Below are 57,671 nucleotides of genomic sequence, written 5' to 3' on the forward strand. Positions count from 1 at the left end.
AACGCGATATCCATCTCACCCTCTTTACCCACTTTTACAAAACTAATATGTCCTTTGTAATTGTCTTTGTAAGTGTTAATTGGTACATCTCCATTTTCATAATCACCAGGTACGCTAAAACGAGTACCCGCAACAACATATTCAGTATTTTCCGTAATAAATGGAGAAGAGTGATTACCACCACTGTTTGGTAACTCAATAATTTCAGCGGTTTTAAATGTTTTCAAATCAATTCGAGCAATTCGAGGCGTATTGTTGGCATTACCAAAAACCCATCTACCATCTATTTCTCCATTAGTTTGAGACATTTCAGTATGATGCAAATCATCCCAAGGCACAAAACCATGTGACGTATTTAACATCGGTTTGGTTTCTTCACTATATCCCCAACCTTTTTCAGGGTCAACTGAAAAAACAGGAATTACTCTAAACAATCTTCCACTCGGAAGTCCGTACACACTTAATTGCCCGCTGAAACCTCCGGAAACAAAGTTGTAAAATTCGTCGTATTTACCTGGAGCTACATAGGCTTTTTGAGCGGCATCACCACTTACTGTATCACTAGTGTTTTTGGGTTTACACGATCCCATAAAAGCAGAAACTAAAACTACAGCTGAAGTAATTTTTAAAAAATTTGTTTTCATATACTTTCGATTTATATTCATTATTAATTTATTAAAACTACTTCACACCGTCATTTTGACGCATGTATTCCAAAATATGTCGGGCTTCATCATCGGTTAGAGCTTGATTAGGCATACGCACCAAACATAGTTCCAATTGAGCCTGTAATTCAGGATCTTTGTCAATCATTGGGTCGGGATTGGTAGCGAAATTCATAATCCAAACAGGAGTTCTACGCTCGGTAACCCCCTTCCAACCAGGCCCTACCAAACGTTCATCTGTCAATTTGTGGCAAGACATACATTTTACGCCTGCTGCTTTTTCTCCCTCTGCAGCCATCGCCACATCTAGGCCGGTTCCCAAATCTACAGTTGTAAATTTCCCTTCGCCACGTTTTGGATCATAAGTAGAAGCATCTGATGAAGACGATTCTGTTGAAGATTCTGATGAAGAAGACTTTGAAAAATCCTCTCCTGCATTGGTTTTATCTTTTCCACATGAAATGAATAAAAGCAAACCAATTGCTAGTGCATACATTTTGTTCATAATTAGTATAAGTTTAAATTATGATACAAATTTCCTGACTAATTATTCTAAATTTTATGATTGCAATCATACAAATCATCTTTTTTTAACCATTATCTTTGCGTCATAAATAATAGATTATTTTGAAATATTTTATAATTATATTCTCCTTCTTCTTTTTATTCAAACCCGTATTCCCTGTTTTGAATTATGTGGTGGATTATGATTATATCTTAAAAGAATTATGTGAAAACAAGGCAAAACCGGAATTGGAGTGTAATGGTAAATGTCATTTAAAAGCTGAATTAGCAAAGGCTTCTAAAGAAAACATTCCTGCCTCACAAGAATCAAAAAACATAGTTATTTTAGATTTACTATTTTTAGAAACCCTTCCTGAATTCAAATTCAACAAAATGGATGTTGAAAAGCAAATGGTTGCTGTTGCTTATTCTAGACTATACTTTCGATTACATAGTACCGGCATTTTTCACCCGCCCACTGTGTAATCTTCCCTTGCGTATTTTAAAATTTCTAAATGGATTAATATATAATCCACACAATACTAGTATCTTATTTTTACCATAAGCCGATTCAATCGGTGATTTCCATCTCATTATTGTAATGGGCTTATGGTTCTTATTCCTATAACTTAAATTAAATTTACAATGAAACTTTATAAAATATTCTTCCTTTTTGCTCTTGCAATGATTACATCCTGTTCTTCTGATGATGATTCAACACCTATTAACGAATTAGACGGTTTGGTAAAAGTCAAAGAGTTTACCAATGACACTCATAGTATTGAAATTTACACAGCTTCCGGTACTACACAACAAGGATACAACGAAATCTTTTTAAGAATTAAAGAGAAAACAACAAATAACTATATTCAAAACGCAACAATTGAATGGATGCCAATGATGCACATGGCCATGATGAATCACTCTTGTCCATTTTCAACCGTTGAAAAAGTAGATGGTAAAGAAACCTTATACAAAGGATATATTGTTTTTCAAATGCCCCAAAATGAGACGGAATATTGGGACTTAAAAATAGATTATTCTATTAATGAAACAAACTATACTGTTACGGATGTTGTAGATGTTCCAGCCACCGAAAAAAGAGTAGTTAGCTCATTTATGGGAACAGACAACGTACGTTACATTGTTGCATTGATTGATCCCAGAAACCCAAAAGTGGCCCTAAATGACATGACCGTTGGGATGTATAAAATGGAAAACATGATGAACTTTCCGGTAGTAAACAATTATACCCTTAAAATTGACCCCAGAATGCCGAGTATGGGAAACCATGGTTCACCAAATAATCTAGATTTAACACAATCTGCTTCTGATGAATTTTACCACGGCAAAGTATCCTTAACAATGACCGGATATTGGAAAATTAATTTGCAATTACTAAATGATTCTGATGAAGTGTTAAAAGGGGAGGTAGTTACTGAAACTACTGAATCCAGTAGTATCTTCTTTGAAATAGAATTCTAAATAAAATAGTAACGGCCAAAAGTTATCTAAATTTTTGGCCTTTTTCTCTTACTCATGAAAAAGCAATTTATTGTTTCAACAATGCTATTGATTTCAACCATTAGTTGGACTCAAGAGCAAGTGAAAGATAGCATTTTACCTGTAAATCTCAGTGAAGTGATTCTAATAGGTAAACCAACTCAAGTAAATCAAAAACAAGCAAAACCCCTAGCAAGTTTAGATGAATATTTGCAGCAATCTGCTAGAATTGATATGATTAAACGAGGTGGCTATGCTTGGGAACCCATGATTAATAATATGGCAACTGAGCGAACAATTGTAACCATTGACGGCATGCGGATTTTTGGAGCTTGTACCGATAAAATGGATCCGGTGACTTCTTATGTAGAAATATCCAATCTCTCGGAAGCAACTATTTCATCGGGGCAAGAAGGTAGTTGTCACGGACCAACCATTGGTGGCTCTTTGGATTTGAAACGACTTCGAAGCACATATTCCGAACTGGGCTGGTCGGGTAGTTTAAGTAGTGGCTTTGAATTCAACAACAAGCAACGTATTATAGGCGGAATGGTGCACTTCAAAGATAGTTCTTTTTATGCCGATGCAAATGTAACCTATCGAAAAGCTGATAATTATAAAGCTGGAAATAGTCAAGAAATAAAGTATTCTCAATTTCAAAAATGGAATGCTTCTGTCATTTCCGGTTATCAATTTCAAAATAAATTGATTGAAGGTTCTGTTATTTTTGATGAAGCCAATGATGTGGGTTATCCGGCTTTGCCCATGGATATTTCGCTTGCTCGTGCACTAATTACATCATTTAAATATGAAGTCGCACCAAAGTCGGGACTCCTCAACCATTGGGAAAACAAATTATACTATAATACGATTACCCATTTTATGGACGATTCCAAACGACCAAATGTTCCCATTCGAATGGATATGCCGGGTTGGAGCGATACGTATGGTTATTATTCCAAAGGAAAAACAAAAAAAGATAAGCACCATCTACTATTTAATGTGAATGGCTTTTACAATCGTTCTATTGCCGAAATGACCATGTATCCAAGTGACCCTGATGAAAATGCGATGTTCATGTACACTTGGCCGGATGTTAGAACCCTTTATAATGGTTTATATTTAGAAGATGAAATTGAACTTTCTTGCCATAACTCACTAAAAATAAATGGTTCGTTTGGCTTTCAACAAAATAAAGTAGCTAATGAATTTGGATTGGAAAGTTTACAAATCTTTTATCCTGAAATGGCAGACCAACAAAATCGATTTTTAAAGAGTATTTCTCTGCAATACAAACATCAAGTAAAAGATTGGTTTTTTTCAGTGGGCTCCGGCTATGGTGAACGAGCTCCATCGGTAACAGAAGGCTATGCGTTTTATATCTTTAATAGTTTTGATTTGTTTGATTATATAGGAAATCCCAATCTTTCCAACGAAAAATCTGTGGAAGGGAATTTTGATATTCGGTACAAAACTGAAAAAATTAAAACAGGCATTACTTTTTCTGCATTTTATCTTTCGGATTATATCATCGGAATACCTGACGACAATCTTCTTCCTATGACTATTGGGGCAAGCGGAGTCAAAATTTACGAACAACTATCTTTTGCCATTTTAATTCATTCTTCATTTCAATTTGATTATCGATTTAACGATTATTTTTCATGGAATACTAAATTGCAATACAGTTATGGAAAAGATGCAGAAAAACGAAATTTACCGTTTATTAGCCCTTTGCAATACCAAAGTCAAATACAATATAAAAAGAATAGATTTCAAACGGAATTAAATGTAATTGGAAATGCGACTCAAACCAATTATAGTCCTTTTTATGGGGAAAATAGAACACCGGATTATGCTATCTTAAACTTATCTGTGGGTTATACTTTTAAATGGTATTCACAAAAACTATTGGTGAATGCAGGAGTTGAAAACCTATTTGACACCTATTATTCTACCTTCACCGACTGGAATAATATACCGCGAATGGGTAGAAATATTTACATAAATTTAAATTTCAGTCTCTAATATCAGTTTGTCTTTTTATAACTCCAAACGGCTAAACCATTTACGACAATTGCAAAAAGAGTTATTATCCCTAGATTTGGCAAAACTTCTTGAAGTCCGGCTCCTTTGAGTAGAACCATTCGTATAAATTCAACAAAATAGCGAATCGGATTGAATAAGGTCACGTTTTGTGCCCATTTTGGCATGCTTTCAATTGGCGTAAACAAACCACTCATTAGAATAAAGATAACAATGAAAAACCAAGCAATAAACATGGCTTGCTGTTGGGTTTCGGTATGATTAGAAAGAAATAAGCCAAAGCCTAAAATGAGCAATAAATATATAGAAGTAAAAAAATAAACCAATACAATGTTTCCCAACATAGGTACATTGAAAACAATTTTAGAAATTAGTAAGCCTATAGTTAAAATTATAAGCCCTATAATCCAAAAAGGAAATAATTTGCCAATAATAAATTGATATTTTTTTATCGGAGTAACGTTGATTTGCTCTAAAGTACCCAATTCTTTTTCTCGCACAATATTCATTGACGAGAGGAATAATGTTAACATCGTAATCAACAAGACTAAGATTCCAGGGACCATAAAAGTTTTATAATTAAGTGTCGAATTATACCAAAAGGAAGGAATAGTTTCAATTCGATTAGGCATTATTTGATTGTTTAAAATGTGTTTGTTTTCCAACTGAATATGCTGATTGAACTGCTGAACAATTTGCGAAAGATATACATTTTGAACTCCCGCAGTTGCTCCATCAATAGCATTAATTAAAACCTGAATTTGAGTGGTAGTCTCATTTTGTAGTTGTTTTTCAAACGGGATAGGAATTTCTATCACCACATCGGTTTTACCGCTATTTAACCGCTCAATACCGGCTTGTGTTGTGGAAACAAACACTGCATCAGTAAAATAAGCATTTGCATTTATTTTTTCAATCAAAGTTCTTGAAGAGGATGAATTACTATAATCAACAATGGTTACCCGAATGTTTTTGACATCAAAAGTAGCCGCATTAGAAAGAATTAAAAGTTGTAAAATTGGTAGTATAAAGAGTAAACGAAGCATACTTTTATCCCTAAATATCTGTTTGAATTCTTTTTGTATGATGAATAGAATGATTTTCATGGTGCGATTATTTACTCCAAACGAGTTTTGTAATTTTTAATACTTAAACCAATAAAAAGAATGGTCATTCCCACTAAAATTAATGTTTCTTTGAGGATGTATTCTAAACCAACACCTTTTAACATTATCGACTTTACAATAATAATAAACCATTTCGCAGGAATAATGCTACTGATGACTTGCATAGGTAATGGCATCGAAGCAATGGGAAAAATAAAACCTGATAATATGATAACCGGCAACATCAATCCCATCAACGAAATCATCATGGCTGTTTGTTGGGTATTGGAAATGGTAGAAATGAATATCCCTAATGAAAGGGCTGTAATAATAAATAAAATACTCTCGACGGCTAACAATAAAATACTCCCTTGAATTGGCATTCCAAAAATAAAATAACCCATTGAAACAATAACGATGGCATTGATTACAGAAAGAAAAATATAAGGAAACACTTTACCCAAGATAACTTGAAAAGGCTTTAAAGGGGATACCAATAAAATTTCCATAGTACCCAATTCTTTTTCTCTTGTAATTGAAATAGAGGTCATCATGGCAGAAACCAACATCAAAATAACGGTCATAACACCCGGAACAAAATTAAAGACGCTTTTTAATTCAGGATTATACAACATACGGCTTTGTATGACAACCCCAGTAGTATTTTTTTGAACTGTACTTTTTTGACTTTGATGGTTTTGAATAATAGATTGAGTATAGTTTGCTATCGTATTGGCAATATTAGGTTCAGTAGCATCTGTAATGACTTGAACCGTAGCTTTCATTTCGGTTTGTAATTTTTTTGCAAAATCTTTTTCAAAGAGTAAAACGGCTTTTATTTTTCCTTTTTTAAACTCGCTTTCAATCGCATTTTCATTCGCAATTTCATTTGCCACATGAAAATAAGGAGAAGCTTTAATCTTTTGAATAATTTTTTGTGATTCAGTATCTTTCGAATAATCCAAAATAGCAATCTCTACATTATTAATTTCATTGGTAATGGCAAATCCAAACAGCAAAATTTGGGCAATAGGCATACCAAAAAGAATAAACAACGAGCGTTTATCTCTAAAAATATGATAGAATTCCTTTTTAATAAAACCTAAAAATCGTTTCATCTTCCTTTTTATTTTGTTATTCTATGTTTCGGGCTAGCTTTAAAAATACTTCATTCATCGTACTAACTTGAAATTGATTTTTTAAGTTTTTCGGGGTATCCAAGGCTTCAATCACACCATCAACCATAATCGATACGCGGTCACAATATTCTGCCTCATCCATATAGTGTGTCGTTACAAAAATAGTAGTACCCTTGTGAGCTTCAGCATAAATCAATTCCCAAAATTGTCTGCGGGTGATGGGGTCTACTCCTCCGGTAGGTTCATCTAAAAAAACAATTTTAGGTTCATGTAGCATAGCTACAGAAAATGCCAATTTTTGTTTCCATCCCAAGGGTAAGTCGCCAACCTTTTTTTGGGCAATATCACCCAGTTGCAATGTTTGAATTAACACCTCCGTCTTACTGTTGATCTGTTTTCGTGATAATCCGTAAATTCCACCAAAAAAAGTAATATTTTCTTTCACTGTTAAATCGTCGTACATCGAAAATTTCTGACTCATATAACCAATATTTTGTTTCACTTTTTCGCTTTGTGTGTGCACATCAAAACCGGCTACATTTGCTCTACCATTAGTAGGATTTGAAATTCCTATCAACATCTTCATAGCCGTTGTCTTTCCTGCACCATTTGCTCCTAAAAAACCAAATATTTCTCCTTTGTTTACGTGAAAGTTGATTCCTTTAACAGCTGTAAAGTGGCCAAATTGCTTGGTAAGGTTTTCTACGACTATAATTTTTTCCGAAAGATTGTTCATGTAAAATGGGTTTATAAATCCATAAAAATATCTTCTATAGTAGGGGTTGTTTTTTGAAGGATGATACTTTGATGTCCTTTTGCCTTCAAATAGTTACGCAAAGTTTCACTATCAAAAAAATTGTTCAAATCAATATAATGAACAAATTCTCCGAAAGCAAAAACACTGTAATACGATGGAAAATGTTTTAAATCTTCAATCAGTAGGTGCATTTGGTTACTGGCAACCTCATAAATGGTTTTTTGATAAGCATCAACAATTCCCTGCGGTGTATCAATTTTAAGGATTTTCCCCTCTTGAATGAGTGCGATTCGGTCACATAATGTGGCCTCATCCATATAAGGTGTAGAAACTAGAATGGTAATACCTTTCTGCTTCAGTCGTTTAAGCATTTCCCAAAATTCTTTTCTGGAGACAGGATCTACACCCGTTGTGGGTTCATCCAGAAACAAAACTTTTGGTTTGTGTATTAAAGCACAACAAAGGGCTAGTTTTTGTTTCATTCCACCTGATAACGCACCTGCTTTTCGGTTTTTAAAAGGTTCTATTTGCACATATATATCTTCAATTAAATCATAATTTTCTTCAATCGTAGTACCGAAAATAGTTGCAAAAAAGGCTAAGTTTTCCGAGATAGTTAAATCCTGATACAGCGAGAATTTTCCGGGCATGTACCCCACAGCATTGCGTATTTCTTTCACTTGTTTCAAAATGTTGTAATTAGCTACTGTTGCACTTCCTTCGTTTGGTAATAACAAGGTGGTCAATAATCGGAAAAGAGTTGTTTTTCCGGCTCCGTCTGGTCCAATTAAACCAAAAAGTTCCCCTTCATTTACCTCCAAAGTAATGTTTTGAAGTGCTGGAATGTTTTTATACGATTTCGAAATATTCTGAACAGAAATACTCATGGTCTTAACCCTTAAATATAAATAGTTACTTAATTAACAAAAAATTAGTTAACTCGTGAGCGTCAACCCAATGTTTTACATTAACCGGAATTTTAACATAATCCCCAGATGTCAAATGTATTTTTTTACCGGTTTCTTCATTGTAAGTGGCATCACCTGATACACACAGCAACAATGCCGGAATTGTGGTAACATGCTCTTTTAACTGTTCATTCTTGGCTATCTGTAAGGAAACTACTTTGCCTTGTGTAGGCTCAAAAAGCAGTTGAGTAGCTACTGCCTTATTTTCTGTATGCAAATTTTTAAGGTTCATACTGTTTGATTTTAAATTAGTTTTTGTTGATTTACAACCCATTGCAATTAAAACAATTGCTAGAAATAGTATTTTTTTCATAATTATTAATTTGTTAGCCTGACCTCCGCAGGCATCCCTATTTTTATACTTCCTTCATTTTTAACCGCTACTTTTACTGCATAAACTAAATTGGCTCTTTCTTCTCTCGTTTGAATGACTTTTGGCGTAAATTCTGCCTGAGCACTTATCCATGAGATTGTGCCATCATAGGTTTTTATTCCTTGTTCAGCATCAATCGAAACGTTAACTTTTTGTCCAATTTTCAATTGTGCTAATTGCGTTTCTGTAAAATACACGCGTAATTCCATTTCATGTAAATTAGCTATTTTATAAAGTGGTTTTCCAAATGAAGTGATTTCAGATGGTTCTGCATACTTTGTCAAAACTGTGCCTTCTAATGGATTAATAATAGTAGCTTTTTTTATCTGATCGTCTAATTTGTCAATTTGAACTTTTAACGATTTTATTTCATTTAAAATGGGAGCGTTTTGAGTTTGCACACTGCCAATTTGTTTTTCAATGACTTTCACTTTTCCTTCAATCTCGTCCACTTGTCGTTTTGTAGCTGCATTTTCTGCAAACATATTTTTAATTCGGGTTTGCTCTATTTTAGCAGTTTTTAATTGTTCATTTAAAACACTAATTTCTGATAGAACAGCAGCTGATTTTGCTTGAACGGTTTCAATAGTGGCTTTTAATTGTTCTTTATTATAATGCAGTTGTAAGGTATCGACTAACCCAACAAGTGTTCCTTTTTTAAGTTGAATTCCTTCCTCTACATTTAAAAATTCAATTTTACCGTTGGATTCAGAAGAAACAATGATTTCAGTGGCTTCAAAATTTCCGTAAGCATCCGCTTTTTCATTATTTTTTTGGCAACTTATAATTAGTAGAAATGCTGTAAATGAGATTATTATTTTTTTCATGGTTGATGTTTTAAATTCCGCTTATGATTTGGTAGTTTGCTTTAGCTAAAAGTAATTGAATATGGTGCGTTTTTTCATTAATTTTAGATTCAAATAAATGTGTTACCTCATTCAAATAGTCTGATGAAGTGATCACACCATTCTTCATTTGAGCTTCTGCCGAGCGTACAATTTTTTCACGTAATTGAATAATTTCTAAATCTGATTTCAATTGTGCATTTATTTTTTCGATTTCAAAATTGTATTCATTCAATTGACGATTTTGATTGACTTCAAACGTTTCTTTTTCTGTTAAAATGATTTGTTTGGATAATTCTAGTACCTCTTTTTCTTTTTTTGTTTTATTCCATTCAAACAAAGTCCAATTTAACCGTAAGCCAGTCATATAAAATGTTTCAAATGAATTATTTAACATGTTTAACGCCGGATTTCCGTAGCCACCTTGAAGAAAAGCGTTTAGTTTTGGTGCATGGGTAGTTTCAATCACTTTTTGAGCAGCTTCTACTTGTTGATTTTGCAAATCAAATAGGACTAATTCAGGTCGAATTCCACTTCTTTCTGCCTCAAAATGTGTTGGTTGGGATAAAATGGTGGTTGGATGAAAAACTTGTCCGGACAAGAGTTCTAAATTCTTCCAAAGTTTCAGTTGTTCAAGAGTAATATCACTTAACTGTTGATTGATGTTGATTATTTCAGCTTCAATCACTTGTTCTGAGGCCGGTAAAACCGCTCCAAATTTAACAGCAGTTTGAATCTCCTTACTTTTCTCTTCAAGTAGTACTTTTTTAGCTTGCAATAATTCCTGCCTTTCTTGCGAAAGTAAAAGCCCAAAGTAGTATTGATTAACCTGGGTTTTTAATTGATATAGATTTACGATAGCTACTTGCTGTTGCGATTTAATTTGAGTTGCTTTAAGTTGCGTTTGAGCCTTAATAGTTCCGCCATTATAAATCAATTGATTAATATCGAGGGTAGCTCTGTATTGATCTTTATTTAACGGCTCCATTGTTACATTGGGCATAGAAAACGGTACTTGTGTAACATCCGATTGATAACTAGCTTGAGCATGGAATGAAATTTTTGGTAATTTATCCTTTGCTAAAACTATTGCTTCTAATTCCGATTGATTTTGGAGCAGATTGTTTTGTTTGGCTAGTGGGTAGTTTTTTTCAACCAACGCATAGCATTTTTCAAGTGTCAATTGCTCCTGAGCCCAAAAATCTTGCCCAAACAAGATTACTATACTAAAAATTAATTTTTTCATCTTTTCTGAATTGCATTGATAATTTGAGTGGAAATATGCACTTTCCGAGCTTCCATTAACGCTATAAATTCATCGTCAGAAATAGCAATGATTCCTTTCACTAAAGTTTGAGCAGCAAATGGAAAAACGGTCATTGAGAAAATATCTAATAAAAGTTGCTTTGGAGATAGGGGCATTATTTCTCCCAATTCAATTGCTCTTTCAATTTGTTTTACCAATTTTATGGGGTTCGGTCGTTGTTCTTCTTTGAGAAATTTTTCAACAAAATCAGGATTGTTGTTCATTTCCTGAATAATAAACTGAGGCAGAAAAGGATACTCAATCACAAAGGTGATATAACTGGCAGTAAACTTCTTTATTTTTTCAAATAGATCATCGTCTGAATTGAATATCTCATTAATTTGAGGGGCTAATTTGCCAAAAGCATTCATAAAAACGGCTTCAAAAAGTTTTTCTTTACTCCTAAAAAAGTAATGTAACATTGCTTTGTTTATTCCTGCTTCATCTGCAATCTCTTGCATTCTTGCTCCCATAAAGCCCTTGTTTTGAAATACTTTAAAGGCGGCTTCAAATATTTTTTCTTCTGTTGTCATTGAACTAACTATTAAGTTTAACCATTTGGTTAGCAAAGGTAATTATTAATTCATATCATCAGTAAAAAAAATAACTATTTTTTATGATTTAGATTTTTGAATAAAAGATTGTTGCATTAAAAAAAGGAGAATTCCAGCCAAACTAAAGAACAAAAGGGTACCCAATACAATAAAAACAACAAGGGTAAACGATAAACTATTTTGATGTTGAGAAAACGTAATAGAGGAATCGCTAAACTGCCAAATACTCTTTTTAACACCCATTATAACTAAAACAAAAATAAAAAGAAACAATAATGATTGAACAAGCCAAAAAAGTGTATTTAAAGTAATCCTAGTTAATTTATTTAAAAGTGGAGGTGCAATGTAATAAAAAGCCCCTGCCAAAATAATCATCATGTTGATCCCGATTGTAGTGCCCATGGCATGAGCTACTGTAATGTGGGTTCCGTGAGTAAAAAGATTAACCGCCGGAATTGATAGTAGCAAAGCTAAAAATAAGTTGATGGCCACCCAATATTCAGAAGCCATGATGAAACGATAAGGGAAAAAGTAATAATATTTTTTGGACTCAGAAAGTTGCTTTTTCCAATCTAAGATTATTTTTATAAATATAATCCACTCTGTCATACTAACGATATAAGACAAATGATGGATAAATCGACTAGTAGGAACTAAATAAATATGATGCCCCCAATTAAACATCAAATTGAATAGACCAAGAAAATATAAGGCAAAGGCTATTTTTTTGTGAGCCATTTCCGAATTACCACTTATTTTTGTCATCATATAAAGCGAGAATCCATACAAAAGCTGATTTACAGCACCTACAATTGAACCATTTACTTTCCATTGTAGCGTTAAATCAGAAATCAAATCATTTTTAAAATAAGGAAATATCCACAAATAATTTTCTAAAAAAACAAAAAGGAAGAACAAAATTCCGGTAAACCACATCCAATAATAAGAGGGCCATTTTTTTTCGGTTAACAAATTTTTCAAAATGAAAAATAAAAAAATGACAAACGAAAGAAAAATGGGTAAAGCCCAGATAGGATTAAACTCCCAATATTCTCTGCCGGAGAAATCTTTTGTAAAATAACTGTAAAATATTCCACTAATAGAAATAAACCACAAAAACAAGTGAATTTTAAGCCATTTTGACAGTTTCAGATTAGGAAAAATTTCAAATAAAGCAAGTGATACACAAGCTAATCCACCAATAATTATTCCAAAATATGCAGAGCTAACATGTAAGGGGCGTAACACATGAAAAGGTAATATTCCTTGAGTTGCATCTGTAAAACGGTAAGACTCTGAGGCAAGATGACCAAAAAACATTCCTAACAATAAAAGTGCTAACGCAAAACGCATTAACCAATAACTTGTTTTCATTTTACTTTTTCAACGTATAAGTACCATTTATATTAATTTGATAATCGGTAGGATTAGCAGTTCCGGTTTCATTCATCGCTTTTAAAAAAAACAATAAATCTGTCAACTCTTTATCCGATAACTGAAAAGCCGGCATTTGCTTGACTCCACTTGTAATAATTCCTTTTATATAAGCATCTGTCCTTCCCGGCTTAGACATAATATTGGTTAAATCCGGTCCCAAATAACCACCTAATCCATACATTTGATGACAAGTATGGCAATTGTTTCGTTGCCAAACTTCCTTTCCTGCGGACACATGTGTTTGTGTAGATAAATTTCGAAGCTCTTTATTTCTAAGAGGTTTTAGATAAATAGAAAAAGAAAATAAAAGAAACAAAACACTTAATGTAACAAATATTTTTAGAGGTGAAAACGAATAAAACTTAGCAACTATAGGCATATTCATTTTTTTTGTTTGTTTCTAAATGCAAGGCAATGGACGATTGATTCACGATAATCATCGCAGTTTGCAACATGTTCTCTAATTCACAACAATTTTGGCAACGGTAATAATAATCTACACACTCCATTAAATCGGTATGAATTTTAATCAACTGTGTTAAAACTTTCATTTTATCTTCTTGACTACCCTGTAAAACTTGGTAGGTCATAATGCTTCTCACTTGCTCTTTAAGTTCATTCAAAATAGCAGAATCAATGATTACGGGGGATTCAAATTCAATCAATTGGGTACATGAAAACTTTTGTTCAATCCCGTAAATAGAGGTAACTATTTGTTGAGCGGCATTAAACGAATAGACCAAAGCTTCCAACAAAGAATTAGAAGCCAAGCGATTGGCACCAAGTAATCCTGTACACGAACATTCACCTAATGCATATAAATTTTTCACAGAAGTTTGTCCGTATTCATTTACCGTAATTCCGCCACATTGATAATGAGCAACAGGAACAATGGGCACTAAGTCCTTTTCAGGACGAAGACCTGATGATATAATTCGTTCATAAATGATAGGAAAATGATCTTCAAATTCGTCTTGATTTAAATGACGAAGGTCTAAATACACAAAGGATTCAGCTGAGTGCTTCAATTCCTCAAAAATGGCGGCTGTAACGATATCTCTAGTCGCTAATTCTCCTCTACTATCAGAATTAAATAAAAATCGTTTACCATGTGAGTTAACCACATAACCGCCAAAACCTCTTACAGCTTCTGAAATCAGAAACAAATTACTTTTACCTTTTTCATACAATGCTGTGGGATGATATTGAATATATTGCATATCGGTAATTGTTGCTCCTGCTCTAAAAGCCATAGCTACTCCATCACCGGTGGCTATCGTTGAATTGGAAGTAAATGCAAACAATTGACCACATCCTCCGGTGGCAAGAACCGTTGTTTTAGCATAAATAATTTTCAATTCTGATTGTGATTCTAACATATACAACATTCCAATAGCTTCATTTTCATCAGAATCCCTATTGGTGATAACATCAACACAAAATGCATTTGGAATCACTTCAATGTTTGCCTCATTCTTAATTCTATTCCACAAAACATCTTGGATATGCCAACCGGTTTGATCTTTGTAATGCACCACGCGGTTTTGAGTATGACCACCTTCCAAGGCCAAAGCAAGCTGACCATCTTTTTCGGTATCGAATACCGCTCCCCATTTGATTAATGCATTCAATCGTTGAGGTGCTTGTTTAATCACCATTTCTACCACTTTGGTATTGCATTTTCCTCTACCTGCTGCTAACGTATCTTGAATATGTTGTTCAAAACTATCGGTAAGTCGGTTACAAACGGTCGCAATTCCTCCTTGAGCCAAGGAAGTATTGGTTAATTGTGCATCGTTTTTAGATAACACAATAATTTGTAAATCAGGTTGTTGTTCAATTAAATGAATGGCTAAGCAAAGTCCTGCTATTCCTGTGCCCGAAATTAATACATCACATGTTTTCATAGGTTTAAATTTGAAGCATTCGTTGAATGGGGGGTATAGCTTTTGTGATTATTTCTTGTTCTAATAACACTTCAGGTGATTCGTCTAAAAGACACGTATAAATTTTTTCTAACGTATTCATTTTCATAAATGCACATTCACTACAGGCACAAGTATTATCTTCTTTGGAAGGTGCAGGAATGAGTATTTTATCTGGAACTTCTTGTTGCATTTTATACAAAATTCCATGTTCAGTAGCTATAATAAATTTTGTTTTGGGTGAAGATTTTATATAGTTAATCATTCCGGAAGTAGATCCAATATAGTGTGCTGTTCGCAAAATATGAGCTTCTGATTCAGGATGAGCAACTATAACTGCATCAGGATTTTTTTGGTGTAAACGAATTAGTTTTTCCAACGAAAATGCTTCGTGTACCACACAAGAACCTTCCCATAAAACCATATTCCGACCGGTTTCTTTGATAAGATAATTTCCTAAATTCCTATCCGGTGCAAAAACAATTTTTTGTTCTTTAGGTATTGTGCTAATTACTTTTATAGCATTGGAAGAAGTGCAAACATAATCACTTAGGGTTTTAATTTCTGCCGAACAATTGATGTACGTAACAACCACGTGATTGGGATAATTTTTAAGAAATTCTTCAAATTTATCGGGCGGACAACCATCAGCCAATGAACATCCTGCATTTATGTCGGGAACGATTACTTTTTTTGACGGATTTAAAATTTTTGCCGTTTCTGCCATAAAATATACACCGGCAAATACAATAATTTCTGCATTTGTTAAAGCTGCTTTTCTGGAAAGTTCAAGACTATCACCCACAAAATCTGCAATTTCCTGAATCTCAGGAGACTGATAATAATGTGCTAATAGTATTGCTTTTTTTGTTTGCTTTAAGGCTGTAATTTTTTGTTGTAAAGTCGATACATTCATTTAAATAGGACTTTTTTATCTTATTTGTAATTAAAATTTTTTTTATGTTTTTAAAAAGGTGGAATGAGAAACTAAACCACTAACTAAATCGGCTAACGATGTAGAATCTAAAGCTAATTTTAATTGCTCACGAATAGGTTTATATTGATTGTGAAACGGGCATGGTTTAATTTCTGAACAATCATTTAAACCTAAACTACATCTTTTAAATAGAGCTTCTCCATCAATGGCTAAAATAATATCACTTAATGTAACCTGAATAAGTTTTTCTTTAGAAACAAAAAAACCACCGCCATTTCCTTTCAGGGAATCAACTATATTGTTTCGGGCTAATTTTTGTAAAATTTTAGCCGTAAACGACTCAGGTGAATCAATCTTACGTGCAATTTCTCGCAAACTGATTCGATTACCTTGTTCCGTTTCTGCTGCAATTACTAAAGTTGCCCTAACGGCATATTCACATGTTTTAGAAAGCATTTTTTATTTCAAAAATAGTCATAATTCTCCAACAAAAAGCAAATGTATTAACTCTAACAACCCTTAGGTATGATTTTAATCATATTAACGCATGCAAAGTCGAATGTTATGAGTTGATAAATGCGTATAGTCAAAATTTTTTGAATTATTGAGTGGCTTCAAAGTGATAGAATTATTTCTGAAGGGTTGCAAAAAATAATTTCCATTATAGTCATTATCTTCTAAAAGTTGGGTCATTTGGACAATATCATTTTCATTTAACAAATCGGTGTGAACAGTTGTTCGCACTTCAAAAGGGGTTTTTGATTGTTGTAAAATAGAAAGACATACCAAAAATTGCTCATAAAACCTAGATTCAGTAATGCTTTTAAACTTAGCTCGGGTTGCTTTAAAATCTAAAGCAACATAATCAATCAAACCCAAGGTAATAGCTTCCCGTAATCGTGCTGGCTTACTACCGTTAGTGTCACCTTTAATCAAAAACCCCATCGCTTTAATCAAAACCATTAATTCTAAGGATTCTTTGTACAACAAACATTCACCACCACTAAAAACAACAGCATCTAATAAACCTCTTCGTTTTTCCAAAAAAGAAAGTATTTCGGGAATGGAATAACTTCCTTTCCCGAAAACAATCTCCGGATTATAACAATAACTACATTTCATATTGCATCCCGCAAACCAAAGAATGCAGGCAGTTTGGTCGGGATAATCCAATAAAGTAAAAGCAGTGATGCTATGAACAATTTTTTTAGCACTTGGTTTCATTAAAATGTGTGCGTTGTTTGTGTTCTCCTTTTTTACCAATGTTAAAACTTTCTACCGGCCTGTGATAGCCCATTACTCGGGTATAAACTAAACATTTGGTTCGCAATTCGTTGTGTTGTTCTAATACAGAATTAGTTTGAGTTTGTGATTTCATAGTGGTTTGATTTAAGTTTTTCTAACAAAATTTCGTCGCATTTCGGACAGTATTCGTGTTCACCATTCAAATAACCATGAACGGAACAAACACTAAACACTGGCGTAACGGTGATATAAGGTAATTTAAAGTTGGTAATCACTTTTTTTACAAAATTTCTGCAAGCTTCGGGTGAGCTGATTTTTTCATTCATATATAAATGCAAAACGGTTCCTCCCGTGTATTTACATTGTAAATCATCTTGCATCATTAAAGCTTCAAACGGATCTTCGGTAAAATCTACCGGAATTTGTGAACTATTGGTGTAATAAATATTTTCTCCTTCACCGGCTTGAATAATATCGTGATAACGCTTTTTATCTTCTTTGGCAAAACGATAGGTGGTTCCTTCGGCCGGAGTAGCCTCTAAATTGTATAAATTTCCGGTTTCCTCCTGAAATGCTTTCATACAATTTCTTATATGTTCTAATAATTCTAAGGCCATTTCAGAACCAAAATGACTCGTAATGTCGTGTTTACCATTTGTGAAATTTAAAATCATTTCATTAATTCCATTCACACCAATGGTGGAAAAATGATTCCGAAAATGAGGCAAATAGCGTTTGGTATACGGATACAATCCTCGGTCGTACATCTCTTGCACAAATACACGTTTTTTCTCTAAAGTTGATTTTGAAATTGCTAACAGATGATCCAATTGCTGATACAACTGCAATTTGTTACCGGCATTCAAATAGCCCAAACGAGCCATATTAATAGTAACAACACCAATACTTCCGGTCATTTCTGCACTGCCAAATAAACCATTGCCTCGTTTTAATAATTCTCGCAAATCTAGTTGTAATCTACAGCACATGCTTCGAACAGCATTGGGTTTGTAGGCATTCGGGTTTTCTACTTTTTGGCCGTTAGCATCAAAAGTGTACTGGCTTCCAATAAAATTCTGAAAGTAAGACGACCCAATTTTGGCCGTATTTTCAAATAATAAGTCGGTGTTTTCTCCATACCAATCAAAATCTTCAGTAATGTTTACTGTGGGAATGGGAAAAGTAAAGGGTTGTCCATTGGCATCGCCCTCTGTCATCACTGTATAATAGGCTTTATTAATCATATTCATTTCCGGTTGAAAATGTTCATACCGCATTTCAATAACCTCAGTAACGCCCCTAATCTTTGCTCGATGTGCCAAATCGGGTGTTGTATGATGTAGAAATAAGTGTGCATTATTGCGTGTAGGAATTTGTTCTTTCAAATCACTCGGAACAACCCAATCCAAAGTGATATTCGTAAAAGGTGATTGTCCCCACCGTGCGGGAACATTTAAATTATAAACAAAACTTCGTATGGCTTTCAGTACCTCCTCATAACGTAAGTTGTCTTTAAAAACATAGGGGGCTAAATAGGTATCAAACGAACTAAACGCTTGTGCTCCCGCCCATTCACTCTGCAAAATACCTAAAAAATTAGCCATTTGTCCCAAAGCTTCTCTAAAATGAGAGGGAGGTTTACTTTCCACACGTCCACGAACTCCGTTAAACCCATCGTTTAATAAAACGCGTAAACTCCATCCTGCACAATAACCGGTCAAGCAATCCAAATCGTGTATATGAATATCACCGTTTCGGTGTGCATAGCCTTCTTCTTGTGTATACACTTTATCCAGCCAGTAATTGGCAATAATTTTGCCGGCCACATTATTCACTAAGCCGGCATTTGAATAAGATGTATTGGCATTCGCATTAATTCGCCAATCGGTTTGCGAAATATATTCTTCAATAGTTTGCGTACTATCTACGTAGGTTGTATCTTCATTCAATCCGAGCACGTGTTCCCGTTGCATTTTTCGGGTGTGCCGATAGACCATGAACGATTTCATTACAGAAAAATAGTTCATACTAAACAGCACTTTTTCAATACTATCTTGAATTTCTTCTACAGCCCAAGTTTCTTTAGTGTCTAATATTTTCATCACTTCTTCTACCACTAACGGATTAAAGATTTGCGATTCACTTTGGAATGCTTTTTCGATTGCTTGTTCAATTTTAAATAATTCAAATGGTCGAAAAATTCCATTTCTTTTAATAACATATTTTTCCATACAATTTGTTTTTTTGAAGAATTAATGTGCAGTTTGATTTCTCAAATTTAATTCAAATAAGACTTTTTTATCCTGTTTAAAAAATAAGAAATCAACAAATTAAAAAGTAGAATTGTTGATAAGTAAAATAAAAAAAGGACACTTCCTAAAAAGTATCCTCCATTCAACCAATAAAAATTATTTCAACCTCAAGAAATAATCTACGTTCGAGTGCCACCATGACCACCAGCAACAATTTTTAAAATCCGTATGTTCAAATAGAAAAATTTAAAAAACTGAATGAATGGATTTTGCATTTTTCTTTTTTGAGAAATCGATATTCGTTGCATAATTATATTTTTAAATGTTATTAACTTTTTTGGTTAATTTCTAAATTTTATTCAGGAATCAACCACCAAAAAGGTTTCATTTTTGCTTTGTAAAGAAAGGCGTAATGCAGTGATAGTTTTACCCAATGTCCCGCCAAACCAATGTCGCCAAATGTTTTTTTGATATCACGACCGCCCGTTTGACCATACTTTTTATAATCGGGTACAATGGGATAGGTTGTGATGCTAACCCCACTTCCTTGTGTTAGTCCATATCCCGCAGAAGCAATACAAGCAGCTCCCATATTTCCTAATGAACCTTTGTGATGTAACGATTCTTTACCGAGTTTGATAGAATCAATAATGTTATCGGCTACTAATTTTGCTGTAATTCCCGATGGCATTCCGGTTCTGGGTGGTGAAGGAAAAATTTCGGTTCCGTTTTTACTTTTTCTGGGTTTAGAAATGGAGTGTGGCGGAGCAAAAGCAATTCCGGGTGCAAAAATATTTTTGTAGCTTGGGTTTTGATAGGTTTCCGGCCAATCTTGAACAGACCAATCTTCATAAGGTTTTGAAGTATAATCAGCATCAACAACCATAAAACCTTTGAATAACTTTTCGGTAATGTTTTGTCCGGTTTTGTCATACGCTTGAAATCCATGACCTGAAAATGCAGGAATCAACATCCCAAAGTCAAAGGTTTCTGTTTTAAATTCTCCTTCCAAATTTTCGTAATATACGATTCCGTCTTCCACTTTTTGAACAGCTGCTCCCAAAATCCATTTTATTCCACGGTCTTCAAAAATCATTTCTACCATATCTTTCGATTTCATGTTGAAACCGTTATATTCCATCAACATTCCATCCATCCCAAAATCGCCCAATTCATATTCGTTGGAAATCCAAGTAATATCAGCTTTATCGCGAACACCAAATTTTTGCAGTTCTTTTTCTACATTCAAAATATATTCAAAGGCAGCACCTTGACAAGTTGCTTTACCATGTCCGGTTCCGATAAGAATTTTTGCTTTTTTATTGGATTTTTTCAATTCAATAATCAGTTGATGAAGAGCTTCTGAAGCATGTTCTGCATGATCATACGTACAAACCGAATACACTTTATTGGTTCCCGGATTCAACCCTTCGGTTAAATCAAAAGCTAATTTTGGACCGGTTGCATTGATTAAATAATCATATGTTACTTTTTCTTGTTTACCTAATTTTTCTCCAAAAACACCTTCGACTAAAATATAGGGTTTATCCTGTGTTGCATCGCCTTCGGGATGAAAGGAAACGGCTTTGGCTTGTTTGTAACCAATTCCTTTTCTTTTGTATAAGGGTTCCAAAGGAAAGATTACTTCTTTTGATTTCATTCGTCCAATTCCCACCCAAATATTGGAGGGCACCCATTGGTAATTTCGATTGGGAGAAACTACTAAAACTTGGTGCTCTTTGGATAATTTTCTACGCAAGTGAGCTGCTGCCGTATGTCCGGCAATTCCAGCTCCTAAAACTACAATTTTTGCCATTTTGTTTTGAAATATTGTACGAAGTTAGAAGGAATTAACAGAACAAAACGCAACAATTGTTACATAACCTAAAATTAATAACTGGTGTCGTCCAATATAACTTTCCCTTTAAAAGTTCGGTACAGAAATAGAAAATAAAAAGCCAATAAAGGAGCTCCAATTAACACAATCGTCAACATTATGCCTAGTGATTTTTGTGAAGAAGCGGCATTATAAATGGTGATACTATATTCCGTATTCAAGGTTGAAATCAACAAGGTAGGATACAATTGAAAAGCCACCAACATCAACAGAAAAGCCATGGTGAGTGAAGAAAATAATAATGCTTGAAAATACTTCTTTTTAGAAACCAAACGAGGTACATTGGCTACAGCCAAAAAAGCCAACAAAGGAATAATAAAAAACACCGGATTTTCTCTGAAATTATCGGTTACACCCGGAATAAAAATTAAGGTGTAAAGTGAAGTCATGGAAAAACTGATGATGAAAAAAATCATTCCTTTACGAAGTAAAAAAGTGAGTCTGGCATGTAAACGACCTTCCGTTTTTAACAACAGGAATATTGCACCTTGGGTCATAAAAAGTGACAAAGTAGTAAAGCCAGTCATTAATGCATAAGGAGATAAAAAAGTAAAAAAGATTCCTCCTTGATAAGCATAATTAGGTCCTATAGCAAAACCTTGTAACACATTTCCCAATACTACTCCCAATAAAAAAGCAATTAAAGTATTGGAAATAAAATAAATATAATCCCAAGCTGTTCGCCACCATTTCATTTCCTCAGCACTTCTGAATTTGATTGCAGCCGAACGTAAAACCAATAACACTAAAAACAACATAAACGGTATATACATGGCTGAAAGCATGGTAGCATACATCACCGGAAAACCTGCAAAGAGTGCTCCTCCGCCAATGATTAACCAAACCTGATTGGCATCCCAAAGGGGGCCAATGGCATTAATGGCAATGCGACGACTTTCATCTTTTCTAAAAAACAAATGCCAAGCACCTGCACCATAATCAAAGCCCTCTAAAATAGCATAACCGGAGAACAACAAACCAACCACTAAATACCACAAAGTTGGGTAATCAATTCCTAAAAAAGTATCCATGTTTTCCATTAGTATATTGAATTTAAGTTAGCTTCTTGCTCATTAAAAGGGCCGTGTTTGATTTTTTTGTTCAGTGAATACAAAAACAATAAAAACAAAAGCGTATAAATCACTAAGAATAAAATCAATGAAAATAAAATTTGGTTTGCCGAAACTTCCTGTGAAAATCCCTCACTTGTTCGAAGATGACCATATACAATCCAAGGTTGTCTTCCCATTTCGGCAGCAAACCAACCGGCTTGATTGGCAATTTGGGGTAATAAGACTGAAAATGAAAAAATCCACAACAACCACTTTGTTTCAAATAATTTTCCTCTCCACCATAAAAAACAAGCATAAAAAGTAAGAGCAATCAAGAACATTCCAATTGAAATCATGATGTGATAAAATTGAAAAACGGCATTTACTTGACTTGGTTGATCTTCTTTTGGAAAAGCATTTAACCCCGTTACCGGAGCCTGAAAATCCTGATGAACCAAAAAAGACAATCCACCGGGAACTGCGATTCCTGAAACTTCTTGTTTTTTATTATCCACCCAACCTAAAAGATACAAATCTGCAGGAGAAGAAGCTTCGTAGTGTCCTTCCATTGCTGCTAATTTAGCCGGTTGATTTTTTGCTACTCCATCCGCAGAACTATGTCCGGAGAGTAACTGAGTAAATGACACAACTGTTGCTACTACTAATGCAATTTTAAATGCTTTTATAGAAATAGCTTCATAACGTCCTTTACGAAAATAATAAGCATGTACACTCAATACCATGAAAGCTCCGGCCAAAAAAGCTCCTTGCCAAACGTGAATTATCCTGTCTACGCTGGAAGGATTAAACACCATAGCCCAAAAATCGGTTACTTCTGCCCTTGCATTAAAACCATCACCAACAATATGATAACCGGCAGGTGTTTGTTGCCAACTGTTGGCCACGACAATCCAAACAGCAGAAAACATAGAACCCAGAAAAACACCAATGGTTGAAATAAAGTGAACTTTGGGTGAAACGCGATTCCATCCAAAAATTAGTATTCCTAAAAAAGTACTTTCCAAACCAAAAGCAAATAATCCTTCTGCAGCGAGTGCACTTCCAAAAATATCCCCTACATATCGGGAATAAACGGCCCAATTGGTACCAAATTCAAATTCCATGATGATTCCTGTTGCTACTCCAATTCCAAATGTAATAGCAAATATTTTGAGCCAAAAACGGGTTAATACTTCGTATTCTTTATTTCCGGTTTTGAGGTAAAGTCCTTCAAAAATTACCATCAATAAACCTAATCCAATACTCAATGGTGGATAAATATAATGAAAGGCTACCGTGAAGGCAAATTGTATTCGAGCTAATATTTCAACATCCATAATTTTGTGTTTTAAGGTTCTATTTCCAGCATTTTTTTGATGATTTCTTCTTTTGAAAGTACTTCTCTGGTTTTCCAAATCAACTTACCGTTTGCAAAAAGTGCCAATAAAGGTAAAGAATCAATTTGAAGTTGGTTTATTTTTAAAAGCAGTTGGTTTATTTCAAAAGTATGGATTTCAACTCGCTTTCCAATGGAATTTTTAACCTGTTGTAAGGTTGGTTCTATCATTTCACAAGGGTCACAAGATGAAGTTTTAAAATTGATTAAGATCAATTCATTATTTTGAATGACAGTATTTATCTCGTGACTCATTCTATTTTAGATTTAGGAATTTGACAACTACCCGAACTACATGTATTGAAAACAGCTTGAAAAAGAAAAAAGGCTGCAAAGAATAAGAAAAAATATTGTTGTGAGATGATGGCGTGGTAAGTAATTCCGATAGCAACAAATAAACGAATCCATCGCATTAAATGCCAATTGGTGAAAAGTAATTTTTTCATCTTTAGATAGTTTATCGTAAAAGTAATTTATGGATACAATCTAAAATGTAACTTGTATTACATAACGACAACAATATTTACTAACTCTCTAATAAAATAACATTTTAAAGTTTTATCTTCGGAAAAAACCGCCCTACTTTACTTTGATACTCTTTATATGAAAGGAATTTTTGAGTAAGTTGTTTTTCTTCATAGGTTGATTTTAAATAAAACCAAATCAACAACAAACCACTAATGAGCAATTTATACAGTGAATAGTTATAAAGTGCATATCCGAAAGCAAACATCAAAATTCCGGTGTAAATGGGATGCCGACTGTATCGAAAAAATCAGTGCGTAAGTAATTCCGCTTTTTCGATTGGCGTTGGGAAAACGGTAAGATTGGATTTTAATTCAAAAACGGTTAACAGTGCAATCATAAAACCGATAAAAGCAATCACCATTCCGAAAGTTGTTATAAATTTTGGAATTACTAATGGTTGAAAAAAATCAAACGCATAAACTCCAAAAAGAAGAAATTGAATGAAAACAAAAATGTAATCTTTACTCGTTTTTCTCATGTTTTGTTCCAATAAATCGAATTACAGCACCTTGTCCTTGGTGAAACGGTCCTTCTTCTAAAGTAATAATTGCTGTTTCAAGAAAGTTGAAATTAATAGATGAAAATTCATCTTTTACCTCGTCTTCAGAAAATAGCATGGCTGGTTCTTTAGGTCCGCCAGATGTAAATTGCAATTGATTTTTTTCAAAAGCTTCAAATAAAATTTTGCCATTAGGTTTGAGAAAAGAGACCAACTTTTGATGAGCTTGTTTGCGAATAAGAGACGGGAAATGGGCAAAAATAAATACTATCGCATCAAAACTTTCAGGTTCAAAAGGTAATTCCATCACATCAGAAACCAAATAATCAAGTTCTACATTTTGCTCTTTTGCAAGTGTTACTGCTTTATTTTTAGCTGATTCACTGTAATCAAATGCAAAAACAATACAGCCGTTTTGAGCAGCAAAAACAGCATTTCTCCCCTCACCTTCTGCCACAAATAAAATTTTACCTGTGGGTAGTTGATGTAAATTTTCTTTTAGAAATTGATTGGGTTCTTTACCATATACAAATTCCTTTTCGGCATAGCGTTCGTTCCAAAATTGCTTCATTTAATCTTTCTTTTTGGGTGAAGTTACAAATAAATTGAATAACAAACCACCCATTAAACCACCATATAATGTACTGTTGAGCGGTTTGGAGGTGATGGCACATGTTCCACTGACGCAACCAATTTGTTGGTAATATAAGTAGCCAGCAACTAGTCCGATTACCACTCCAATTGCAGTAATGATGATTGCTTTTTTATTCATGTTTTTTCTTTTCAAAAGTTATACTCCAAATCCCTCTTATTTCGTTTTCAATGTATCCAACGGCTAAATCGCTAGGATATAGTTTTAGAATTTGGCGTTGAACTTCAGGTTTAATTTGTTTTCCATGGCATTGCAAACACATGGTGTTTGTTTCAATTGGGTAATAAAACTGAATTTTATCTTCTTTTTCCAAAGTAATGGGTTTGATTTCTTTTTTCTCAGCCAGTTCTTTCTTGAATTGAGCAATATATTTTAATTCCTCTGCATTAGCTTTGTTATTTGGGTTTCGATTTTTGTCGGAAACTCTTTTTATGGTAGCATTAAACTGCGTTGACATACTATCAGTCAAAGGAATCGCTTGATGGTTACAAAAGGTCAAGGCTTTCATGGTTCCCTTTTGCTGAATGGCTTCCATTAAATTTTTACCCAACACTTTTTTGGTACCCAAAGCATAATCTAAACCAATATCGGCATAGGTTTTAGTCGTCTCCATTTCTTCAAGTTTTTTACCGGATTGCGTCCAATTTTTATTGCCGTGACCTTCCCAATGAGCTTTAAACCATTCGGGTTCTTCAATTTGATAGTCATACATAAAAGCAGCTATTTTTTCAATACTACCTTCCGGGAAAACTTGTTTAGGCATGAGTCCGTGTTTTTTTACTGCACCATACATCAGGGCTTTTTCTTCTGTAGGATGGGCTACAAACGCTTTCACATTTTCGATAAATTCGGCTTTATTATACCCTTCTCTATCAATATATCTGGCTTTGATGGCCACCATCGGCGGTGCAATTCTACCTTGATTTTCATCAGCTGTTGGACTATGGCATAGATAACAATGGGTTTCCATTAATTTTTTCGCTTCAAGTGGGTCAAAATTGGACGTGATAGCATTTTGTTCCTCTACTTTTTGATATTCTTTTTTACCATTTTGGCAACTTGTCAAAAATAATATAGTGATTAGGAAACTTATAATTTTCATGAGATATGATATTTTTTTCAAAAATAAACAATCATTGTAACCAAAGTTGTAACGTTTGTTACAGAAGAACTTTAATTACAATTAAATAACAATAATCTATCGTTTAAAAAAAATAATAGAAAAATATTATTATGTGAAACTTTTGTTACAATTCAGTTGGAATAAACAGACGAAATTTGTCTCATAAAAAAATATTAATTTATAAAAAACATAAAATGGAAAATCAAGTATTTATACCAAGAATTGGTGAACAAGCACCTGAATTTACTGCAATTTCAACACAAGGAACCATCAACTTTCCAAAAGACTATGAAGGAAAATGGGTTATCTTTTTTAGTCATCCGGCTGATTTTACACCGGTATGTACTTCTGAGTTCATGACTTTTGCCAGTATGGAAAAACAATTTCAAGAAGCAAATTGTGAATTATTAGGACTTTCAGTTGATGGATTATATAGCCATATAGCATGGTTAAGAACCATAAAAGAAAAAATTGAGTACAAAGGAATGAAAGACATTGAAGTAAAATTCCCTTTGATTGAAGATATCACGATGGAAGTTTCCAAAAAATACGGTATGATCATGGAAGGAGAAAGCAATACCAAAGCGGTAAGAGCAGTATTTTTTGTAGATCCAAAAGGAACTATCCGTACTATTTTATATTATCCATTAAGCATAGGACGAAATTTTGATGAAATTTACAGAGCTTTGATTGCGTTGCAAACCGCAGATGCTTTTGATATTGCATGTCCTGCAGATTGGATACCGGGTGATGATGTTATTGTACCCACTGCAGGGTCATGCGGAGTAGCCAAAGAACGCATGGATGATACTGAAAACTTAGATTGTAAAGATTGGTTTTTCTGTACCAAAAAATTAGACAAAGATTTAGTATTAAATACCGTTTTAAAAAAATAAAATCAAGGTAAGCAAATGTGAAGAAGCCGTTCTGAAAAGGACGGTTTTTTTTATTAAAAAAAAATTTCTAAAATTTATTGAAAAATTAGAATCCTAGAATTTTATCCATTAGCCAATTAGTGTGAGCGGCCGATTTTCCGAGAGAAGGATGAACAGAAACTCCTAAAAGATGGTCTCGCATGTTTTGAACATGATGGAGTTGAATGTTTTCGGGATGATTAATAAACAATTCTTTTGAACCATCTTGATTCGTCAACTGAATCGGTAGCTCTTCAAAAACAGCAAATCCAATTTTGCCTTTACTACCGATAATTTCTACTTTATCATTACGTTCAAAACTGCCAAAATTCCATGTTCCCGAACCCGTTACACCTGATTTATGCAGCCAATTGGCAACAATGGCATCTTTCGCAGAATAAAGATTTTGCTGGTTAAGACTAATTCCTTGGACTGAAGTAATTTCTCCAAAATAATGTACTAACAAATCGAGACCGTGACTGGCTAAATCTTCAAAATAACCTCCGGGTGCAATTGTCGAGTCGGTTCTCCAATTATATGTTTGTGCTAAATCAACCGGAGAGGGATTTTTACTTAAAAACCAACTAACATGACGAATTTCACCGATTTCATTTGAATCTAACCATTCTTTTATTTGATTGAATCGTGGTAATGACCTTCTGTAATAAGCTACGAATAAAGGTAATTTCTTTTCTTCAAAAGCATTGAGAATTTCTACGCACTCGTGATAATTTAAAGCCATTGGTTTTTCAATACAACAGGGCTTTCCGGCTTGAGCTACCTTTAATGCATAGAATTTATGTGAATCAGGAGGAGTAGCTATATACACCGCATCAATTTCTGGGTGATTAATCAATTCATCAGCATCTGTAAAATAGTGAGGTATTTTGTGCCGAAAAGCATAATCTTTTACTTTTTCAATATTTCTTCGCATGACGGCATGTAATTCAAATCCGTTTGTTTTTGAATAGGCTGGCCCACTTTTGCTTTCTGTTACATTACCACAACCAATAATACCCCATCTAATTGATTCCATGTTTTATTTAAATAATTTTTGAATTAAAAAAAGTTTTGATAAAAATAAGAGAATACCATCAAAGTATTGTAAATAAATAAAAAATATAATTTTTATATAAGTCAAAAATAAGTTAATCCATACAAGTTTTATATGTTTTTTGAATACTTTTGCAATCAAAATAAATAATCATAAAAAATGAAAAAAATAGTTGTTTTGCTTATCTCTGCTTCTTTGTTTATAGCATGTAATAAATTAGGGGATAACGAATTTGTTATAAAAGGAAGTGCTGAAGGAATTGAAAACGGGAAATTTATTATTCTTGAAACGCAAGATGAAAATATGAGTTTAAAATCCATAGATACAAGCGTAGTTATGGATGGAAAATTTGAGTTTAAAGGCATTTCTAATGAACCGGAGCTTCACTTTTTACAAGTGGAAAATATCCCCGGAAAGGTTGTATTTGTTCTAGAAAATGGAGAAATAAATGTTACGGTTTTAAAAGACAGCATCAATAAATCTAAAATTGGGGGTACATTTAATAATGAACAATTCGCAAAGTACAATTTAGGACAGACAAAAATTCAGAAGAAAATGGCTGACTACAGAAGTATTAACCAAAGTAAAATGGAAACAGCCGTTCAAGCAAATGATACACTAACAGTAAATGCATTACGAGATGGCTTTTTAAAATTAAAAGAAGAAGAGAAAAATTATAATTATACTTTTTGTGAAGAAAATCCAAAAGCCTACATCTGTGTATTAATGATTCAAAGTATGCTTTACCAACCTGAAGCTGATTTTGTTAGAATAGAAAAAATATTTAATAATCTAGACAATTCTATTAAGGAAACTAAACCGGGTAAATCAGTAGGAGAAATGATTAGCAATTCTTCTGCAGCCGAAGTTGGCAAGCAAGCACCGGAATTTTCCGCACCCAATCCGGAAGGAAAGATGGTTTCATTAAAAGAGTCTCTAGGAAAAGTTACCATTATTGATTTTTGGGCTTCTTGGTGTGCACCTTGTCGAAAAGAAAATCCAAATGTTGTTGCTTTATATGACGAATTTCATGACAAAGGTTTAAATATAATTGGTGTTTCTCTTGACAAAGAAGGTGACGAAAACAAATGGAAAGATGCTATAAAGGCTGATAAACTAACTTGGACCCAAATTTCTAACCTTCAATATTGGAACGAACCCATAGCAAAAAAATATAATGTGAAAAGTATTCCGGCAACTTTTATTTTAGATGCTTCCGGAAAAATTGTTGCCAAAGATTTACGAGGTGAAGAATTAAAAGCAAAAGTTATTGAATTATTAGGTTCCTAATTTTTAATAAATAAAGATAAGTAAAGTCCCCATATTGGGGATTTTTTTATTCTACTCATTCCCAAACCCTTATCATTTAAATGGAAATTATAGCGTAAAAAGGTTTGCACAATGTAAAAACAATTCTATATTTGCATCCGCATTATGCAGGGGGGAGATACTCAAGCGGCCAACGAGGGCGGACTGTAAATCCGCTGATTACATCTTCGCAGGTTCGAATCCTGCTCTCCCCACAAAACAAAAACTCCTGATACGTCAAAAGCTCGCTTTTGTAAGTAGTGGGAGTTTTTGTTTTGGGTAAGGTTTCCTCCACTCAGGTTCACCGAAGGTAATCCTGTCTCGCCAGCAAATAATGTCCTATGAAAAACCACGAAACCTTACCACAAAATTGAATTGAAGAAAGCTCGCTTTTGTAAGTGTCGGGGATTTTTGTCTTGGGTAAAAAAATAGCCCACGGTTTAAACCATGGGCCTATATTGTATGAATATAATAAAATTTTACCTCGAATAATTCGGAGCTTCCTTCGTAATCGTCACATTATGAGGATGGCTTTCCCCTATTCCACTGGCTGTTATTCGCACGAACCTTCCCGTTTCTTTTAAAGTCGGAATATCTTTGGCTCCGCAATAGCCCATACCGGCACGAAGACCGCCAATGAATTGTTGCATACTTTCGTTTAATTCACCTTTGTATGGAACTCGGCCCACTATTCCTTCCGGAACTAATTTTTTCACATCATCTTCTACATCTTGAAAATAACGGTCTTTGGAACCTTCTTGCATTGCTTCCACCGAACCCATTCCCCGGTAGGATTTGAATTTTCTTCCTTCAAAAATAATGGTTTCACCCGGCGATTCTTTTGTTCCGGCTAATAAGGAACCTAACATCACACAATCCGCTCCGGCTGCAATCGCTTTCGGAATATCTCCGGTATAGCGAATTCCACCATCCGCAATCACCGGAACGCCAGTATCTTTAATCGCTGCAGCCACTTCCAACACCGCAGAAAACTGTGGAAAACCAACTCCGGCTACTACACGAGTTGTACAAATAGAACCTGGTCCGATTCCGACTTTCACAGCATCGGCTCCGTTTTCTACTAAATATAAAGCGGCTTCAGGTGTCGCAATATTTCCAACCACCACATCCAAATTGGGAAACTTGGCTTTTACTTGCTTTAAAACCGTTACAACGCCTTGTGTATGTCCGTGAGCTGTATCGATTATGACCGCATCTACACCTGCATTTACCAAAGCGGTGGCACGTTCTAACGCATCAGCCGTTACGCCAAGAGCAGCCGCCACACGCAAACGTCCGAATTTATCTTTATTGGCAATCGGTTTTTGGGTTAATTTTGTAATATCCCGAAAGGTAATCAATCCAATCAATTTGTAGTCTTTATCAATCACTGGAAGTTTTTCGATTTTGTTTTCTTGCAAAATTCCTTCTGCTTGCTGTAAAGTCGTACCTTCTTCGGCTGTAATTAAATTTTCTGAGGTCATGACTTCCAAAATCGAACGTGAATTTATTTTTTCGAAACGTAAATCACGGTTGGTTACAATACCTTTTAAAATTCCGTTTTCATCCACCACGGGAATTCCACCAATACTAAATTCACGCATCGCTGCTTTTGCATCGCCAACTGTTGCGGTTAATGGTAACGTTACTGGGTCTAAAATCATTCCTGCCTCCGCTCGTTTCACTTTTCTGACTTTTGTGGCTTGTTGCTCAATGGACATATTTTTATGCAAAACACCTATACCTCCCTCTTGAGCCATTGCAATTGCCATAGAACTTTCGGTCACTGTATCCATTGCAGCAGAGGCAATTGGAACATTCAGTGTTATATTTCGAGAAAATTTAGATTGAATACTTACTTCGCGGGGTAAAACTTCAGAGTAGTTGGGAATCAGCAGAACATCATCGTAAGTTAATCCTTCGCCGATGATTTTAGTTGTGTGTGCTTTCATGGTTGCAATTTGTAGTTAAATTGCGTGCAAATATACAAAATTTAACGATACAAAATACGAATGAATTAACGGTTAAATTTTGAAGGCTTTTCTATCCTAACTAAAAAATAAGAAACCATACAATAATAAGAAGCTAATTGAAAAAAGACATTAATATAATTAAATAAATCAATAGGTTCGATAAAGTGATAAAATGAATAAAATACATCTGAAATCACTATACACAGGGCCATAATTGAAAAATATAATGCAGCTTTGGAAGCTTCTGAAAAGAAATTTAGTAATGATATAACAGTGAGAATCATTAATGTTAATCCATAAAACAAAAAGATGATATAACGTTCTGTAGATTCAGGTTCGATCAAATCGATGATGGAAAATAAGACAAATAATAGAAAAACAACAATCAAAATTCCTAACATGATATTGGAAACAGAAAGTTTTTGCGGCACTAAATCATCGACTCCGAATTTAATTAAAATACAGTAACTAATAAAAAAACACAGAATTATCCATAATACATCAAAATTCGAATCAAGTAAAAACAATATTTCACCAATAAAACAGGCTAATAAAGATATAGAAAACCACCAATTCATTCGTTTAAATCGGTGTTGTAGATAATAAAAATAGATTGCCGGAATTACTATAGGTTTGGCAAATAATTCTAACTCCTCAATATCAAAAAAAATGGCTGTCAAAACCAATAAACAGGAGAAGAAATACAGGTATAGAGCCGGTTTTTGTTTATTCATTGATTAATTCTATAAAGTCATTTTCACTAATAATCGGAATATTTAATTGATTGGCTTTTTCCAATTTGGCCGGTCCCATATTCGCACCGGCAACAACATAATCGGTTTTTGCTGAAATGGAACTTCCTACTTTTCCGCCGTTATCTTCGATGGCTTTTTTCAAATCATCCCGTGTAAAAGTTTCAAAAACACCCGAAACTACAAACGTTTTTCCTCTTAGTTTGTTGCTCACTTGCGTGTTTTTTTCAATCAATTCAAACTGAATTCCAACCGCTTTTAAACGCTCAATGATTATTCTATTTTCGCTATTCTCAAAAAATTCGATGACACTTTGGGCAATTTTATCACCAATTTCATCTACTAAAATCAAATCCATCAAACTGGCATTCGCAATAGCGTCTATATTTTTATAATGTTTCGCTAATTTTTTAGCGACTGTTTCGCCTACATACCGAATTCCCAACGCATACAAAACCCGCTCAAATGGTACTTCTTTTGATTTTTCAATTCCGTTGATTAAATTTTCCGCACTTTTTTGAGCCATTCGTTCCAACGGAAGAATTTGTTCGATTTTTAAATCATACAAATCCGCATAATTTTTCACTAAACCATTTTGATAAAGCAACGCCACCGTTTCGCCTCCCAACCCTTCAATATCCATTGCTTTCCGGGTAATGTAGTGCTGAATGCGACCAACAATCTGAGGCGGACAACCATAAAAATTCGGACAATAATGATTGGCTTCGCCTTCTTTACGTTCCAATTTCGTTTGACATTCGGGACAATACGTGATGTATTGCGTGGGTTCGGTTTCATTGCCACGCTCTGCAACGGCAATAATTTTCGGAATAATTTCACCGCCTTTTTCCACAAAAACTTTATCGCCAATGCGAATGTCTAGTTTTTCAATTTGGTCGGCATTGTGCAACGAAGCTCTTTTCACAATCGTTCCTGCCAATTGAACCGGTTCTAAATTAGCCACCGGCGTAATCGCTCCCGTTCTTCCTACTTGATAGGAAATCGAATTCAATCGGGTGGAAACTTGCTCCGATTTGAATTTATATGCCATGGCCCAACGAGGTGATTTGGCCGTATAACCCAATTCATCTTGGTATTGTAAACTGTTGACTTTGATAACTACGCCATCGGTTTCATAGGGCAAATCGTGGCGGTGTACATCCCAATAGGCAATGTAATCCAACACTTCTTGCATATTTTTGGCCAATTTGGATTGCGTGGGTACTTTAAATCCCCATTTTCGGGCATATTCTAATCCTTCAAACTGAGTTGTAAAAGGGAGACTTTTACCAATAATATTGTACAACAAACAATCCAATGGCCGTTTGGCCACTTCGGCACTATCCTGCAGTTTCAAACTACCGGAAGCTGTATTTCTTGGGTTGGAATAAGGGGTTTCGCCAATTTCAATTAGTTCCAGATTCATTTTTTCAAATCCGGCAAAAGGCAAAATAATTTCCCCGCGAATATCAAATTTTGGTGGATAATTTCCTTTTAATTGCAATGGAATCGAACGAATGGTTTTGATGTTGTTGGTCACTTCATCGCCTTGAAATCCATCGCCTCGCGTGACCGCTTTTTTCAATTTTCCGTCTTCATACGTGATGCTGATAGAAGCTCCGTCATATTTTAATTCACACGTATATTCCAAATTTACATTTCCTAAAATCTTTTGAATTCTTACTTCCCAATCCATTAAATCCTCTTTAGAATAAGAATTATCCAATGAATACATTCGATGTTCATGCACAACAGTGTTAAAATTTTTGGTAATACTTCCTCCTACTCGTTGTGTTGGCGAATTTTCATCAAAAAATTCAGGATGTTGCGTTTCTAAATCTTGTAATTTTTTTAGTAATTGATCAAACTCAAAATCAGAAATAGTGGGTTTATCCAACACATAATAGTTATGGTTGTGTTGGTTGAGTTCGTCACGAAGGGATTGAATTTTGGTTTGGATGTCCATTTTTTTAAAGGTACTAAGGTTCTGAGGTACTTAGGTTTACTTTGCGTTTACAATATTATCAATTTGTTGGTATAATTGTCCGTCACTTAAAATCGCTCCTTGTTGGATAATGTCAAATATAGCGGCATTGCGTTCGCCTTGGTATTCTTTTTTGCCAACGTGAATATCAATCGCATCGGTAAATAAATTATTCACCATCCATTCCAATCCTTTGGAAGTCATAAAATCAACTTCAGGTTCCAATGTTTTCAATACAATCGATCTTACTTCGGTATCCAAACAATTAAAAAGGAAAATATGATTTTTTGAAAAATGTTCTACGTATTTAGTTTGTACTAAAACGCCTTCCCAAATCAAATCTGAAAACACATCGAGCTCTTGTTCGGCTACTTCGGGTTTGTTAGTTTTTAAGTCATCCCATTCCTTTTTATCAATGGATTGTGTGGCTAAAAAGTTAGCAAATTCATGGTGTAAGGCTTCGAATTGTTCTTTAGTTAGTCTGGTGTATTTCATTTTTTTTCTGAGTTGCTAAGTCGCTGAGATTCTGAGTTGCTGAGAAACTAAGAAGCTTAGTTTTTAATTTTTCATTATTTTATAAGATCCCTCCTGCGTCGGGATGACAAGGTTAGGGAAATATTTTCTGTTAAAAACCATTTGCCCATAATCTTTTAAACTATTAAACCTTTAAACTTTATCCAATCACATCTAGTTTCGCAAACCTAAGCAACAACTTTTTTATCCCACCCACATCAAATTTTATTTCTGCTTTTTTGTCTGCTCCTACTCCTTCAATGCTTAACACTTCACCTTTTCCAAAACGTTCGTGCATTACAATATTTCCTGAAATAAGTCCCGAATCAAATAAATTGTTTGTTGATGGAGATTTACCGGCAACAGGTTTTAATTTACGTAGAGTTGACGAAGGTTCTTCACCATATCGTTTAGGTGGTGTTCCGTTGGTGGGTTTCGCTAATCGCAATTTTGATTTGTCCACATCGCCAAAAATATCATTGTCAATCATTGGTTTATAGCGATAACCGGTTTCAACCGGACTCACGTATTCCAAAAATTTGTCGTCAATTTCTTCAATGAAACGTGAAGGTTCACTATCCATCAGTTTTCCCCAACGGTAACGGGATTGAGCATAAGTCAAATAAGCCTGATGTTCTGCACGGGTCAAGGCTACATAAAATAAACGACGTTCTTCTTCCAGTTCACTTCGGGTATTTAAACTCATCGCACTAGGAAACAAATCCTCTTCCATTCCTACAATAAAAACCGTAGGAAATTCTAATCCTTTGGCCAAATGAATGGTCATTAACGCCACACGGTCGTCATCGCCGGTATCTTTATCTAAATCGGTTGCCAAGGCTACGTCTTCTAAAAACTCGGATAGAGCTCCGCGTGCACCATCAATTTCTTTTTGCCCTTCGATAAAATCTTTGATACCGTTAAGCAATTCTTCAATATTTTCAATGCGTTGAATCCCTTCAGGTGTGCCATCCTTCTTTAATTCCTGAATTAGTCCTGTTTTTTTGGTCACATGTTCTGCTAAATAAAAAGCATCTTGGTTTTCGTTGATGACCTGAAAACTTTTAATCATCATTACAAAATCTTCTAGTTTTTGCTTGGTTCCGGAGTTGAGCTTGAGGTCAATCTTATCTATATTTTCCATGACTTCAAAAATGGAACGTTTGTAATGATTGGCCGCCACTGTTAATTTTTCAACAGTAGAATCCCCAATTCCACGTGCGGGATAATTGATGACCCGAACCAAGGCTTCTTCGTCTTTTGGGTTGATGATTAATCGCAAATAACTCAACACATCTTTAATTTCTTTGCGTTGATAAAACGATAATCCACCATAAATTCGGTACGGAATGTCTCGTTTTCGCAAGGCATCTTCCATCGCACGAGATTGAGCATTGGTACGATATAAAACGGCAAACTCACCGTTTTTCATTTGGTTTCGCATCTTTTCTTCAAAAATGGTGGAAGCCACAAATCGCCCCTCTTCCCCATCGGTAATGCTACGATTGACCTTTATTTTAGGTCCGTCTTGGTTGTGAGTCCAAACCACTTTGTCGAGTTTGGTCTTATTTTTATCGATGATTGAATTAGCAGCTTGTACAATATTTTTGGTCGATCGGTAATTTTGTTCTAAACGAAAAGTTTGCACATCAGCGTAATCTTTTTGGAAATTCAGAATATTATTAATGTTAGCTCCACGAAAGGCATAGATACTTTGAGCATCATCACCTACTACACAAATATTTTGAAAGCGATCAGACAAAGCACGGACAATTAAATATTGTGAATGATTGGTATCTTGGTACTCATCGACCATAATGTAACGAAATCTATCTTGGTATTTAGCCAAAACATCCGGAAAACGACTGAGTAACTCATTTGTTTTGAGTAATAAATCATCAAAATCCATCGCTCCAGATTTGAAACAACGCTCTACATAATTATTATAAATTTCTCCCAATCTCGGTTTTTTACTCATAGCATCTTGTTCCATTAATTCCGGATTGTTGAAGTAAGCTTTGACGGTGATTAATGAATTTTTATACGAAGAAATCCTGCCCAACAATTGCTTGGGTTTGTAAATGTCTTTGTCGAGTTGCATTTCTTTGATGATGGCACCAATTAACCTCACACTGTCTTGGGTATCATATATAGTAAAATTACTCGGATAGCCTAATTTCTCCGATTCAATGCGAAGAATTTTGGCAAATACGGAGTGAAAAGTTCCCATCCAAAGGTTTTTTGCTTCGTTACTGCCAACGATATCAGAGATACGTTTTTTCATTTCACGAGCGGCTTTGTTGGTAAATGTTAAGGCCAAAATATTAAATGCATCTACACCTAAACTCATTAAATAGGCAATACGCATGGTCAACACACGCGTTTTTCCGGAACCAGCTCCGGCAATCACAATCATTGGCCCGTCTTTTTGAAGTACCGGTGCTCGTTGGGCATCGTTGAGTTGATTGATATATTCTTGTATCATAGTATTTATAGCAAATTTCAAAAATAAGCTTACTTGTGATTTATTACAATTAAAATTATTACGATTTATCAACTAAAATTCTATTTTTGTAGTTATGAAAATGTGCACTTGATGCATACAAAATTTTCTATCGGAATGCAGTAACAGCTCCAAATCATAAAACTAATAATATGGAATCAATTAAATGGATTGAACTTTTGTCGTACACTCTGCCGGCGATAATAACCGGAATTGTGGCTTATTCATTTTTTCATTTGCATCATAAAGGTCTGGAAGACAGACGAAAACATTTGATGCGAAAGGCGTTGCAAAAGGAGTCGTTGCCAATTCGTTTGCAGGCGTACGAGCGAATGGTTTTGTATTTGGAACGAATCAATCCGGCAAAATTATTGATTCGTGTGGCTCCGCTTTCGGATGATAAAAATGCATATGAGAATTTATTAATTCAGCAAATTGAACAAGAATTTGAGCATAATTTGACGCAACAAATTTATATTACAGAGGAATGTTGGACGGTGATTACCACCGCAAAAAACACTATCATTCAGTCGATTAGAAAGTCGAATATGAGTGACCGCGTGGATACTTCGCACAAGTTGAGAGAAGTGATTTTAAGTGATTTATTAGACAAACAATCACCTAGTTATGTGGCAATTAGTTATTTGAAATTTGAGGTAATTCAAATGATAAGTTAGTTTTCGAGTAATCGCTTTAACTGATTTTGTTCTGCGGAATTTAATGTCTGCAAAATCTCCTGAAAGTACTTTCTGTGTCGCTCAGTTTTGATTAATTCCCGAATTTGATTGCGTGCAAAAAGGGTGAATTGCCATTTGTGATGCGTAGTGGCGTTGACCAAATTTTGAAGAATGTTTTGGTCGTTTGGATTCAGGTAAAGTAAATTGGTTAGTGCATTTTGGCGGATTGAACTTTCGTATTTTGGAGAAGAATAATCTAATAACTCATCATAAAAATTTACTTTATTATTCACTTCGTAACCTTCTGAAATCAAGGCCAATGTGAGCCATAAAATTCGTAAATTTTTATCGTTAAATCCGACCCAGTTTTTGGATAAATTGAGGTAATATTCTTGTCGTTCGGGAAATAATTTCCATAACGTTCCCAATGCGATTTCTTTAGTAATATAAGAATCATCGTTGAGCAACGTTTCGTATTCCGACTGAAAATTGCGTGGAATTTCAATCATAATTCGCGAAACTGACTGACGCACTTTGGTATTTTTGGAAGCCAAAGCGAGGTTTAGCAATTCTTCCTTCTCTTCAAAAGGAATTTCAGCCAATTGAAAAATCACTTCTTCTTTGATAGGATAAAAATTGTTACTTTTTAAAATGGTTTCAAACAAGGCTGCTTTTTCCACAAACGGTTTGGGTTGTTGTTCGATCAATTCTAAATATGATTTTATGAAACTGTTTTTCTTTAGCAAATCCAGTGCTTGATTGACTTCAAATCCTGATTTCTCAAGCCAATTTAGTTGAAAATTTGCTGTATCAAAATTGGAAACTGCGTTAACTTCTTTAAGAAAATGAGTTGTATTAACGTTTTTAAAGCCATATTTTTTCAAGTAATTTTTGACAGCTTTTTGAAAGTTTTCTGCTCCGATACTTTCTCTTAAAAAGTGCAAAGCCCAAGCTCCTTTTTGATAAAATGTAAGCGAACTTGCTTTTTCATTCAATAACGGAATCGTATCGGTTTTAGAAGCTTGTTGCAAACGCTCGGCCATTTCATACAATTCCCATTGAAAATAATCGTCGCCAAAAAGTTCTTTCTCTGCCAACAAAGCATAGTAGGTTGCGAAACCTTCTTGCAACCAATGGTGTTTACCGGTTTCGGCGGTAATCAGATTACCAAACCATTGGTGAGCCAGTTCGTGTGCGTTGACGTTAATATAAGTTTTATCGTTAAACCCGATTTCATCCACCACAAAATCTTGTGAAAAAATGGTAGAAGTGGTGTTTTCCATTCCGGAATACAAAAAATCACGAACAGCAACTTGGCGGTAAACTTCCCAAGGATACTTCACACCTATTTCTTGTTCAAAAAAGTTGAAAATTTGGGTGGTGTATTTGTACGTTGTTTCAAATTTATTTACATCTTTTTCATCTAAATAAAATTCTAATGGCGTTCCCGATTTAGTTTTGGCTGTTTGCTTGGCGAATTTTCCGATGGCCATCATCACTAAATAAGATGACATTGGTTTTTTCATTTTATAGTGCCAAATTTTATTTGGATTTGAAAGTGAAGGGTAAATCGTTGTTTCGTCTAGTTTTCCATTAGAAAGAACTTCAAATGATGAATCAAATTCTAATGATAAATTAAAGATAACTTTTTCATTTACATCATCAAAACTGGGTAACCAATGGCTGGTGAATTTTCCTTGACCTTGTGTCCAAATTTGTAAATTTTCTCCTTCTCCGATAAAATAAAGCGTTTGTTTGGGAATAGCTTTGTAGTTAAAAGTCAGCGTGTTTTTACCTTTTTTAAATCCTTCAAATAATTGTAGAGCTTTTTGAGAATTTTTAAAATTTACGGTTTTACCGTTGATTTTTACGTTAGAAAAACCCATTCGAATCGCATCAATAGTAATGGTATCGATGGAAGACAGAACCTGAAATTCATACTTTACTTCTCCTGAAATTGATTTTTCAATCGGATTCGGAAGTAAAGTCGCGTGTAACGTTTTAAAATCAACTTTTTGAGATTGTTGAGCGAAGGAGATGGAGAAAAAAAGTAAAAAAAAGTATCGCATGAAATCTTTGAATGAATAACAAAGATACATAGTTTCGATTTGACGAATCTGGAAATAGTTAATTTATTTAGATTTATAAAAATCTATTTTACGTTTATCATGTAGTTTAAAAAAAAAACACCAACCGGCACAGTTGGTGTTTCAACTTAACAAACTAACTAGAAATCTATTGCGAATAATAGATTCTGTTTATCGGTATAATTGCTCCTTTTTTCAAAATCACTTTATCGTCAGTAATTCCCCAAATAGTAGTTTCTACAACACGTTTGGACAAATCATCTTCAAAGTAAATTTTGGTTTTAATATGCTCTAGATTACCCAATGCTAATGCTCTTGAGAGTCCTGCTATTCTGGTTCTTTTTAATTGCTTATCTTCCAAAACATCTATTTGCGGAAAATGCAAAGAATGAATTATTTCTTTCTCGATTGGTTCAAAGAAAGAGGTAACTGTTTCTATCATAAATAGTATAATTTAATTATAAAACTTGAAGGTCCTATAAATTCTATTAATCGGAATACCTATACCTTGGGTTAAAATTACACGGTTCTTTGTTACACCGCATACTTTAGCCTCAACAACCTTTTTAGAGAGATTGTCTTCAAAATAAATTTTAATCTTAAAATAATCGAGATTACCGAATGTTAAGGCCATTTTTAACTCTGCGAGTCGCTGATGAATTGCTTCGTTTCTACTTAAAACATCGGATTTCGGAAACACGAGTGAAGAAATTTTCTCGTTTTCGATGGATTCATAAATAGTAGCCATAAATAGACAATTTAGGTTAATAATAGATTTAAGGGGACTCAAATTTAACATAATTTTTTAAAAAACAATATTTTTATCGATTTTTTTTTGAATATTTTTTAAAAAGAGTAAAATTTAAATAAAAAAATTGGCTTAGTTTAGGTAAAAAAAAAAATCTCTTGAGCTAAGCTCAAGAGATTTTTGTCGGGATGACTGGATTCGAACCAGCGACCCCTAGCACCCCATGCTAGTACGCTACCAGGCTGCGCTACATCCCGAAAAGTGATGGCAAAAGTAATGGTTTGAAAATAATATCCCAAAAATAATGATGTAGAAATTTTCAAATTTATACTTTTATAAAAAAGTATTTCATGAAAACCATTCTATTTTATTTATTACTACTTGTTTTTCAACAAACTACAGCACAATCCGAGGTTACTACACTTTACCTTATTCGTCATGCTGAAAAAGTCGATAATTCTAATGATCCGGAACTTTCGGAAGAAGGAATCAAGAGAGCTGTTCGTTGGACAAAACTTTTTGAAAAAAAATCAATTGATATCTTTTATACCACGCTCACCAAAAGAACTCAAATGACATGCAGTACCATTGCTACTTCCAAACAAAAAAATGTTCTTTTTTATGATGCTAAAAAATTCTCATTAAAAGAAACTATTGAAAAGCACCGCGGTAAAACCATTTTAATCGTTGGGCACAGTAATACGATTCCAAATCAAATAAATATTCTATTAAATGATGAAATTTACTTGCAAATGAATGAAAATGAATTTGAGAATCTGTATACAATTACTGTTATTGCTGATAAAATTGAACATAAACTTACGCATCATAAATAAAAAAAGCCTCAATTGAGAGGCTTTTCAAACATTTTTCGAATCAGTTTTTTTATTGAACTGCTGTCAACGCATTGATGATTCCGTGACCAAATTGCGAGTTTTTGGTAGGGTAAAATTGTGAAGACTGTTTCATCTTAGTAAGGACTTGAGTTTTTGTCCAACTTGGATTTTTAGCCCAAACCAATGCTGCAATACCGGCAGTAGTGGCAGTAGCTACAGATGATCCTCCTACATAATCTGCTTGGTTATTATAGTAACTTAACACCGGAACTGTATTACCTGTTCCGGCACGCTCCATCATAATGGTAAAATCAATTTCAGCCCCACTATGACAAACATCACATTTTTGGTAGGTAGAAGCTTCTTTTATTCCGGTAACCGCTACCGTCTCTGGCATCCAAGCAGGAAAAATTACACCAACAAAATTGGTGAATGAAGTGGATGTTCCACCGGCACAAAAAATTAACTTCCCTTTATTATTGGCATAACGTACTCCGTCTGTAATTCTCCCTACTGAGAAGATATGTCCCATAGACATGGAAATGATTTTCACATCTGAACGATTTCCTAATGCAGTAAACGCATTTTGAACCCCTTTTTGTTCATGATAACCATTCAAAACTACATCGGAGGAAGCACGATAGGAAACTAAATTAGCATTATAAGCTACTCCAACGGGCAAACCGGCATTATTTCGAGGAGCGGTTGCCACAGAAGACATGCTTGTTCCATGACTACACAAATCATTCACACCATCAGTTGTAGTAGACCACGGCCAAACAGAATCAACATAAGTTCCGTATTTTTGTACAAAACGTCCTGAAGATTGCCCTGTATTAAAACTTCCATTCATCAGAGATTGTTGAGGTGACAGACCTGTATCAACTACTCCAATAGTTATACCACTTCCTGATGTCAAACTCCAAGCAGCCGGAATATTATGTTTATAAAAAGCCCAAGGCACTCTTGCATTAGGTGCAACAGTTGTATAATCTGCCGTGCTTAACGTCGATGAACTATAGCCACAGCCGGAACTTGATTGAACTTCATTATCTCCCGGGCTCCCTTGATTTTCATAGGTAAAATAGCGGTAATCTGCCGGTTCAACATAGCGAACATTTCGGTTTCTTCGGAGAGCTTCTAATGTTTCTTGTTTGGTAATTCGAACGTCAATTAAATTAAGAAATGAATCTTCATAAATCAGAATGTCTTCTGTCTGATCCGTTTCATAACGTTTAATTAAATTTAAAATTTCGGTTTGCATTTGGTTCGCCGAATTGGATAACGAACGATCAAAATCATTGTTGTTTTTACCAAACCCAATGGTAACTAAATTATTTCCTTTTAATACAGCACTCCACAACATGTGTGTACTAGCTTCTTTCCAATAAAACTTTTTACCGTTTTGATTAAATGAATTGATTTTGTCATTAATCTGACGGGCTGTTAGTGGGTCTTGTTGATTTTCAATAATAATTAATTCTTCTTTAAAATCTTCTTCTTTTGAACAAGAAGCAAAAACCAATAATGCCAAAACTGAAATTTTGATTACATTTTTTATCATACTTATACTTTTTTAGCTTTAGTATAACGAATATAACAATAAAATGATTTAAAAAATAAATAGTTAATAAATAGTTAATAAAAAAAGGCTGATGTAGATACATCAACCTTTTCAATAATAAATAGAAGAAATAAACCAATTCTTTATATTAAAATTTCATACCAAAACCTAGGCCAATAATCCATGGATTTATATCAACTTCAGCGGGAATAATTAACCCTTCTGCTAAGTTCGTTGCATCTACAGAAACATCTGTTTTTAAGAACAACCGTTTTACATCAAAATTCACAAAAAAAGTATCATCAAACATAACATCAAAACCAACCTGAGCAGCAAAACCGATAGCATTATCATACTCAACACCTTTCACAATACTACCCTCTTTTACATTATAAAATAAAGTATAATTGACTCCCGCTCCAAGATAAGGCTTAAATTTTTTGTCTTTTAACGGGAAGAAGTGATATTGAGCAGTCAATGTGGGTGGCAATAGCATTACGCTTCCTAAATCTACATTAAAAGTTGTTGGTCCACCTATGGCAGAAATATCAGAACCAACGGTGTTAACATCATGTTTTGTTGTGCCTAAAATTAATTCTGCTGCAAAGTTTTTGGTAAAAAAATAGGTAAAATCCAATTCCGGAACAATCTCATTAGAAATGGCTACATCTCCTTCAATAATTCCGATAGTAGCACTTTCGTTTGGTACTACACCAATACCTCTTAAACGAACTTGCCATCTCTTAAAATCACTACTTTTTTCTTCCTGAGCTTGTGTGAAATTTGTAATGAACAATGACATTATTACAAATGCATAAACTATTTTTTTCATTTTTATTATTTATTAAAATTACAGTTCAAAAGTAATTTTAACAAAAGACACGATTACTGATAAAAGTCATTGAATGAAAAATATTTCTACAGTATAAAATGTTAGATTTCGTAAAAATTTGTTCATACATTTGCACTCCTATGCAAAAAACGATCAACATACTGAACAGAAGAGCCAAATTTGATTATGAAATTTTGGAGCGATATGATGCAGGAATTGTTTTAACAGGAACTGAAATTAAATCTATCCGTTTAGGTAAAGCGTCTATTACAGAAAGTTTTTGTGAATTTCATAAACATGAATTATTTGTCATTAATTCACAAATTGAAGAATATTCCTTTGGTACGCATTATAATCATAAAGCAAAAAGCGAACGAAAACTTTTATTAAACAGAAAAGAACTGAAAAGCTTGGAAAAAAGTTTACAAAATAAAGGATTAACTATTGTTCCCCTACGTATGTTTATCAATGATAAAGGATTGGCAAAAATGGAAATTGCCTTGTGTCGTGGAAAGAAAAACTATGACAAACGAGAAACCATTAAAGACCGAGATACCCAACGAGATATTGATAGGGTAAAGAAAAGTTTCTAATTTTTATCCTCTAACAACGGTACAAACCGAAATTCTCCAAATTCATGTTTTTCAAACTGGGTCTCGTTTTTACGAAGTAGTAAAGTCATAATTTGTTCTTTTTCACCAAGAGGAATAACTAACCTTCCTCCTATTTTAAGCTGAGCCATTAAAGGTTTTGGGATTACAGGAGCCCCCGCCGTTACAATAATACTGTCGAATGGAGCATAATTAATCAGACCTTTATATCCATCTCCAAACGATAAGTGCTTAGGGCGAATTCCTAATTTTGGTAACAATAGTGAAGTGGTTTTGAATAACTCATTTTGTCTCTCAACCGAATATACTTTTGCCCCCATCGAACATAAAACAGCTGTTTGATAACCTGAACCAGTTCCTATTTCAAGTATTTTATCTCCTTTTTTAACTGCTAATAATTGTGATTGAAAAGCAACAGTGAAAGGCTGTGAAATAGTTTGACCGGCTCCAATCGGAAAAGCCTTATCTTGGTATGCAAATTGTTCAAAACCGGAATCAAGAAATAAATGCCTTGGTATTTTACGTATCGCCTCCAAAACATTATTATCTGTTATTCCTTTTTCTTTCAATAATTTTACTAATTGATTTCGAAGACCTTGATGTTTTTCTGTATCTCTCACTTGAATAACTGTTTTGTCAGGTAAAAATAAATTAAAAATAGTTAAACTTCATTAAAATTAAAACCTCCTAAGCAAGAGAAAGTAAAACATTTTTTTCGTCTTCAAACACTATCCCATCATGCGAAATATGATAAATACATTTCGCTTCCTTAATAAGGAGAATTTGTGGAGATTGATGTGTAACACCAAAACGAGAAGCTATTTCATTTGAGATATTTCGGTAGGCTAACAAATCTAAATAAAACGATTGAAGCTTGCCATCTGAAAAATCATAGTCATTTTCAAAGTTTTTTAATGCAAACCGACTAATACTACAACGTGTACTGTGTTTGAAAATCAAAACAGGTTTTTGAAACGATAATTCCATTAACTCATTCAGTTGACCCAAATCAGTTAATTGTATCCATTTCAGCTTAGACGGTTTCTCCTGATTCGAATTAGTAAATAAACTGGTAAAAAAACTCATTTTGACACATTTCAAGACATTTTGACTTATTTTTTGACTTACTTCAGTTAAAAAGCAGTCATTTTGTCATCTATTTTACATTGGAATAGTAGTTGACAACTATTCAACAAAGATACTTAATTAGTAGGTATTACTTTGTAAAAAGCATAAAATATAAAAAAATGAACTTAAAAAATTTAACAATTAAATCTCAAGAAGCATTGCAACAAGCCCAGCAAATAGCCCAGGGTTTTGGTCAACAACAACTTGAAAACGAGCATATAGTAAAAGGAATTTTAGAAGTTGACGAAAATGTGGCTCCATTTATTTTGAAAAAAATAAATGTCAATATTCCTTTGTTCTCTCAAATTTTAGATAGTACAATACAAAGCTTTCCTAAAGTCAACGGTGGCGAAATGATGCTTTCAAGAGAGGCCGGAACAATGCTAAATGAAGCAGCCATTATAGCAAAAAAAATGAATGATGAATATGTTTCTATTGAACATTTACTCTTAGCTGTTTTCAAATCAAAAAGTAAAGTGGCACAAATTTTAAAAGATCAAGGAGTCTCAGAAAAAGAACTCGAAGCTGCTATAACTGAACTACGAAAAGGAGAACGAGTAACATCGGCTTCAGCTGAAGAAACATATAACGCCTTAAACAAGTATGCTAAAAACCTTAACGAATTAGCAAAATCAGGAAAACTTGACCCGGTTATTGGTCGTGATGAAGAAATTCGTAGAGTCTTGCAAATTCTTTCAAGGAGAACCAAAAACAACCCAATGCTAGTTGGTGAACCGGGTGTAGGTAAAACAGCCATTGCCGAAGGATTGGCTCATCGAATCGTTGCCGGCGATGTTCCCGAAAACCTGAAAGATAAGGTTGTTTTTTCTTTAGACATGGGTGCTTTAATAGCAGGAGCTAAATATAAAGGTGAATTTGAAGAACGCTTAAAATCGGTGGTAAAAGAAGTCATCAATTCAGAAGGTGATATTGTACTTTTTATTGATGAAATACATACTTTGGTTGGTGCTGGTGGTGGTGAAGGTGCTATGGATGCAGCCAATATTTTAAAACCAGCCTTAGCAAGGGGTGAACTACGTGCCATTGGAGCCACCACTCTAGATGAATACCAAAAGTATTTTGAAAAAGACAAAGCATTGGAAAGACGATTTCAAAAAATTATGGTGGACGAGCCCGACACAGAAAGTGCCGTTTCAATTTTACGTGGCATTAAAGAAAAATATGAAACACACCACAAAGTTCGCATCAAAGACGAAGCAATTATTGCAGCGGTGGAATTATCACAACGCTATATTTCAAATCGTTTTCTTCCTGACAAAGCTATTGATTTAATGGACGAAGCCGCTTCTAAATTGCGTATGGAAATTAATTCAAAACCTGAAGAATTAGACGTTTTGGATCGAAAAATAATGCAATTAGAAATTGAAATCGAAGCCATAAAACGAGAAAATGACGAAGCTAAATTGAAAATACTGGGACTAGAATTAGCTAATTTAAAAGAAGAACGCAACGAAATTTTTGCCAAATGGAAATCCGAAAAAGAAGTTGTTGATAATATTCAAAATATAAAAGTTGAAATCGAAAATTTTAAATTAGAAGCTGAACGTGCTGAACGAGAAGGAGATTATGGTAAAGTCGCAGAAATCCGTTATGGTAAAATAAAAGAAGCTCAAGAACACTTAGATAAATTACAAATTCAATTGCAAGAAAACCAATCCGGAACTTCACTGATTAAAGAAGAAGTAACTAGAGAGGACATTGCGGAGGTGGTAGCAAAATGGACCGGCGTACCGGTTACAAAAATGCTACAAGGCGAGCGTGAAAAATTATTAAAACTTGAAGATGAATTACACCATCGTGTAGTAGGTCAAGAGGAAGCAATTGAAGCGATTAGTGATGCTGTTCGAAGAAGTCGTGCAGGGTTACAAGACATGAAAAAACCAATCGGTACATTCCTCTTTTTAGGAACAACCGGTGTTGGAAAAACGGAATTAGCCAAAGCGTTAGCCGAGTATTTATTTGACGATGAAAATGCTATTACTCGTATCGATATGAGTGAGTACCAAGAACGTCACGCTGTGAGTAGATTAGTAGGTGCTCCTCCCGGCTATGTGGGCTATGATGAGGGAGGTCAACTGACCGAAGCTGTTCGTCGTAAACCTTATTCTGTTGTTTTATTAGATGAAATTGAAAAAGCTCATCCCGACACCTTCAATATCCTTTTACAAGTACTAGATGAAGGCAGACTGACCGATAATAAAGGTCGTGTAGCAGATTTTAAAAATACAATTATTATCATGACTTCTAATATGGGAAGCCATATTATTCAGGAAAAATTTGAGAACCTGAAGGGTGGATTAGAGGCTGTAACCGAAGCAGCTAAAGTGGAAGTATTAGGTTTATTGAAACAAACCGTTCGTCCGGAATTCATTAATAGAATTGATGAAATTGTGATGTTTACTCCTTTAAATAATGAAAACATCAGAGAAATTGTAAAGTTACAGCTAAAAAGTGTTACAAAAATGTTAGCTCAACAACAGATTACTTTGGATGCTACCCAAGAAGCTATCGACTATTTAGCACAAAAAGGCTATGATCCACAATTCGGTGCAAGACCCGTTAAACGTGTCATCCAAAGAGAAGTGCTCAATAAACTATCTAAAGAAATTTTGAGTGGAAAAGTTAAAACAGAAAGTATCATTTTGTTAGATAGTTTTGATAATGAATTGATTTTTAGAAACCAAAGTGAATTAGTAAAGTAAGTAGTTTTTCATAAATTGATTAGTTAGGTTGAAAGCATTAACTCTTAAATGAGTTGGTGCTTTTGCATTTTAATTTATAGAATTTCATACTTTTATTAAAAAAATTGAGTTTTTATTATGACAAATTCTTTAAATAATGAAATCATACGTATTCTTATTGTTATTATCATTGGCCTCTTTCGCACAAACCAATAAAGATTATACCAAAATTTTAAACCACACTGTTCCGGGAGAAAAAGTATTTTTGGAAAACGAGGTTGATCGTAAACCTAAATTGATGTACGGCGAAAATGCAATGTATCGATTTTTATCCCGCAATTTTAAATTTCCTAAAAGTGATACTTTTGTTTCTGAAATTGTGTGTAGTTTTATCGTAGAAGTAGACGGTACTATCAGTGATATCAAAGTAGTCAATAAGGTTCCTGAAAACTATAAAAAAGAACTTTTTCGAGTGATGAATAAATTTGAGGAACCTTGGTATCCAGCTTTTAAAAATGAAAAACAAGTTCGATGTCAATATGTCTTACCCATAAAAATTAATTCAATATAAATTAAAATATATGTTATAAATGACATTATTATTAGGTAGATTTTAGTATTTACGCACAAAAAAAAGCCTCGAGAAACCTCGAAGCTTTTGTTGCAAGGGTGAAAGACGGGTCTCGAACCCGCGACCTTCGGAACCACAATCCGACGCTCTAACCAACTGAGCTACAATCACCATTTGTTTTAGCGAGTGCAAATATAGTGCAAACCTTTAATTTTGCAAAGATTTTTACAATATTTTACAGCAAATCATCTAAGCTATTGACAGCCACATATCTTTCCACAGTAAATCCTTCAGCAAAATCAGTTCCAATGAGTCTTCCGAGGTCTTGAGAACGGTATTTTATGCTGTCTAAAAAGTTCTGAGTAGCAATTGGTGTAATTGTTTCATCAGAATTCGGATTATAAAATTGTGAATCATATGCCATAATGGCTTCCACTTTTTTATCCATAAAACCGGAAATATCCACCACAAAATCCGGTTTTAAATCTTTCCATTGGATGTAATGAAAGACAACATTTGGTCGCCAAGCTTCTTGCTTTTCGCCATCTAAAATCGTTTCAATTCGCTTTAAACCGGATAAAAAACACGCATCTGAGACCAACTTTGCTCCTTTTCCATGGTCGATATGACGGTCGTCTACCGCATTGCATAACACAATCTTTGGACGGTATTTTCGAATCATTTTAATTACCTGTAGTTGATGTTCTTCATCATTTTTGAAAAAACCATCCCGCATTTTTAGGTTTTCTCGAAACGAAATACCTAAAATATCCGAAGCCCTCGCAGATTCTTTATAACGAATTTCAACCGAACCACGTGTTCCCAATTCACCTTCCGTTAAATCAATGATGGCAACTTTTTTTCCCATCGAAATTTCTTTGGCAATTGTTCCGGCACAACCTAATTCCACATCATCCGGATGAGCTCCAAAAGCTAATATATCAATTTGGTAATCCATATTTACAATATACTTTTCATAATCTGTGATTTATGTTCGGTTTCAAAAAATTCTTTTTCAGGGTCACTTTCTCCTGTAATCCCACAACCAACATAAATGTTTATTTTATTTTCTTCAACTTCTAAACAACGTAAATTTACAAAAAGATTACAAGATGCTTCATCTTCATTCCATAAACCTAAATATCCGGCATAGAATTTTCGGTCATAATTTTCATTCTCAAAAATGAATCGTATGGCTTTTTCTTTAGGAAATCCACAAACCGCAGGTGTAGGATGCAAATTTTCAAGGATTTTTTTTGTGTTTTCTATCGAATGAACTTCACCGGATATAATCGTTTTTAAATGAACTATAGAACCCGCTTCTACCGTAAATGGCTCCGTAACTTTTATGGAAAGTGTTTCTTTATGAATGGCTTCTAAAATATAATCGGTCACAATTTGTTGTTCCTGAATTTCTTTTGTAGACCATTTTTCAAAACTATTTTTTTGATGTGTTCCTGCCAACGAAACGGTTTCAAAATGATTGTTTTCCACCTTAATCAATTGTTCTGGGGTTGCTCCCATCCAACAACCAATTTGCGGATGATAAAAAAAGTAGCGAAAAGCAGTTGGGTAACGATTGATTAGTATTGAAAAAGTTTCAATCAAATTTACCTTCTTTACCAATACAATTTTTCTAGAAAGCACTACTTTTTCAAAATCGCCATTTTGAATTTCATCGACCGCTTTTAGAACGATTTCTTCAAAATATTCTCTATCCTTTTTTGAAAAATGATTCTCTATTTCTAAAATATTTTTTGAATCCAATCGAACTCTTTCTTCAAAAAACATAGAATTTGTCGAAGGAATTATATATTTTTTATTCCCATCAAAAGAAACAAAAACAAACCCACTCTGTCCTGTGAAATTATATAATAAATTCTCTTTTTGAAAAAAACCGCATAGTCTATTTTCATTCGGAAGTGTGTACAAGACAAAAGGTAAATTTTGTTCCAAATGCATTTTAACTTTAGACAAAATTGTCATCCTTACTGATTCTTTTTAGGTAAAACAATATTGGATAATTTGCAGAGACAAATTAGTTTTCCTTCTTCATCTTCAATCTTAATTTCCCAAAGATGAATACTTCTTCCCTGATGAATAATTTTAGCAGTGGCAAAAACAGTTCCTTCTCGTTTACTTCGTAAATGGTTTGCTGAAATTTCAATGCCACGCACCTCTTGTTTTTCTGCATTTACAAACAACATCGAAGCGGCACTTCCCACACTTTCGGCCAATGCTACCGAAGCTCCCCCATGTAACAAACCCATGGGTTGATGAATTCTTGAATTGACAGGCATTTTGGCTTTTAAAAAATCTTCTCCCACATCAATAAATTCAATTTCAAGGGTTTCCATTAAAGTATTTTTGCTGAAATCATTACAGTTTTGAAGTATGGCAACTTTATCTAAAGTCATAGTTTTTATTTTTTGGTAAAAATAGAGATTTTCAATGGCGTGTAAACTAAAATCACCTTAAATTCGTTTAATTAATTGATTTTGCAATTTCAATTTAATGGTTAAATTTACCGAAAATCTGACTCATGCGTAATTTACTTTTTTTGTCATTTATCATTTTTGCTATTTCTTTAACTTCTTGTCGAAATGATTTTGAGTTTAAACCCAGTTCGGGTGGATTGGAATTTTCGAGAGATACCATTTATTTTGATACTGTTTTTAGTAATATAGGCTCAAGCACTTACACTTTAAAAGTATACAACCGCTCTGATGAAGACATTAGCATTCCCTCTATTCGTCTAGGAAAAGGATTGGATTCAAAATACCGCATGACAGTAGATGGAATGGTAGGCAACAATCGCATTTTTGAAAATGTAGAAATGCTCGCCAAAGACAGCATGTATATTTTTATTGAAACTACGGTAGATATTGCAGAAGCCAACCCAAGCGATTTTTTATACACCGACCAGATTCTTTTCGGTCAAGGTTCAACAGAGCAAAAAGTAGAATTAGTCACGTTAATTCAAGATGCCTATTTTTTATATCCCCAGCGATTTGATGATGGAACAACAGAAACCTTACCCATTGGTGATGAAGAAATTTATGGATTCATTTTAGATGAAAACGATCCCATTAACGGCAACGAATATATTTGGAATAACACTAAACCCTATGTAATTTATGGCTATGCTGCGGTTCCGGCTAACAAAACATTAATTGTAGAACCCGGTGCTGAAATTCATTTCCACGCCGAATCCGGTTTAATAATTGGTAACGAAGGTAGTATTAAAGTCAACGGTTTACCTTCTACCAATCCGGAAAATCCATTGGAAAACCATGTCGTTTTTCAGGGTGACCGTCTAGAACCACTTTACGAAGATGTACCTGGTCAATGGGGAACTATATGGCTGACACAAGGCAGTAAGAACAACGAATTTACAAACTGTGTGATTAAAAACGGTGTAGTTGGTCTTTTAGTGGAAGGAAACACAGGTTTAAGTAATCCTGAAGCTGATGTGAAACTTAGAAATGTTCAACTTTACGATCATTCCAACTATGGAATTTTAGCTAGAACAGCTTATATTTCAGGAGAAAATGTCGTCATAAATAGTGCCGGAGAGATTGCTTTAGCATGTTCATACGGTGGAAAATACAATTTTAATCATTCTACTTTTAATAACAATTGGGCAAGTTCCAGACAACTTTCTGTCTATTTGAATAATTATATTGAAGGAGCTAATCCTGAAGTTCAACCTATGGAAGAGGCTACTTTTACGAATTGTCTTATTTACGGTTCAAATCAAATTCAAATGTTCATTGATAAAGCAGACCATCCAACTTTTAATTTTAAATTTGACCATTGTTTGATTAAGTTTAATAACATCAATAATATTTATTCGACTAATGAACTTTATCAATTTACAACAGATACTACTCATTATATTAATTGTATCATCGCTACAAATAATTCGATTGCAAATCCACAATTTTTAAATGTAATCAAAAATAAACTAAACATTGGTGAGGATTCTGCAGCTAGAGGTCAAGCTAATCCAATCTTTGCTCAATCAACATTAGATATTCTTGGAAATGAAAGAGTTAGTCCTTACGATATCGGAGCTTTTAATTATTCAATTTTTGAAGAAGATTAAAAAATTTTTCATAATTTTACATAAACAACCTAACAAAACAATAAAATTATGAAACTAAAATTTTTATCTCTTGTTGTGATTATTTCGCTTGTTTCTTGTGCAAAAAAAGAAGAAACTAAAACAGACACAACTACAGTTACCGACACTGTTAAGGTAGAAGAAACACCAGTAGCTATTCCTGATTCTGCCACTATTGCGAAAGCTTGGGAAGACTATATGACACCTGGAGAACCGCACAAAATGCTTGCATTGGAAAGTGGTGCTTGGAATGAGGACATGACAATGTGGATGGAACCGGGTGCTGAGCCCATGAAGAATACCATGACTGCTGATTCTAAAATGATTTATGGAGATCGCTACCAAGAAACTATTCACAAAGGTGAATTTATGGGGATGCCTTTTGAAGGAAAAAGTACACTGGCATACAATCAAGCTTCTCAAATGTACACTTCTACTTGGATTGATAATATGAGTACAGGTATTATGGTAATGTCCGGAAAATATGATGAAGCAACAAAAACAATTAATTTCTCGGGCACTACGGTAGACCCGGTTACAAAAAAAGATAAAGCGGTAAGAGAAACCTACACTATCATTGATGACAACACACGCAAAATGGAAATGTTTGATATTGATTTCTCAGGAAAAGAATACAAGAGTATGGAAATTATTATGACTAGAAAAAAATAATTAAAAATAATTTATACCATAAAGGCTGTCTTGTTGACAGTCTTTTTTTTGTTCACAACTTAGTGAAAAAATATACTTTGAAACTACTTTTTTTAGACGTAAATTTGCACTCACAACAACACAAATCGATTCATATGATTCATTTCTTCGGAAACGAAAGCAACACCATTTTTGCAGTTCAATCGCAAAACGAACTTTCGGCTCAAGATATCGCAAAATTAAATTGGCTTTTTGGCAATACAAGTAAAATAGAAAAATCCGTCATAACGGATTTTTTTGTTGGTCCTCGTGCTGCTATGATTACACCTTGGAGTACAAATGCTGTTGAAATTACTCAAAATATGGGTATCAAAAGTATCATTCGCATTGAAGAGTTTTATAAAGTAGAGAGCAATCATTCCGATTTTGATCCGATGTTATTCCAAAAATATACGGAGTTGAATCAAGATATTTTCACCATCAAAATTCAACCGGAACCCATCAAAGAAATTGTAGACATTGCGGAATTTAACAAACAAGAAGGTTTGGCTTTGAGCGAGGAAGAAGTTAATTATTTGAATACATTGGCCATCAAATTGAAACGCAATTTAACGGATTCCGAAGTTTTTGGTTTCTCTCAAGTGAATTCAGAACATTGTCGTCACAAAATTTTCAACGGAACTTTTGTCATCGATGGAGAAGAAAAACCTTCTTCCCTATTCAAATTAATCAAGAAAACATCGGCCGAAAACCCCAACGATATTGTTTCGGCATACAAAGACAATGTAGCCTTTATTAAAGGACCAAAAGTGGAACAGTTTGCTCCCAAAAGTGCCGATAAACCAGATTATTATCAAACGAAAGATTTCGATTCAGTAATTTCTTTGAAAGCAGAAACCCATAATTTCCCCACAACGGTTGAACCTTTTAACGGTGCGGCAACTGGTTCGGGTGGAGAAATTAGAGACCGACTAGCGGGCGGACAAGGTTCGCTTCCACTAGCAGGAACAGCAGTTTATATGACTTCCTATTCGCGTTTGGATGAAAATCGTCCTTGGGAAAATGCCATGCAAGAAAGAAAATGGTTGTATCAAACCCCAATGGATATTTTAATCAAAGCATCAAACGGTGCTTCTGATTTTGGTAATAAATTCGGACAACCTTTAATTACAGGCTCTGTTTTGACATTTGAACACGAGGAAGATGCTCGAAAATTAGGTTTCGATAAAGTAATCATGTTGGCGGGTGGAATAGGTTATGGTAAAGCAGAGCAAGCTCAAAAACACGAACCCAAAACCGGAGATCAGATTGTGATTTTAGGGGGTGAAAATTACCGAATCGGAATGGGAGGTGCAGCAGTTTCCTCTGCCGATACTGGTGCTTTTGGATCTGGAATAGAATTAAATGCCATCCAACGTTCAAATCCTGAAATGCAAAAAAGAGCCGCCAATGCCATTCGTGGTTTGGTGGAAAGTGATGAAAATCCGATTGTTTCCATTCATGATCACGGTGCGGGCGGACACTTAAACTGTTTATCAGAATTAGTGGAAGCAACCGGTGGATTAATCGATTTGGATGAATTACCTGTGGGCGACCCTACGCTATCTGCTAAAGAAATCATTGGCAACGAAAGTCAGGAACGAATGGGATTGGTAATTGGTCAAAAAGATATTGAAACCTTGCAACGCATTGCCGAAAGAGAACGTTCTCCTATGTATCAAGTAGGAGAAGTGACTGGCGATCATCGTTTTACATTCGAATCAAAAACTACCGGAGCTAAACCGATGGATTTTGAATTGGCCGATATGTTTGGAAGTTCGCCCAAAATGATTATGAAAGATGTTTCGGTTGAACGTAATTTTACTGAAATTAATTATAGAGAAAACGATTTTGAAACCTATTTAGAGCAAGTTTTGCAACTCGAAGCTGTGTCTTGTAAAGATTGGTTGACCAACAAAGTTGATCGTTGTGTTGGCGGAAAAGTGGCCAAACAACAATGTGCCGGTCCATTACAATTACCATTAAACAATGTAGGTGTCATGGCGTTAGATTACAAAGGAAAAGAAGGAATTGCTACTTCTATTGGTCACTCTCCTATTTCAGCGTTAATCGACCCTAAAGCCGGAAGTCGAAATGCGATTGGTGAAGCCTTATCCAACATCGTTTTTGCTCCGCTTAAAGAGGGTTTAAAAAGTGTTTCGCTTTCTGCTAATTGGATGTGGGCTTGTAAAAATGAAGGCGAAGATGCTCGTTTATATGAAGCGGTTGAAGCCTGTTCGGAATTCGCTATTGAACTAGGAATCAATATTCCAACCGGAAAAGATTCGCTTTCCATGAAGCAAAAATATGCCGATACCGAGGTCATTGCTCCGGGAACGGTTATTATTTCTGCTGCCGGAAATTGTAATGAAATTACAAAAGTGGTTGAACCTGTTTTTCAAAAAACAGCCGGTTCGGTTTATTATATTAATTTATCGCAAGATGAGTTCAAATTGGGTGGTTCTTCTTTTGCACAAATTAGAAATGTTATTGGAAAAGAAACACCAACTATCAAAAATGCTGCTTTTTTCAAAAAAGCATTCAATGTAATACAGGAATTAATCAAAAACGACGAAATTGCTGCCGGACATGACATTGGAAGCGGTGGTTTAATTACCACTTTATTAGAAATGTGTTTTGCTGATAATCATTTGGGAGCGAAACTTGATTTTGACTCATTTGAAGAAAAAGATATATTGAAAATTTTATTCTCTGAAAATATAGGAATTGTGCTTCAAGCGAATGATGATAATGTTTTTGAATCGTTTTTGAATGAAGAAAATATCACTTTCTATAAATTAGGAATTGTTACCGCTTCGAATAATTTAGTAATAGGAAACTATTCGTTAGACATTGAAAAATATAGAGATACTTGGTTTAAAACGTCTTATTTATTAGATCAAAAACAAACCAAAAACGGTAAGGCGACTGCTCGCTTTGTGAATTACAAAAATCAACTGTTACAGTATCAATTTCCATCTCATTTTAAGGGTAAAAAACCTGAGATTGATACGTCAAAACCAAGACCAAAAGCAGCAATAATTCGTGAAAAAGGAAGTAATTCGGAACGTGAAATGGCAAACGCTATGTATCTAGCCGGATTTGATGTAAAGGATGTGCACATGACCGATTTAATTTCGGGTCGTGAAAACTTAGAAGACATTCAGTTTATTGGTGCTGTGGGTGGTTTTTCAAATTCAGATGTATTGGGTTCTGCCAAAGGTTGGGCCGGTGCCTTTTTATACAATGAAAAAGCCAAAACGGCATTGGATAATTTCTTTAAAAGAGAAGACACCCTATCGGTAGGGATTTGCAACGGTTGTCAGTTGTTTATGGAATTAGAGCTTATCAATCCGGAACATGAAATTCACGGAAAAATGCAACACAAC

Annotated in this window: 56 protein-coding genes, 3 tRNA genes and 1 pseudogene (2 of these 60 only partly in view); 14 read left to right on the forward strand and 46 right to left on the reverse strand. The window is 34.4% G+C overall.

Going from position 1 to position 57,671, the window contains the following annotated elements; translation table 11 throughout:
• Together nosZ and R2782_RS05590 are read right to left on the reverse strand one after the other, a co-directional pair.
• Positions 1 to 644 carry the beginning of a Sec-dependent nitrous-oxide reductase gene (nosZ, locus tag R2782_RS05585; protein WP_371267092.1) on the reverse strand. It extends 1,333 nt beyond the left edge of the window, so the window shows 644 of its 1,977 coding nt (coding positions 1-644); it begins with the start codon at positions 642 to 644; its stop codon lies beyond the left edge, outside the window.
• A 37-nt stretch (positions 645 to 681) separates the two neighbouring features.
• Positions 682 to 1,170 (reverse strand): cytochrome c family protein, encoded by a 489-nt coding sequence (locus R2782_RS05590; protein WP_371267093.1) that lies wholly within the window; start codon positions 1,168 to 1,170, stop codon positions 682 to 684.
• A 122-nt stretch (positions 1,171 to 1,292) separates the two neighbouring features.
• Between R2782_RS05590 and R2782_RS05595 the strand changes: the two genes are divergently transcribed.
• The 3 genes from R2782_RS05595 to R2782_RS05605 all read left to right on the forward strand — a co-directional run bounded on the left by R2782_RS05595 (position 1,293) and on the right by R2782_RS05605 (position 4,700).
• Positions 1,293 to 1,655, forward strand: coding sequence for a hypothetical protein (locus R2782_RS05595; RefSeq protein WP_371267094.1), 363 nt, complete (start codon positions 1,293 to 1,295; stop codon positions 1,653 to 1,655).
• Positions 1,656 to 1,814: 159 nt separating this feature from the next.
• Positions 1,815 to 2,654, forward strand: a complete 840-nt coding sequence (locus R2782_RS05600) for a hypothetical protein (RefSeq protein ID WP_371267095.1) — start codon at positions 1,815 to 1,817, stop codon at positions 2,652 to 2,654.
• Between the two features lie 54 nt (positions 2,655 to 2,708).
• Positions 2,709 to 4,700, forward strand: coding sequence for a TonB-dependent receptor (locus R2782_RS05605; protein WP_371267096.1), 1,992 nt, complete (start codon positions 2,709 to 2,711; stop codon positions 4,698 to 4,700).
• 2 nt (positions 4,701 to 4,702) lie between these two features.
• On the opposite strand, the gene R2782_RS05610 is transcribed toward R2782_RS05605, so the two are convergent.
• The 26 genes and pseudogenes from R2782_RS05610 to R2782_RS05735 form a co-directional block, all read right to left on the reverse strand.
• Positions 4,703 to 5,824 (reverse strand): ABC transporter permease, encoded by a 1,122-nt coding sequence (locus R2782_RS05610; RefSeq protein ID WP_371267097.1) that lies wholly within the window; start codon positions 5,822 to 5,824, stop codon positions 4,703 to 4,705.
• 11 nt (positions 5,825 to 5,835) lie between these two features.
• Positions 5,836 to 6,942: an ABC transporter permease gene (locus R2782_RS05615; RefSeq protein WP_371267098.1), complete on the reverse strand. Its 1,107-nt coding sequence runs from the start codon at positions 6,940 to 6,942 to the stop codon at positions 5,836 to 5,838.
• Between the two features lie 16 nt (positions 6,943 to 6,958).
• Positions 6,959 to 7,699, reverse strand: coding sequence for an ABC transporter ATP-binding protein (locus tag R2782_RS05620; protein WP_129464839.1), 741 nt, complete (start codon positions 7,697 to 7,699; stop codon positions 6,959 to 6,961).
• Between the two features lie 11 nt (positions 7,700 to 7,710).
• The gene (locus R2782_RS05625; RefSeq protein ID WP_371267099.1) at positions 7,711 to 8,607 is read right to left on the reverse strand and encodes an ABC transporter ATP-binding protein; all 897 of its coding nucleotides are present in this window, start codon (positions 8,605 to 8,607) and stop codon (positions 7,711 to 7,713) included.
• A gap of 25 nt (positions 8,608 to 8,632) precedes the next feature.
• Complete coding sequence (locus tag R2782_RS05630; protein WP_371267100.1) at positions 8,633 to 9,001, reverse strand: hypothetical protein; 369 nt, start codon at positions 8,999 to 9,001, stop codon at positions 8,633 to 8,635.
• A gap of 5 nt (positions 9,002 to 9,006) precedes the next feature.
• A complete protein-coding gene (locus R2782_RS05635) occupies positions 9,007 to 9,888 on the reverse strand; it encodes an HlyD family secretion protein (RefSeq protein WP_371267101.1) in 882 nt (293 codons plus the stop codon).
• 10 nt (positions 9,889 to 9,898) lie between these two features.
• Positions 9,899 to 11,152 carry a TolC family protein gene (locus R2782_RS05640; RefSeq protein ID WP_371267102.1) on the reverse strand — a complete coding sequence of 418 codons (1,254 nt, stop codon included), beginning with the start codon at positions 11,150 to 11,152 and terminating at the stop codon, positions 9,899 to 9,901.
• Positions 11,149 to 11,745, reverse strand: a complete 597-nt coding sequence (locus R2782_RS05645) for a TetR/AcrR family transcriptional regulator (protein ID WP_371267103.1) — start codon at positions 11,743 to 11,745, stop codon at positions 11,149 to 11,151. Before R2782_RS05645 ends, R2782_RS05640 begins: the two co-directional genes overlap by 4 nt.
• Positions 11,746 to 11,826: 81 nt before the next feature.
• Positions 11,827 to 13,140: a cbb3-type cytochrome c oxidase subunit I gene (locus tag R2782_RS05650; RefSeq protein ID WP_371267104.1), complete on the reverse strand. Its 1,314-nt coding sequence runs from the start codon at positions 13,138 to 13,140 to the stop codon at positions 11,827 to 11,829.
• A gap of 1 nt (position 13,141) precedes the next feature.
• Positions 13,142 to 13,588, reverse strand: a complete 447-nt coding sequence (locus tag R2782_RS05655) for a cytochrome c (RefSeq protein WP_371267105.1) — start codon at positions 13,586 to 13,588, stop codon at positions 13,142 to 13,144.
• Complete coding sequence (gene nadB, locus R2782_RS05660; protein WP_371267106.1) at positions 13,566 to 15,110, reverse strand: L-aspartate oxidase; 1,545 nt, start codon at positions 15,108 to 15,110, stop codon at positions 13,566 to 13,568. The genes R2782_RS05655 and nadB overlap by 23 nt, the downstream gene beginning before the upstream one ends.
• A gap of 4 nt (positions 15,111 to 15,114) precedes the next feature.
• Positions 15,115 to 16,044: a quinolinate synthase NadA gene (nadA, locus tag R2782_RS05665; RefSeq protein WP_371267107.1), complete on the reverse strand. Its 930-nt coding sequence runs from the start codon at positions 16,042 to 16,044 to the stop codon at positions 15,115 to 15,117.
• Between the two features lie 42 nt (positions 16,045 to 16,086).
• On the reverse strand, positions 16,087 to 16,521 hold the full coding sequence (locus R2782_RS05670) for an Rrf2 family transcriptional regulator (RefSeq protein WP_026709981.1): 435 nt from the start codon (positions 16,519 to 16,521) through the stop codon (positions 16,087 to 16,089).
• Between the two features lie 84 nt (positions 16,522 to 16,605).
• Positions 16,606 to 17,289: an anaerobic ribonucleoside-triphosphate reductase activating protein gene (locus R2782_RS05675; protein ID WP_371267108.1), complete on the reverse strand. Its 684-nt coding sequence runs from the start codon at positions 17,287 to 17,289 to the stop codon at positions 16,606 to 16,608.
• A complete protein-coding gene (nrdD, locus tag R2782_RS05680; protein WP_129464850.1) occupies positions 17,273 to 17,443 on the reverse strand; it encodes an anaerobic ribonucleoside-triphosphate reductase in 171 nt (56 codons plus the stop codon). Before nrdD ends, R2782_RS05675 begins: the two co-directional genes overlap by 17 nt.
• Positions 17,421 to 19,541, reverse strand: a complete 2,121-nt coding sequence (locus R2782_RS05685; protein ID WP_371267109.1) for a ribonucleoside triphosphate reductase — start codon at positions 19,539 to 19,541, stop codon at positions 17,421 to 17,423. The genes nrdD and R2782_RS05685 overlap by 23 nt, the downstream gene beginning before the upstream one ends.
• A 376-nt stretch (positions 19,542 to 19,917) precedes the next feature.
• Entirely contained in the window at positions 19,918 to 21,378 is a 1,461-nt protein-coding gene (locus R2782_RS05690) for an NAD(P)/FAD-dependent oxidoreductase (protein ID WP_371267110.1), read from the reverse strand.
• Between the two features lie 74 nt (positions 21,379 to 21,452).
• On the reverse strand, positions 21,453 to 22,490 hold the full coding sequence (cydB, locus tag R2782_RS05695) for a cytochrome d ubiquinol oxidase subunit II (RefSeq protein WP_371267111.1): 1,038 nt from the start codon (positions 22,488 to 22,490) through the stop codon (positions 21,453 to 21,455).
• 8 nt (positions 22,491 to 22,498) lie between these two features.
• Positions 22,499 to 23,848 (reverse strand): cytochrome ubiquinol oxidase subunit I, encoded by a 1,350-nt coding sequence (locus tag R2782_RS05700; protein WP_371267112.1) that lies wholly within the window; start codon positions 23,846 to 23,848, stop codon positions 22,499 to 22,501.
• An 11-nt stretch (positions 23,849 to 23,859) separates the two neighbouring features.
• Positions 23,860 to 24,162 carry a thioredoxin family protein gene (locus R2782_RS05705; protein WP_371267113.1) on the reverse strand — a complete coding sequence of 101 codons (303 nt, stop codon included), beginning with the start codon at positions 24,160 to 24,162 and terminating at the stop codon, positions 23,860 to 23,862.
• Complete coding sequence (locus R2782_RS05710; RefSeq protein ID WP_371267114.1) at positions 24,159 to 24,353, reverse strand: hypothetical protein; 195 nt, start codon at positions 24,351 to 24,353, stop codon at positions 24,159 to 24,161. Before R2782_RS05710 ends, R2782_RS05705 begins: the two co-directional genes overlap by 4 nt.
• A 104-nt stretch (positions 24,354 to 24,457) precedes the next feature.
• Positions 24,458 to 24,667: pseudogene (locus tag R2782_RS05715) on the reverse strand (isoprenylcysteine carboxylmethyltransferase family protein); the annotation flags it as partial.
• Positions 24,668 to 24,682: 15 nt separating this feature from the next.
• Positions 24,683 to 24,913 (reverse strand): hypothetical protein, encoded by a 231-nt coding sequence (locus R2782_RS05720; protein WP_371267115.1) that lies wholly within the window; start codon positions 24,911 to 24,913, stop codon positions 24,683 to 24,685.
• Positions 24,897 to 25,505, reverse strand: coding sequence for a class I SAM-dependent methyltransferase (locus tag R2782_RS05725; RefSeq protein WP_371267116.1), 609 nt, complete (start codon positions 25,503 to 25,505; stop codon positions 24,897 to 24,899). The genes R2782_RS05720 and R2782_RS05725 overlap by 17 nt, the downstream gene beginning before the upstream one ends.
• Positions 25,506 to 25,706, reverse strand: a complete 201-nt coding sequence (locus R2782_RS05730) for a DUF6132 family protein (protein WP_371267117.1) — start codon at positions 25,704 to 25,706, stop codon at positions 25,506 to 25,508.
• Positions 25,699 to 26,688 carry a DUF3365 domain-containing protein gene (locus R2782_RS05735; RefSeq protein WP_371267118.1) on the reverse strand — a complete coding sequence of 330 codons (990 nt, stop codon included), beginning with the start codon at positions 26,686 to 26,688 and terminating at the stop codon, positions 25,699 to 25,701. The genes R2782_RS05730 and R2782_RS05735 overlap by 8 nt, the downstream gene beginning before the upstream one ends.
• A gap of 215 nt (positions 26,689 to 26,903) precedes the next feature.
• On the opposite strand from R2782_RS05735, the gene R2782_RS05740 reads away from it, so the two are divergent.
• Positions 26,904 to 27,605, forward strand: a complete 702-nt coding sequence (locus R2782_RS05740; protein WP_371267119.1) for a peroxiredoxin — start codon at positions 26,904 to 26,906, stop codon at positions 27,603 to 27,605.
• An 85-nt stretch (positions 27,606 to 27,690) separates the two neighbouring features.
• Here the strand turns inward: R2782_RS05740 and R2782_RS05745 are convergent, their stop codons facing one another.
• A complete protein-coding gene (locus tag R2782_RS05745; protein WP_371267120.1) occupies positions 27,691 to 28,659 on the reverse strand; it encodes a Gfo/Idh/MocA family protein in 969 nt (322 codons plus the stop codon).
• Positions 28,660 to 28,836: 177 nt separating this feature from the next.
• On the opposite strand from R2782_RS05745, the gene R2782_RS05750 reads away from it, so the two are divergent.
• Both R2782_RS05750 and R2782_RS05755 read left to right on the forward strand, forming a co-directional pair.
• Complete coding sequence (locus R2782_RS05750) at positions 28,837 to 29,967, forward strand: redoxin domain-containing protein (protein ID WP_371267121.1); 1,131 nt, start codon at positions 28,837 to 28,839, stop codon at positions 29,965 to 29,967.
• 151 nt (positions 29,968 to 30,118) lie between these two features.
• A tRNA-Tyr gene (locus R2782_RS05755) sits at positions 30,119 to 30,200 on the forward strand.
• Between the two features lie 264 nt (positions 30,201 to 30,464).
• Here R2782_RS05755 and guaB read toward each other — a convergent pair.
• The 5 genes from guaB to R2782_RS05780 form a co-directional block, all read right to left on the reverse strand.
• Complete coding sequence (gene guaB, locus R2782_RS05760; RefSeq protein ID WP_371267122.1) at positions 30,465 to 31,937, reverse strand: IMP dehydrogenase; 1,473 nt, start codon at positions 31,935 to 31,937, stop codon at positions 30,465 to 30,467.
• A gap of 65 nt (positions 31,938 to 32,002) precedes the next feature.
• Complete coding sequence (locus R2782_RS05765; protein WP_371267123.1) at positions 32,003 to 32,692, reverse strand: lysoplasmalogenase family protein; 690 nt, start codon at positions 32,690 to 32,692, stop codon at positions 32,003 to 32,005.
• The gene (gene ligA, locus R2782_RS05770; RefSeq protein ID WP_371267124.1) at positions 32,685 to 34,676 is read right to left on the reverse strand and encodes an NAD-dependent DNA ligase LigA; all 1,992 of its coding nucleotides are present in this window, start codon (positions 34,674 to 34,676) and stop codon (positions 32,685 to 32,687) included. The genes R2782_RS05765 and ligA overlap by 8 nt, the downstream gene beginning before the upstream one ends.
• A 36-nt stretch (positions 34,677 to 34,712) precedes the next feature.
• A complete protein-coding gene (locus R2782_RS05775) occupies positions 34,713 to 35,189 on the reverse strand; it encodes a DUF6495 family protein (RefSeq protein ID WP_371267125.1) in 477 nt (158 codons plus the stop codon).
• A 178-nt stretch (positions 35,190 to 35,367) separates the two neighbouring features.
• Positions 35,368 to 37,692 carry an ATP-dependent helicase gene (locus tag R2782_RS05780; RefSeq protein WP_371267126.1) on the reverse strand — a complete coding sequence of 775 codons (2,325 nt, stop codon included), beginning with the start codon at positions 37,690 to 37,692 and terminating at the stop codon, positions 35,368 to 35,370.
• Positions 37,693 to 37,862: 170 nt separating this feature from the next.
• Between R2782_RS05780 and R2782_RS05785 the strand changes: the two genes are divergently transcribed.
• Positions 37,863 to 38,387, forward strand: a complete 525-nt coding sequence (locus tag R2782_RS05785; protein WP_371267127.1) for a hypothetical protein — start codon at positions 37,863 to 37,865, stop codon at positions 38,385 to 38,387.
• Here the strand turns inward: R2782_RS05785 and R2782_RS05790 are convergent.
• The 4 genes from R2782_RS05790 to R2782_RS05805 all read right to left on the reverse strand — a co-directional run bounded on the left by R2782_RS05790 (position 38,384) and on the right by R2782_RS05805 (position 41,479).
• Positions 38,384 to 40,456, reverse strand: a complete 2,073-nt coding sequence (locus R2782_RS05790; protein ID WP_371267128.1) for a M1 family metallopeptidase — start codon at positions 40,454 to 40,456, stop codon at positions 38,384 to 38,386. The two genes, R2782_RS05785 and R2782_RS05790, sit on opposite strands and share 4 nt — an antisense overlap.
• Before the next feature lie 166 nt (positions 40,457 to 40,622).
• Entirely contained in the window at positions 40,623 to 40,916 is a 294-nt protein-coding gene (locus tag R2782_RS05795; RefSeq protein WP_371267129.1) for a hypothetical protein, read from the reverse strand.
• A gap of 12 nt (positions 40,917 to 40,928) precedes the next feature.
• Entirely contained in the window at positions 40,929 to 41,222 is a 294-nt protein-coding gene (locus tag R2782_RS05800; protein WP_371267130.1) for a hypothetical protein, read from the reverse strand.
• Positions 41,223 to 41,405: 183 nt separating this feature from the next.
• Positions 41,406 to 41,479, reverse strand: a tRNA-Pro gene (locus R2782_RS05805).
• 93 nt (positions 41,480 to 41,572) lie between these two features.
• Between R2782_RS05805 and R2782_RS05810 the strand changes: the two genes are divergently transcribed.
• On the forward strand, positions 41,573 to 42,058 hold the full coding sequence (locus tag R2782_RS05810) for a phosphoglycerate mutase family protein (protein ID WP_371267131.1): 486 nt from the start codon (positions 41,573 to 41,575) through the stop codon (positions 42,056 to 42,058).
• Between the two features lie 49 nt (positions 42,059 to 42,107).
• On the opposite strand, the gene R2782_RS05815 is transcribed toward R2782_RS05810, so the two are convergent.
• Entirely contained in the window at positions 42,108 to 43,622 is a 1,515-nt protein-coding gene (locus R2782_RS05815; protein WP_371267132.1) for a S8 family serine peptidase, read from the reverse strand.
• A 148-nt stretch (positions 43,623 to 43,770) separates the two neighbouring features.
• Positions 43,771 to 44,454: an OmpW family protein gene (locus R2782_RS05820; protein ID WP_371267133.1), complete on the reverse strand. Its 684-nt coding sequence runs from the start codon at positions 44,452 to 44,454 to the stop codon at positions 43,771 to 43,773.
• A gap of 140 nt (positions 44,455 to 44,594) precedes the next feature.
• Here R2782_RS05820 and smpB point away from each other — a divergent pair, with 140 nt between their 5' ends.
• On the forward strand, positions 44,595 to 45,047 hold the full coding sequence (smpB, locus tag R2782_RS05825) for an SsrA-binding protein SmpB (protein WP_371267135.1): 453 nt from the start codon (positions 44,595 to 44,597) through the stop codon (positions 45,045 to 45,047).
• On the opposite strand, the gene R2782_RS05830 is transcribed toward smpB, so the two are convergent.
• Positions 45,044 to 45,685 carry a protein-L-isoaspartate(D-aspartate) O-methyltransferase gene (locus R2782_RS05830; RefSeq protein WP_371267136.1) on the reverse strand — a complete coding sequence of 214 codons (642 nt, stop codon included), beginning with the start codon at positions 45,683 to 45,685 and terminating at the stop codon, positions 45,044 to 45,046. The two genes, smpB and R2782_RS05830, sit on opposite strands and share 4 nt — an antisense overlap.
• 67 nt (positions 45,686 to 45,752) lie before the next feature.
• Positions 45,753 to 46,151: a bacillithiol system redox-active protein YtxJ gene (ytxJ, locus tag R2782_RS05835; protein ID WP_371267137.1), complete on the reverse strand. Its 399-nt coding sequence runs from the start codon at positions 46,149 to 46,151 to the stop codon at positions 45,753 to 45,755.
• A 161-nt stretch (positions 46,152 to 46,312) separates the two neighbouring features.
• Here ytxJ and clpB point away from each other — a divergent pair, with 161 nt between their 5' ends.
• Entirely contained in the window at positions 46,313 to 48,916 is a 2,604-nt protein-coding gene (clpB, locus tag R2782_RS05840; protein ID WP_371267138.1) for an ATP-dependent chaperone ClpB, read from the forward strand.
• A 136-nt stretch (positions 48,917 to 49,052) separates the two neighbouring features.
• Entirely contained in the window at positions 49,053 to 49,466 is a 414-nt protein-coding gene (locus R2782_RS05845; protein WP_371267140.1) for a hypothetical protein, read from the forward strand.
• Positions 49,467 to 49,562: 96 nt separating this feature from the next.
• Here the strand turns inward: R2782_RS05845 and R2782_RS05850 are convergent.
• The 4 genes from R2782_RS05850 to R2782_RS05865 all read right to left on the reverse strand — a co-directional run bounded on the left by R2782_RS05850 (position 49,563) and on the right by R2782_RS05865 (position 51,883).
• Positions 49,563 to 49,638, reverse strand: a tRNA-His gene (locus R2782_RS05850).
• 63 nt (positions 49,639 to 49,701) lie between these two features.
• Positions 49,702 to 50,424, reverse strand: coding sequence for a bacillithiol biosynthesis deacetylase BshB1 (bshB1, locus tag R2782_RS05855; RefSeq protein WP_371267141.1), 723 nt, complete (start codon positions 50,422 to 50,424; stop codon positions 49,702 to 49,704).
• Between the two features lie 2 nt (positions 50,425 to 50,426).
• Positions 50,427 to 51,452, reverse strand: coding sequence for a chorismate-binding protein (locus R2782_RS05860; RefSeq protein WP_371267142.1), 1,026 nt, complete (start codon positions 51,450 to 51,452; stop codon positions 50,427 to 50,429).
• Positions 51,453 to 51,454: 2 nt separating this feature from the next.
• Positions 51,455 to 51,883, reverse strand: coding sequence for a PaaI family thioesterase (locus R2782_RS05865; RefSeq protein ID WP_371267143.1), 429 nt, complete (start codon positions 51,881 to 51,883; stop codon positions 51,455 to 51,457).
• Positions 51,884 to 52,008: 125 nt separating this feature from the next.
• Between R2782_RS05865 and R2782_RS05870 the strand changes: the two genes are divergently transcribed.
• The 3 genes from R2782_RS05870 to purL form a co-directional block, all read left to right on the forward strand.
• On the forward strand, positions 52,009 to 53,574 hold the full coding sequence (locus tag R2782_RS05870) for a hypothetical protein (RefSeq protein WP_371267144.1): 1,566 nt from the start codon (positions 52,009 to 52,011) through the stop codon (positions 53,572 to 53,574).
• A 48-nt stretch (positions 53,575 to 53,622) separates the two neighbouring features.
• Positions 53,623 to 54,264 (forward strand): DUF1579 domain-containing protein, encoded by a 642-nt coding sequence (locus tag R2782_RS05875; RefSeq protein WP_371267145.1) that lies wholly within the window; start codon positions 53,623 to 53,625, stop codon positions 54,262 to 54,264.
• Positions 54,265 to 54,398: 134 nt separating this feature from the next.
• Positions 54,399 to 57,671, forward strand: the 5' portion of a protein-coding gene (gene purL, locus R2782_RS05880) for a phosphoribosylformylglycinamidine synthase (RefSeq protein WP_371267146.1). It continues 381 nt past the right edge of the window; only the first 3,273 of its 3,654 coding nucleotides appear in the window; the start codon lies at positions 54,399 to 54,401; its stop codon lies beyond the right edge, outside the window.

It is taken from the genome of Flavobacterium sp., from assembly GCF_041392085.1.
In the GTDB taxonomy this organism is placed as follows: domain Bacteria; phylum Bacteroidota; class Bacteroidia; order Flavobacteriales; family Flavobacteriaceae; genus Flavobacterium.

Coding starts and splice junctions, on each gene's coding strand:
- R2782_RS05590 (WP_371267093.1), bottom strand. CDS start 1,170: ATGAACAAAATGTATGCACTAGCAATTGGTTTGCTTTTATTCATTTCA.
- R2782_RS05600 (WP_371267095.1), top strand. CDS start 1,815: ATGAAACTTTATAAAATATTCTTCCTTTTTGCTCTTGCAATGATTACA.
- R2782_RS05605 (WP_371267096.1), top strand. CDS start 2,709: ATGAAAAAGCAATTTATTGTTTCAACAATGCTATTGATTTCAACCATT.
- R2782_RS05610 (WP_371267097.1), bottom strand. CDS start 5,824: ATGAAAATCATTCTATTCATCATACAAAAAGAATTCAAACAGATATTT.
- R2782_RS05615 (WP_371267098.1), bottom strand. CDS start 6,942: ATGAAACGATTTTTAGGTTTTATTAAAAAGGAATTCTATCATATTTTT.
- R2782_RS05620 (WP_129464839.1), bottom strand. CDS start 7,699: ATGAACAATCTTTCGGAAAAAATTATAGTCGTAGAAAACCTTACCAAG.
- R2782_RS05625 (WP_371267099.1), bottom strand. CDS start 8,607: ATGAGTATTTCTGTTCAGAATATTTCGAAATCGTATAAAAACATTCCA.
- R2782_RS05630 (WP_371267100.1), bottom strand. CDS start 9,001: ATGAAAAAAATACTATTTCTAGCAATTGTTTTAATTGCAATGGGTTGT.
- R2782_RS05635 (WP_371267101.1), bottom strand. CDS start 9,888: ATGAAAAAAATAATAATCTCATTTACAGCATTTCTACTAATTATAAGT.
- R2782_RS05640 (WP_371267102.1), bottom strand. CDS start 11,152: ATGAAAAAATTAATTTTTAGTATAGTAATCTTGTTTGGGCAAGATTTT.
- R2782_RS05645 (WP_371267103.1), bottom strand. CDS start 11,745: ATGACAACAGAAGAAAAAATATTTGAAGCCGCCTTTAAAGTATTTCAA.
- R2782_RS05650 (WP_371267104.1), bottom strand. CDS start 13,140: ATGAAAACAAGTTATTGGTTAATGCGTTTTGCGTTAGCACTTTTATTG.
- R2782_RS05655 (WP_371267105.1), bottom strand. CDS start 13,588: ATGAATATGCCTATAGTTGCTAAGTTTTATTCGTTTTCACCTCTAAAA.
- nadB (WP_371267106.1), bottom strand. CDS start 15,110: ATGAAAACATGTGATGTATTAATTTCGGGCACAGGAATAGCAGGACTT.
- nadA (WP_371267107.1), bottom strand. CDS start 16,044: ATGAATGTATCGACTTTACAACAAAAAATTACAGCCTTAAAGCAAACA.
- R2782_RS05670 (WP_026709981.1), bottom strand. CDS start 16,521: ATGCTTTCTAAAACATGTGAATATGCCGTTAGGGCAACTTTAGTAATT.
- R2782_RS05675 (WP_371267108.1), bottom strand. CDS start 17,289: ATGAAACCAAGTGCTAAAAAAATTGTTCATAGCATCACTGCTTTTACT.
- nrdD (WP_129464850.1), bottom strand. CDS start 17,443: ATGAAATCACAAACTCAAACTAATTCTGTATTAGAACAACACAACGAA.
- R2782_RS05685 (WP_371267109.1), bottom strand. CDS start 19,541: ATGGAAAAATATGTTATTAAAAGAAATGGAATTTTTCGACCATTTGAA.
- R2782_RS05690 (WP_371267110.1), bottom strand. CDS start 21,378: ATGGCAAAAATTGTAGTTTTAGGAGCTGGAATTGCCGGACATACGGCA.
- cydB (WP_371267111.1), bottom strand. CDS start 22,490: ATGGATACTTTTTTAGGAATTGATTACCCAACTTTGTGGTATTTAGTG.
- R2782_RS05700 (WP_371267112.1), bottom strand. CDS start 23,848: ATGGATGTTGAAATATTAGCTCGAATACAATTTGCCTTCACGGTAGCC.
- R2782_RS05705 (WP_371267113.1), bottom strand. CDS start 24,162: ATGAGTCACGAGATAAATACTGTCATTCAAAATAATGAATTGATCTTA.
- R2782_RS05710 (WP_371267114.1), bottom strand. CDS start 24,353: ATGAAAAAATTACTTTTCACCAATTGGCATTTAATGCGATGGATTCGT.
- R2782_RS05720 (WP_371267115.1), bottom strand. CDS start 24,913: ATGAGAAAAACGAGTAAAGATTACATTTTTGTTTTCATTCAATTTCTT.
- R2782_RS05725 (WP_371267116.1), bottom strand. CDS start 25,505: ATGAAGCAATTTTGGAACGAACGCTATGCCGAAAAGGAATTTGTATAT.
- R2782_RS05730 (WP_371267117.1), bottom strand. CDS start 25,706: ATGAATAAAAAAGCAATCATCATTACTGCAATTGGAGTGGTAATCGGA.
- R2782_RS05735 (WP_371267118.1), bottom strand. CDS start 26,688: ATGAAAATTATAAGTTTCCTAATCACTATATTATTTTTGACAAGTTGC.
- R2782_RS05740 (WP_371267119.1), top strand. CDS start 26,904: ATGGAAAATCAAGTATTTATACCAAGAATTGGTGAACAAGCACCTGAA.
- R2782_RS05745 (WP_371267120.1), bottom strand. CDS start 28,659: ATGGAATCAATTAGATGGGGTATTATTGGTTGTGGTAATGTAACAGAA.
- R2782_RS05750 (WP_371267121.1), top strand. CDS start 28,837: ATGAAAAAAATAGTTGTTTTGCTTATCTCTGCTTCTTTGTTTATAGCA.
- guaB (WP_371267122.1), bottom strand. CDS start 31,937: ATGAAAGCACACACAACTAAAATCATCGGCGAAGGATTAACTTACGAT.
- R2782_RS05765 (WP_371267123.1), bottom strand. CDS start 32,692: ATGAATAAACAAAAACCGGCTCTATACCTGTATTTCTTCTCCTGTTTA.
- ligA (WP_371267124.1), bottom strand. CDS start 34,676: ATGGACATCCAAACCAAAATTCAATCCCTTCGTGACGAACTCAACCAA.
- R2782_RS05775 (WP_371267125.1), bottom strand. CDS start 35,189: ATGAAATACACCAGACTAACTAAAGAACAATTCGAAGCCTTACACCAT.
- R2782_RS05780 (WP_371267126.1), bottom strand. CDS start 37,692: ATGATACAAGAATATATCAATCAACTCAACGATGCCCAACGAGCACCG.
- R2782_RS05785 (WP_371267127.1), top strand. CDS start 37,863: ATGGAATCAATTAAATGGATTGAACTTTTGTCGTACACTCTGCCGGCG.
- R2782_RS05790 (WP_371267128.1), bottom strand. CDS start 40,456: ATGCGATACTTTTTTTTACTTTTTTTCTCCATCTCCTTCGCTCAACAA.
- R2782_RS05795 (WP_371267129.1), bottom strand. CDS start 40,916: ATGATAGAAACAGTTACCTCTTTCTTTGAACCAATCGAGAAAGAAATA.
- R2782_RS05800 (WP_371267130.1), bottom strand. CDS start 41,222: ATGGCTACTATTTATGAATCCATCGAAAACGAGAAAATTTCTTCACTC.
- R2782_RS05810 (WP_371267131.1), top strand. CDS start 41,573: ATGAAAACCATTCTATTTTATTTATTACTACTTGTTTTTCAACAAACT.
- R2782_RS05815 (WP_371267132.1), bottom strand. CDS start 43,622: ATGATAAAAAATGTAATCAAAATTTCAGTTTTGGCATTATTGGTTTTT.
- R2782_RS05820 (WP_371267133.1), bottom strand. CDS start 44,454: ATGAAAAAAATAGTTTATGCATTTGTAATAATGTCATTGTTCATTACA.
- smpB (WP_371267135.1), top strand. CDS start 44,595: ATGCAAAAAACGATCAACATACTGAACAGAAGAGCCAAATTTGATTAT.
- ytxJ (WP_371267137.1), bottom strand. CDS start 46,151: ATGAGTTTTTTTACCAGTTTATTTACTAATTCGAATCAGGAGAAACCG.
- clpB (WP_371267138.1), top strand. CDS start 46,313: ATGAACTTAAAAAATTTAACAATTAAATCTCAAGAAGCATTGCAACAA.
- R2782_RS05845 (WP_371267140.1), top strand. CDS start 49,053: ATGAAATCATACGTATTCTTATTGTTATTATCATTGGCCTCTTTCGCA.
- bshB1 (WP_371267141.1), bottom strand. CDS start 50,424: ATGGATTACCAAATTGATATATTAGCTTTTGGAGCTCATCCGGATGAT.
- R2782_RS05860 (WP_371267142.1), bottom strand. CDS start 51,452: ATGACAATTTTGTCTAAAGTTAAAATGCATTTGGAACAAAATTTACCT.
- R2782_RS05865 (WP_371267143.1), bottom strand. CDS start 51,883: ATGACTTTAGATAAAGTTGCCATACTTCAAAACTGTAATGATTTCAGC.
- R2782_RS05870 (WP_371267144.1), top strand. CDS start 52,009: ATGCGTAATTTACTTTTTTTGTCATTTATCATTTTTGCTATTTCTTTA.
- R2782_RS05875 (WP_371267145.1), top strand. CDS start 53,623: ATGAAACTAAAATTTTTATCTCTTGTTGTGATTATTTCGCTTGTTTCT.